Below are 57,671 nucleotides of genomic sequence, written 5' to 3'. Positions count from 1 at the left end.
GCTGCCGGTCGTGGAGGCGTGGGCGCGCGAGACCGAGGTTGGTGATCTCTCGGAGCTCGTGACGCTCGCCGAGTCGGATCCGATCCGGCGCGAGGTGTGCTCGTCGAGCGAGACGCGCATCGGATCGGCGTGCCCGTTTTTCGAAAAATGCTTCGTCACGCGCATGAAACGCGAGGCCGAAGAGGCGCGCGTGCTCGTGGTGAACCATCACCTCTTCTTCGCGGATCTCTCGCTCAAGCTCGGCCGCGGCAACGTCCCCGGTGCGGGCGCGTTGCCCCCGTACGACGCGGTGATCTTCGACGAAGCGCACGAGCTCGAGGACATCGCGACCGAGTTTTTTGGGACGCGCATCTCGGGATCGCGCGTCGACTCGATGCTGCGGGACGCCGATCGCGCCTTCATCGCGAGCGGGCTCGCCGATCGGATCCTCGGGCGAGGGGAGGGGACCGCGATCGTGGCGATCGTGCGCGAGGCAGCGGATCGATTTTTCGCGGCGGTCGCGCGGGTCGCCGGCGAGGCTGCGCGCGAGGGGCGCGTGGAGCTCAAGCGCGAGGTGTGGGCGGGCGAGCTCGTGGATGCGTATCACCACTTCGACGAGGCGCTCGAAGCGCTCGCGGGGTACGCGTCGGCGCACGCGATCACGGAGGCGGTCGCGCTCGTCGGCACGCGGGCGGAGACGCTGCGCGCGGACGCGGCGAAGATCGTGGATGGCAAGTCGAACCAGGTGACGTGGGTCGAGGTGCGCGCGCGCTCCGTGTCGGTGGGCGCGTCGGCTGTGGACGTCGGCTGGTTGTTTCGCGAAGGCGTCTTCGAGCGGATCGGCGGCGTGGTGCTGACGAGCGCGACGATGACCGCAAAAGCAGGGGATTTCAGGTTTTTGCGCACGCGCCTCGGCCTCGACGAGCGCGTCACGGTGCCGGTCGACGAGCTCGTCGTGCCGTCGCCGTTCGACTACGCGTCGCGCGCGCTGCTCTACACGCCGCGGGATCTGCCGGAGGCTTCGGAGCCTGCGTTCCTCGCGGCGTCGGCGGACCGGATCGTGGAGCTCGTCGACATCGTGGGCGGCGGCGCGTTCGTTCTTTGCACCTCCAACCGTTCCATGGTCGCGCTCGGCCGCGCGCTCGCGGGCCGGGTGCCGGGGCCGCTCATGGTGCAGGGGCAGGCGCCGAAGCGGATGCTGCTCTCGAAGTTCCGCGCCGCGCACCACGCGGTCCTCGTGGCCACGATGAGCTTCTGGGAGGGCGTGGACGTGCCGGGGGATGCGCTTCGGCTCGTGGTGATCGACAAGATTCCGTTCGCCGTGCCCACGGATCCCGTGGTCGTCGCGCGATCGCAGGCGATCGAGCAGGCGGGGCACTCCCCGTTCGCGACGTACACCGTGCCGCAGGCGGCGATCACGCTGAAGCAAGGGTTCGGCCGGTTGATACGGACGCGGCAGGATCGGGGGATCGTGGCGATCCTCGATCGACGGGTGCGGACGCGTGGCTACGGCGCGCTCTTGCTCGACGGATTACCGCCGGCCGCGCGCACCGAGCGCATCGACGAGGTGAAGGCTTTTTGGGCGAGGATCCTGGCGGAGGATTCTGCCTAGAACGCGGTGAACGTGCGGTGCCCGAGCGTGACGCCGAGCGAGGAGACGCCCGCCGCCACGTTGGTGAAGCGCACGTGGCTCCAGTTGTTCGGCGCGGGGATCTCGAAGCCGTTCAAGGCGTAGATCGAGCTCTTCTCCCAGCGGATGAGGCTGAAGTCGTCGATGAAGATGCGCGCCTCGCCCGTCGCCGGGGGCGAGGTCCTGAAGTAGAAGCGCGCGCTCGTCGCGTTCGAGGCGGCCGTGACGTTCACGATGAACTGCGTCCAGCCGTATGTGCTCGCGCTCTTCGTGTACGAGTCGGTGGTGCTCAGCGTTGTGCCGCTGTCGCTGTACATGCGCGTCGTGAGCGTGAAGGGGCCCGCGTTGTCGCCGCGGATCCAGCCCGTGATCGTGAGCTTCGAGCCGCCGGGGAAGGACACGCGGTTGTTGTTGTAGACCGTGATCTCCGTCGAGTTCGACGCGTTCCGCAGCATCACGAGCGCGCCCATGCCGCTGCGCACGACGCTGTTCTCCACGTAGCGGACCGTGCTCTGGTCCCACGCCGCGCCCTCGCTGAAATCGCCGTCGACGTCGAGATCCTCGAAGTCCCCGTTGATGAGCAGCTCGCGGCCCCACTCGACCGTCGCGCTCGCGCTCGACTTCACGTACGAGAGCGAGTCCGAAGGCGCGTTCCGCGCAAACGCGATGGGCCCGGTCGTCTGGCTCGTGACGGCCGCGTTGAGCGATTGGTTCGTCGTCGACGTCGTGTACTGCGAGGTCGATCGGAGCGCGACGATGCGGTGCCCCGTGGGGAACACGACGGCGCCGGAGAGCCCGTCCGCGATGTTCTGGCCGGCCGGGCTCTTCGGCAGGTGCGTCGAGAGGTGCCCGAAATGCCGCCCCATACGCGCGAGACCGTCGCCCGCGACGAGCTTCGGCACGTAGCCCTCGATGCTGATCGGGATCAGATCCAGCCGCGCGACGTCGAAGCCGCCGCCCGCGAGCACGTCGACGTCCGCGATCGCGAGGATCGACTGGAAGGTCTCGTGGACGTCCTGATCGAAGACGAAGTTGCCGAGGGACATCAGCACGAAGCGCGGCGTCCCGCCCACGTTCACGAGGCCGATGCCCTGCGCGGTGTGCGTGTGGTGGGCGACGACCATCCCGGCGCCCCGGTTCGCGAGCGAGATGAACTTCGAGCGCATCGAGTTCGAGGGGAACTCGCTGTACTCCACGCCGCCGTGGATCATGGGGATCGCGAAGCGCTCGGGCGTCTCGTCGTCGATGAACGCGTTCATGTTCGCGCTCGACGCCTCGAGCGCGCCCGCCTTGTCCGGATCACGGGCGACGAGCAGGTAGTCGAGATCCGACGAGCCGTCGGAGACGAGCTCGCTGAAGCCGAGCAGCGAGAGCGGCACGCTGTTCAGCGTGCGGAAGATCGTGGTGCCCTCGGCGTTCGTATCGTTCGAGCCCACGCCGCACCAGTCGAGCCCCGCGTTCGAGACGTGGAGCATCGAGTCGGTCACGCCCGTCGTGAGGTAGTCGAAGATGTGGTTGTTCGCGAGGTCGACGCCGTCGATGCCCGCGTACGTGATGCCCGCGAGCGTCTCGGGGTACGAGAAGAACGTGTAGTCCTTGTACGGATGCGGCGTGCTCGTGTCCGAGGTGATCGGGGACTCGAGGTTCACGATCGTGTAGTCCGCCGAGGAGAGGGCGTCGCGCACGTAGGAGAAGATCGCCTGCGCGTCGGCGGCGCGCGTCGCAGGGCGGATGAGGTCGCCCGCCTCGCCTTCGATGCCGTCGGCGTCGAGGTCGGTGAAGCGACGGCCGAGCATGGTGTCGCCGCCGAAGATCAGGCGCACGCGGCCCGCCTTCGTCGGGTTCATGGAGATCGTGCCCGTGCTCGTGATCGTCTCGCTCGTCGGCCGGTGCAGGTCGACGGGGATGATCTCGCTGTAGTGGCCGGAGGCAGTGATCTTGAGCAGCACGTTCCGGCGCTTGAGGCCCGTGATCGTGAAGCCGCCGGACGCGTTCGTGGTCGCCGTCTTGCCCGCGTTCGTCACGCCGTCGCCCCAGGCGAGGACGGTCACCGTGGCGCCCGTGAGGGCCTGGCCCGCGCGGTTCTTGATCGTGCCGCTCAGGCTGATGGTGGTCTGCGCGTACGTCGTGTCGAACGTCGCTTCGCTCGTGTCGAACTGGTAGGGCTGCGCGTGCGCGACCGTCGGCGCGAAGGCGCTCGTGATGCCGAGGCACACGAGCCCAGCCCGAAGGTGTTTCCCAGTGATGTGGGTCTCCGCCATGGTCCTCCGTCCCGTCCTTGAGGGGTCGACAGGGGACCAGAGAGCGCTCACGAGGAGGGAAAGGCCAGGTTCGACGCGAGCGCTCGCGGGCCCCGATAGCAAATTTCAGTGTTTTCCGGGTGGACCGAGCCCGTCAATCGTTGCCGGCGAGAACTCTCGTTCAGGGGGCGCCCACGCTACGGCCGCACGCGAAAAGGCGTCCGTCCGCGCAACGCGGTAGGAATTTTGTGGACGTGCTTCGAGGAGGAGGGACGGAGCTCAGGCGCGGAGCGTGGCGCCGAAGCGGGCGTGGACGGTCTCGAGGACGGACTTGTGTCGCCGGTCGACCTCCTCGTCCGTGAGGGTGCGCGCCTTCTCGGGATCGGTCGCGGCACGCGGGTCGCGGTAGACGACGTGGAAGGCGAGGGAGCGATGGCCCGCGGGGATGCTACCGCCGCGGAAGAGGTCGAAGACCTCCACGGACTCGCAGAGCTCGCCGCCGGCCTCGCGGATGGCCGTGCCGACCGCGCCCGCCTCGACCTCGTCCGAGACGACGAGTGCGACGTCGCGCGTCGCGGCGGGCAGCGTCGGGATCGGGCGGTACTGCGGCCGCGCCGCGCCGACCTCGCCGAGGGCGCGGAGATCGAGCTCCACGAGGACCGCGGAGCCATCGAGGTCGAGCTTGTCGACGACGTCGGGGTGCAGGACGCCGAACGCGCCGACGACACGCCCCTTCACGAGGATCTGCCCCGCCGCGCGCGGGTGCAGGTACGGCGCGCGCGTCGCCTCGGGCTGGTGCGCGACGTCGGCCTTTTCGTGGGTGACGCGCTCGACGATCTCGAGGGCCACGCCCTTTGCGTCGTACACGTCGACCTCGACCGGCTTTTGCAGCGGCGAGCGGCGGTAGCCGGCGAGCACCGCGGCGAACGAGGGGACCTCGTCGGCGAGCGGCGCGCGCGTGGGATCGGCGAGGAAACGTGAACCGACCGTGAAGATCCGGACGTCGGGGACGCCGTGCCTGCGGGCGCGCCGCACGGCTTCGAGCAGGCCCGGGAGCAGCGACGTGCGCATCACGGAGCGATCCTGCGTGAGCGGGTTCAAGAGGCGGAACGGCGCCGGCGGCAGGCCGAGCGCTTCGATCTCCTCGGCCGAGACGAAGCCGTACGTGATCGCCTCCGAGAGCCCCACGGAGACGGCCGCGCCGCGCACGCGGAGCGAGAGATCAAACGTGTGGCGCGGAGGCTGCGGCCGCAGGGCCGGGAGCACCGTGGGCACGGTGCCGAGGCCACGCACGCGGACGACCTCCTCGACGAGGTCCGCCTCGCCGGCGATGTCGGGCCGGTGCGAGGGCGGGATGACGTCGGCGTACGCTTGTTCGCCTTCGCCGTGCGTGCCGCGGACCTCGAACCCGAGGCGCGTCAGGATGTCGGTCGCCTCGGGGAGCGGGACGTCCGTGCCGAGCAGCGCGTTCATGCGCGCGGCGCGCAGGCGCACGGGCTCGCGGGCCGGGATCTTCGCGCCGGCGAGGATCGGCTCGCGGGCCGCTGCGCCACCCGCGAGCTCCGTGAGCCGCGTGGTCGCGTAGGCGAGCGCGTCTTCGAGCGAGCCGTGATCGACGCCACGCTCGAAGCGGTGGCTCGACTCGGTATGCATGCCGTGCCTGCGCGCGGTGCGCCGCACGCCGCGCGGCGCGAAGTAGGCGCATTCGAGGAGCACGCGCGTGGTGTTCGCGTGGATTTCGCTGTTCGCGCCGCCCATGATGCCCGCGAGCGCGGTCGGCCCCTCGGCGTCTGCGATGACGAGATCATCCGCGTCGAGCTTGCGATTTTCGCCGTCGAGCGTCTTCAAGGGCTCGCCCGGCGTGGCGCGGCGCACGAGGATCTGGCTGCCGCGCACGTCGTTCAGATCAAACGCGTGCATCGGCTGCCCGTACTCGAGCAGCACGAGGTTCGTCACGTCGACGACGTTCGAGATCGAACGAACGCCGAGGCTCTCCAGCCGGTAGCGCAGCCACGTGGGCGAGGGGCCGATCGTCACGCCGAGCACGAGGCCCGCGCCGTACTGCGGGCAACGCTCGGTGTCGTCGATCCGCACGGACACGTGGCGCGACACGGTCTCGCCCTCGGCGAAACGCGCGGGCGCCTTCGGCGTGGGCTTTTTCCACGGCAGGTTGAAGAGCGCCGCGATCTCGCGCGCGAGGCCGATGTGGCCGAGCGCGTCCGGACGGTTGGGGGTCAAACCAAGGTGGAGGATGTAGTCGTGCACCTCGGGCATGGCCTCGCGGAGCGGCGTGCCCGGCGCGGCGAGGCCCTTCGGCAGGATCAGGATCCCCGCGTCCTCGTCCTTGCTCGCGACCGCGGAGAGACCAAGCTCGCGCTCGGAGCAGAGCATGCCCTCGCTGATGACGCCGCCGATCTCGCGCGGCGTGAGCGTCATGTTCACGGCCGGCAGGTGCGCGCCGAGGGGCGCGAACGCCACGAGGCCGCCCGGCTCGGGCACGTTCGGCGCGCCGCAGACGATACGTTGCTGGGGGTTCGGGGGCGCAGCTCCGCTTGTCGGAGCGGAGCCCCCGAGCGTCGACGAAACGCCGCGATTGATTGTGACGAGCTTAAGCTTCGCCCGCGACGGGTGCGGCTCGTAGGCCTTCACCTCGGCCACGACGAGTGTCTTCGTGCCCTCGCCGAACTCGGTGATCGCCTCGACCTCGATCCCGGCGTGCGTCAGTCGCCGCCCGATCTCTTCGGGCGAAGCATCGAGACCGGGGATGAGCTCGCGAATCCAGCGGTAAGAGGCCTTCATGACCCCTGCGGCCTAAAACGCATGAAACGTCCGGTCAAGCTTTCTCGACCGGGGCCACAAAACGGCGAAGGCTCCCTCTTGCGAAGGAGCCTTCGTGTGTCCGGGACCTACCGGGCTCGGGTCATTCGAGCTCGGGGGGCGCGTCGTGGCCGTGGCCGTCGTCCGCGCCGTGCTCGTCCTTCTTTTCGTCCTTCTTCTTGTCGTCGGACTTCTCGAACTTGGCGCGATCCGCCGTGGCCCAGTCGCCCGACCACGACGAGATCACGTAGACCGTGCCGTCCCCGCCCTCTTTCTGGGCGAAGCGGCTCGATCCCTTGCTCGTCTTGCCGACCTTGACCGTGATGTCGCCGGCGTTGTCCTTGAGCTTGATCTGGACCACGCCGCCGTTCGTCTCGGCCGCGTCGACCCCGGCGTCCGATTTCTCGTCACCGAAATCCTCGGCGGTCAGGGACTTGTAGGCGCGCAGCATGTCCTTGACCTTGGCCTCGTCGAACTTCTCCCACTTCTTCTCGGGCTTCTCGAGCTTCTTGTCCTTGTCGCGCTTCGCGTACGAGCCCGCCCACTTCTCGTCGTTCTTCGAGAAGCTGAACTGGCCGTTCGCGTTGGTCACGGACACCTGGATCACGTTCGCGTCCTCGAACTTGAGGATCGACGTCTCGCGCCAGTTCTTGACCTCACGCGTGTAGAGGAAGTTCGAATAGCCGCCGACCACCCACACGCCGTCCTTGCCGCCGACGCGCGCGAGCTGGCCACGAGAGCCGCTCTTGCCGAAGTAGGCGTCGAAGATCTTGCCGTCGCCCTTGTAGGCGAGGACATGGACGCCCTTCTCGTCGTCGAGCTCGTACTGCTTGTAGGTGCCCGTGCCGCGGTCGATGCTCTCCTTGACCTTGATGTCCTTCAAGTTGTCGAGGAGCGACCGCACGTTCGACGCGTTCGCCTTGGCGGACACGGGAGCCACGAGCTCCCATGCGTCGCCCTTCTTCTCCAGCGTGACGCTCGATTTGTCGGCGTTCTTGATCTCGATCTTGGTGATCGCCTCGACGTCGTCCTTCGCGGGCGCGAGCGCCGGGAAGTCGGCCGTCGCCGCGGTCGCGGAGTGGGCCGACATCTCCTTCTGCTTCGTCTGCCGCGTGGCGTAGAGGCCGCCGCCGAGGGCCGCGAGGACGCCGATCGCCACGTAGATCTTGTACTCGGTCTTCATGGGTGTCCTTCGTCTTCGTCGTCAGTCGAGTCGGATGGATTCCCGCGCGTTCTCACGCCGCCACCAGCGGAAGAGGCCGAACGCAGCGAAGAGCAAGGGGCCGAAGAGCGTGAGCGACCACTGCACCCGCGTCTGCGTCTTCTTGCGCTCGAGGCGATACTCCTCGGCCTTCTTCGTCGCCGTCGACTCGTCGTCGGTCGCGTCGATCTTCGGCGCCTCGATGTTCGCGTACGTGAGCTTGGGCTCCTGGAGGAGCTTCGCGCTCGTCGCGATGAGGTCCGAATCGCCGCTCATCCAGTCGAGGACGTTCTTGAACGCGAGGATCGTCGCCGTCAGGTAGTTCTGGGCGTACGGCATCGAGAGCATCTGCAGATCCTCGTCGCCGCCCATGCCGCCCATCATCATCATCTGCGGCGGCATCGGGGGCGCGTTGCCCGAACGCGCGTAGGGGTTCGCGAGGAACTGCGAGGCGCTGATCACGAGCAAGCGGCTCTTGTCCTTCGACTCGGCCGCCGTCTCGATGCCCTCACCCGCGCCGCCGAACGCGCTCTTGATCTTGCCCTCGAGCGCGACGGCCATCGCGCGCTGGCCGTACTCGCCCTTCGGCTTGGCCTGCGCGGAGAACTTGAGGTCGATCGCGTCGGAGGTGTCGATCGTGCTGCGCGGCGTGGAGCGAGCGACCACCTTCATCTGCGCGCCCGGCTGCTTCTCCGGGTGCGGGACGAGCGTCGACGGGAAGGGGAACGCGAGCTCCTCGATGCGGAAGAAGCCGGCGAACGACGAGTCGAGCGTCTGCTCCTTCTCGTCGAGGCCGTCGACGTGCTGCGCGTGCGCCATGCCGTAGCCGATGATGCCGATGACCTGGCCGGTCTGCGTCGGGACCGCGATGCGGACGGGGCGACCCCAGTCCATGATCGCTTCCTTCTTCATCTCGACGCCGTAGCCGTCGAGCAGTTTGTCCAGGCCGTGGAGGTTCAGCTCGGCCTTCATCGCCGCGTCGGAGGCCTTGAGGTTCACGGCGCCCGCGACCACCACGACCGACTTGTTCCCCTCCATGAGGAACTGATCGATGCGGCGGAGCTCCTTCTCCGTGTAGTCCTTGCCGGGCTGCGTGATGATGATGCCGGCGAGCTCCTTGTTGATCTCGGCGTCGCCGTTCTGCAGGTCGACCTCCTCGATCTTGTAGAAGGGCAACGCCTGGTCGAGGATCCCCTTCATCGAGGGACCGCCGCCGCGGCCGGGCTGCGCCGCCACGAGGTTCGTGTCGGTCAGCTTCATCTCGTCCTTGCCCGTGATGACGCCGTACTTCTGGTAGACGTTGTCGGCGCGGTCGCGGAGCTCCCGGATCTTGTTCGTGATCCAGAACTCGAGGCCCTGCGACTGGTCTGCCGACAGTATCGGGATCGCCTCTTTTTCGCTGCCGTACTTGAAGGCGATGCCCATGAAGCCGCGCGTGATCGTGGCCTGATCCTGGCCCGTCTCGCTGCCCTCACCGAAGGCCGCTTCCTGCAGGCCCGCTTCCTTCGCGGCCGTGCGCTGCTCCTCGGTCTTCGGCTCGATGAGCGTGTACTTGAACTTGCCGTTCGAGCCGCGCTCGTACTCGTTCATCAGGTCGACGAGATCCTGGATGAAGGCCTCCTGCTTGGGACCGCCGCGCGTCACGTAGACGTCGACCTGCAGGTCTTGCTTGAGGCCCTCGGAGACGAGGCGCGCCGATCCCTTCGACAGGGTGAACCGCTCGTTCTTCGTCACGTCGATGCGCTTGTTCTGGATGAACGCGATGACGTTCACGACGACGAGGATCGCCGCGACGAGGACGAGATAAACGCCGGTTGCCGCTCTGGCCTTGGTCTTGCGTTCCATGGCCTTCCTCCTACGCCCACTTCCGACGCTCGAGCGCGCGGAACGCCGCCATCAGGCAGCCCACCGCGATCGAGGCGAAGTAGACGATGTCACGGGTGTTGATCATGCCCTTCGCGAAGGGCACGAGACGGGTGTCGAAGCTGATGAACGAGATCGCCTCGCGCAGCCAGGGCGTCGGCATTTTGTCCGCCACGCTGCCGACCATGTGAAGCGCGAAGAGCACCACGAAGGTGATGAAAAACGCGACCGTCTGGCTCTCCGCGAGCGCCGAGATCAGAAGGCCGATCGAGACGGCCGCCGCGCTGTAGAGCAGCAGGCCGAGATACCCCGAGTAGACCGGGCCCATGTCGAGCGGGCCGAGATCCCAGGGCTTGAAGAACATGAGCAGCGGGTAGAGCAGCGTCGAGGCGACGAGCAGGAGCACGAGCCCCCACGCCCCGAGGAACTTGCCCAGGATCACCTCGTGATCCTTCACGGGCAGGGTGATCAGCATCTCGAGCGTGCCCGAGCGCTTCTCCTCCGCGAGGAGGCGCATCGTCACGACGGGGATGATCAGGAACGACAAACCCCGCGGCGCCTGCGCGAAGATCTGCACGAGCGAGGCCCGGTCCTGCTGCCAGAAACCGCCCCCGAACTCGAAGAACACAAAGCCCAGAAGGATCAGCCCGAGGCAGATCACGACGTAGGCCAGCGTCGAGTCGAAGTTCGAGCGGAACTCGCGCTTCGCGATGATGAATGTGGTGCCCATCGGCGTTCAGCCCTTCTTCTTCTTGTCGTCCTCGTCGGACTCGTCTTCGTCCTCGTCCTCGTCGGACTCGTCCTCATCGGACTCGTCTTCAGCGGACTCGTCCTCGTCCTCGTCCTCGTCTTCGTCCTCGGCGGCCGCTTCGGCCTCGTCCTCGTCGTCCTCGACGACGGGACGGCCGCGATCACGGCGCTCGTCGTTCTTCGTGAGCGCCTTGAACACGTCCTCGAGCTTCTGCGCCTCACGACGCATCTCGAGCATGAGCCAGCCCTTCGAGACGATGAGCTGGAAGATCTCCGCGCGGATGTCGCCGTCCTGCGCGCCCGCGAGCTGGAAGCTGTGCGCGCGATCGTCCGTCGGCAGCTCCACGACGCTCGTCACGCCGGGCAGTTTTTCGAGGGCCGTTTGCACTTCCTCGGCGCTCGGCGCCTTCTTCGCAGGGCCTCCCTCGAAGACGCGCTTCTCGTGCACCTGGACCACGTAGCGAACCCGGCCGCTCTTCGCGCGGATCTCCTCGAGCGGCCCGTCAGCGACGATGCGCCCCTTCGAGACGATGATCGCGCGCGCGCACGCCTGCTCGACCTCGGACAGGTTGTGGGTCGAGAGGAGGATCGTGCGCTCCTTGCCGATCTCCTGGATGTACTTGATGACCTCGGCCTTCTCGTTCGGGTCGAGGTCGCTCGTCGGCTCGTCGAGGATGAGAATGGGCGGGTCGTGCACGAGCGCCTGGGCGAGGCCGACGCGCTGCCGGTAGCCGTGCGACAGATCGCGGATGTCCTTGCCGAGGCTCGTCGCGAGGCCGCAGACCTCGACGATGTTCTTCATGCGCTTCTTGAACGTGGACGTCTCGAGCCCACGCATGTCCGCGACGAAGGTCAGGTACTCCCAGACGCTCATTTCCCCGTAGAGGGGCGCGCGCTGGGGCAGGTAGCCGATCTTCTTCCGGACCTCGAGGGGATCGTCGAATACGTCGTAGCCATGCACCCGCGCCGTCCCGCCGGTGGCGGAAATGAAGCAGGTGAGAATACGCATCGTCGTGGACTTGCCGGCGCCGTTCGGGCCGAGAAAGCCCACCACCTCCCCGCGGTGGACCTCGAAGCTCACCTTGTCGAGCGCGCGAAACGCCCCGTATCGCTTGGTGAGCCCATTGGCCTCGATCATCACGTCGGTAGACAATCCGACCTCCTTCGGTAGAGCGCGCACCTGAGCGCCCTTTGTCGCTGCACGGTAAAACCAGGTGAGGGTCCGCCAGAGCCGCACGGCGGCGCCCCCTCGGCTCGGGATCTCGCGATCTTGGCGATCTAGCCCGAGCGAACGGCGCGCATCCTAGCGGTGGGCGGATCCGTGTCAACGCCATGGTGACGTCGATCGCGCGGCCCAAACCCCCATCGAACGGCTTTATTCCCGGTCCGATGTCCCTAGTTGTGTAGCCAGGCATACTCGATGCGGGCGGCAGACGCGGAAGGGGCGAGGTGCGGGAAAGGGGCGGCGGGCCAGGAAGACGCGGGCGGCGCGGAAGCCGCGAGGAGGGCGGAGCGAGCCTGGACGTCCGGAGCGACGGGCGAGGGGGAGGGGGCGGTGGTAGCCTCGGGGCATCTTTCTTCGGCGCAGCGAGCGGCGAGCAGGAGGTCCTTCATGTCCCTTCGAAAGCAGTGGTCTGTTCTGGGTACGAGCGCGGCGTTCGCGCTCGGGCTGTGTGTCGTCCTCTCGGCGGCGTGTCGGGCGGAGGAGAACAACAACCCCTCGGGCGGCGACGGCGGCAGCGGCGCGACCGGTCCCACGGGGCCGGGCTCCGGGGGCGCCGGAGGCGAAGGCGGCGCCGGGGGCGCAGGCGGCGACGGCGGCGCCGGGGGCGCGATGTGTGACGGCAAGGAGGTCACGATCGAGCAGATCACGAACTCCAAGGCAGCGGGCGCGGTCGGGAAGGGGACCCCCGTGCGGGTGAAGGGCGCCGTCGCCATGAGCCACAAGTTCCTCGTCTCGCAGAGCAACGCGGGCAACTGCCTCTGGGGCGTGTTCGTGTCGGCGCCCGGCCTGACGGAGACGCAGGCGTACTCCGGGGTGATGGTGCTGAGCTACGGCGTGCCCGCGGTGATCCCGCCCGGCGGCAACAAGGCGTACTGCCCGAAGCTGTCGAACTACTACGAGGGCGATCCGCTGCCGGGCGACGCGATCCCGGACGACGTGAAGCCGGGCGACACGCTCGACATCACGGGCGTGGCCGATTCGTTCCTGCTCGCGGCCTGCGCGAACGAGATGAACGGGAGCAAGGTGCCGCAGACGCAGATCGCCTTCACGTGCTCGGTGACGCGGACGGGGACGGGACCCGTGCCGGCGCCGCACGCGTTCACGGACGCGGCGGAGGTGGCGAAGCTCGGCTCGACGACGGACGCGGACTTCCACAACGCGTGGGGCGGCGTGAAGGTGCGCGTTTCGAACGCCAAACCCGTGCCCCAGCCGAACCCGGCGCCGATGGGGATGGGCGAGGTCGTGGTCGGCGACTTCGGCGTGATCAAGCTCCAGGACTCGAACGTCGAGGTCGGCGACAAGATCTATTACCGCGGCTACGATAAAAACGGTTGCTACGCGGCGCCGGTGTTCTGGGACGTCAATATGACGTTCAATACGATCGACGGCTTCAGCTACCTCAGCTATTGCACCTGGGGCATGCAGCCGAACAGCAAATGCAGCGATTTCGATCCGAAGAGCGAGGACTGCGGCGGCTTGACCTGCCCGTAGAGGCGTAGAGCGACCGAAGCGGCTCGGGGAGGGAAGGGCTTCGAGCGCGGGGGGGCCCTGAGCGGGGCCGGGGGTGAAGACCTTTCTACAACGTGCGGCCAAGGACCGCGTGTTTCTGAAGCTGTTCTTGGCACGTTCCCCTTCGCTCCTCCTCCCACCTGACGAAGTACATGTCGCAGGCTCCTCGGCCACTCACCTCGTTGAGGAGCCTGGTGCACAACTGCGCTCGTGAAGCTTGTCCGGCGAAGCTGCAAGCACCGTGGCTGATACGCGTACATCCAGAAATGTAACCCTTGCCCCTACCAGGGTTCATACTGTACATACGTCCATATGACGCTACGGATGCTGTCATGAGTGACGGGAGCTCTATCGAGTGGACGGACGCGACCTGGAATCCGGTCCGCGGGTGCACCAAGATAAGTCCTGGCTGTAAGCATTGCTACGCGGAAACATTCGCGGAGCGCTTCCGAGGTGTCCCCGGCCACCCTTACGAGCAGGGCTTCGATCTTCGCCTCGTCCCAGACAAACTGCTCGACCCCGTCGGTTGGTCCCGATCGAGACGGATCTTCGTCAACTCGATGAGCGATCTGTTTCAGGAACAGGTTCCGGAGAGCTACGTCCAGCAGGTGTTCGAGGTCATGGCGACCGCTGACTGGCACATCTACCAGGTGCTCACAAAACGGGCGCGGCGCCTACGTGATCTGACGGCGCAGATGCCTTCACGGCTCGTGCACCGGAAGCATGTTTGGCTCGGCGTGAGCGTCGAGGATCGGAAGTACGGCCTGCCGCGCATCGATGCGCTGCGGGAGGCGCAGGCGAAGGTCCGCTTCCTGTCGGTCGAGCCTCTGCTCCAAGACCTAGGTACGGTTGATCTGCGCGGGATCGACTGGGTGATCGTCGGCGGAGAAAGCGGGCCTCGAGCACGACGGATGGAGGAGGCGTGGGTCCTGTCGCTCCGGGATCAGTGCCGAGACGCGGGCGTGCCGTTTTTCTTCAAGCAGTGGGGCGGGGTGCTGAAGGCACGGACGGGGAGGCTCCTGCAGGGGCGTACGTACGACGAGTATCCGGAAATCGTGGCAGCGGCAGCGCCCAGCGCAGCCGAGCGAGCACGGCGGACCGTAGCGTTACGTAGACTGCTCGGGCAGGATGCGATCGCCGCAGAGTAGGTGACGAAGGGCGGGGGCGGACGTGCCGAAGAAAGAATACGACTGGAGCAACGGGCCGGCTGTGCTGGAGCCGCACAGCCTCGCAAAGCACACGATTCTCCAGAAGTACGTAGAGCAGTACGTACAGATCCTCATGCGGGGCGGCAAGGTGCCTCAGCTCGGACTTGTCGTCGTCGACGGCTTCGCTGGGGGAGGCGAGTACGTTCTCAAGGGCGAGTCCATCATCCGCCCTGGCTCTCCCATCATCTTGATCGAGGGCGTCCGCAAGGCGATCGACGCTATAAACAAGCCCCGCAAGAAGCCGATCGTCGTGGATGAACGGTACTTCTTCATCGAACGGAACGCCGCGGCGTTCAAGTACCTGGACGATACACTCGTGAAGCGCTTCGGAGACGCGTTCTGCCAGGAGAAGGTGCATCGGATCCATGGCTCCTTCGAGGAACACGTGTGGCGCGTCGTCGATCAGATCCTGTCCATGCCCAAGCCCACTCCACGACCGATCTTCGTTCTGGATCAGTACGGGTACAGCGATGTCCCAGTGGACATGATCCGTGGGATTCTTAAGCGATTACCCAAAGCTGAGGTGTTCCTCACGCTCGCTGTGGAGCACATCTCTGCCTACGCTTCATCGCTCCGGGAGGCGCTTGCGACGCTGCGGTCATCCCTTCATGTCGACGTGGACACCCTCACTGCGCTTGTAGAGGGCAGGAAGGAGATCGCCGAGCTTGACGAGATGCAGGTTCATGACCGGAACCAGACCATGCTGTACGTCCAGTGGCTCCTCCACGAGGCGTTCGCAAAGCATGCGGGAGCGACCTGTTATACGCCGTTCTTCATCACATCAACCACGAGCCGTCGCTCGTACTGGTTTTTGCACTTGGCGAACAGCGCAAGAGCCAACGACGTGGTGAAGGAACTTCACTGGGACATCGCAAACCATTTTCGGCACCATGGTCGTCCCGGGACCAAGATGCTCGTCTTGGGCTTCGATCCATCGAAACTCTCGAGGGATCAGCTCGCGTTCGACTTCGCCTTCGACGACTCCGCACGCGCGCAGACCGTGGATGCGCTTATCGATGAGCTGCCCGCGCTGTTGCAGGAGAAGTACAAGGACGGCGTCTCGCTTCGATCGTTGTACGAGAACCTCTGTAACACCACGCCTGGTTCGAAGAACATGCTTGGCGAGAGCCTGAACACGCTCTGTGGAGTGGGTGAGCTCCGCAAGGAGGGCGTGAAGGGAGAGGTCCGCGAACCGACGACGAAGCTACACGATACAGACATCGTGCGTCCGGCGGTTCAGAGCCGTTTGTTCTCGATCCCTGAACTTCGGAAGAAGCGGTGAAGCGCCAACCCTCGTGCGTGTGTTTCCCATAGTCTTAGGCCTCCTAGTGTGGAGGCCACATGCCCAAGATCACGAAGCCACCGGTTGCTCGTGCAACCCAACGGACGTCCACTGCCAAAGGTGCCGCCGGAGTCAAGAGCAAAAACGCAGCGCCCAAGACGCCCTTTACGACCGACGATGCCGCAGCAGCTTATACCCACTTCCTTTCCCTCGCCGAAGCGTTGCCCGCTGAAGATGTCCTCATGCGCAGCGGTGACGTCAGCATTGCGCTGACAAATGTTCGCCGCGGGGTAGACGCCATCAGGCCTCACGTCGCCCAGATCCCGAAGCTCTTGCCGAAGGTCGCCGTTCACGAACTCCTTGAGCTTCCCGCCCTCGCGCTCGCCCTCCTCCACGCTGATGGCCGCATCACGAAGGCCACATCTACGCGCGAGATCGACGCTGCACTCTCACGGGTTGGCCCGCTGCGTGATCTCACGCTCACGTACCTGGAGATCGTCGCCGAGCTCGGGCTGATTGCGAAGGATCGTGTTCGCGCAATCCGCACCGGCAAGGGCAAGCTCGACAACGCTCGCGACTGCATCGACATCGCGGGGCTCTTCCGTGAGGTCGCGCCGACGCTCGCAGGGAAACACCCGTTCTCGGACGAGCAGCTCGACGAGCTTGCGAAGACGGGCACCTGGCTCGTGCAGACGTTGAAACCCGCGAGCACTACCCGGGCGAAGCGCACACGCCCTGCGGCTGCCATGGTCCGCGATCGCTTCTGGAAGCTCGTGGAGGACCGCCACGACCAGCTACGCACCGTGGGCGTCGCCCTGTTCGGCATCCGGAATGTCGACGAGCACGTGCCGCCGCTCCTCTCGCGGGTGAGCACGCCCAAGGCCGCCGGTGAACACGAGCGTGGCGCTTCCTCGGAGACCACCGAAGCCTAGTCCTGTCGAAGCGCTCCCCGAAACGCCCCGATTCCGAGTACGCTCGGGCCATCATGGCCGCCCGCCGTACGACCGCCACGACAAGGCCGAGCCCCTCGCTCCAGGCGCTCCTCGGCCTCTCGGGGCTGCTCGCGCGCGGAAAAACCGGCGGCCTGCTCTCCGAGGCCCTCGCGCTCGTCCTCGAAGGCGTGGGCGCGCAGCGCGGCGCCGCCTATGAGGCCACCGAGGACGGACTCGAGCTAAAAGCCGACGTGGGGCTGCCCGCGACGCTGCGCGCCTACATCGGCACGTTCCCGAGCGCCGAGGTGCCCTGGTTTCCAGCACAGACGGCCGCCAAGAAGAGGCGCATCACGACGGAGATGGACGCCGCCACGGCGCTCGCCGGGCGGATCGATCGGGAGCTCGTGAACAGCGCAGGCTGGGGCACGATCCTCGCCATGCCTATCCTGATCGGGAGGGACGTGCTCGGCGCGCTGGTCGTCGCCACGCCGTCGGCGGAGATGCTCTCGCCCGAGGCGCCGTTCGTGCTGGAGACGGCGGCGAACATGCTCGCGCTCTCGATGGCGCACGAAAAGGCGCAGGGACGCGCCGCGGCGCTCGCCGCCGAGGAGGTGAAGCCCGCGGCGGGCGCGCTCGAACGGCGGGGCGCGGACGCGAAGCTCGCGCGGCTGGCGATCCTGGGCTCGCTCGCGGCGGGGTTCGCCGACGAGATGCGCTGGCCGCTCTCGTCACTCGGCACGCAGCTCGAAGAGCAAGAGAAGCTCATCGGCCACCTGCGCGTGCGGTTCCCCGGTGTGGCCTCGGCGCTCGACGATCTCGCGCGGATCCAGGACGAAGCCACGACGGCGCTCCGGTTCGCGCGGACCGCGGGGACACGGCTGCTCTCCGCGCTGGAGGATTCGAGCGCAGAGCCCGTGGATCTCGGGGATCTCGCGCACGAAGCCGCGGCCCTCGTCGAGCCCACGGCGCGCGCGCGGAATGTCGATCTGCTGGTGACGGCCGTGCATGGATCGTCGCCGATTGTCGTAGGAAAGCGGAGTGATCTCGGTCAACTCCTGCTCTCCTTGCTCACGAACGGGGTCGAGGCCTGCGCGGTCGCCGCGGAGGCGGGCACGAAGGCGAAGGCCGGCGAGGAGCCGCAAAAGCCGCTCGTGTGCGTGACCGTGACGCGCGACAAGGAGCAGGTCGTCGTGCGCGTGGAGGACGCGGGGGCAGGCGTCCCGCCCGACGTGCGGGCCCGGATCTTCGACGCGTTTTTCACGACGAAAAAGGAGTCCCTCGGGCTCGGGCTCACGCTCGCGCGGCAGGTCGCGGTCGCGCACCGCGGGACGTTGGAGCTCGATCGATCGGATCTCGGCGGCGCGCTCCTCAAGGTCGTGCTGCCGGCCGCGCCGATAGGCGTGTCGGCGGCGCGGAACCACCCGCCGCCGCCCTCCCGGCGCAAGCCTTTGGGGTCGCCTTCCGTGCCTCCCGCCGGCCCGTCCACGGCCCGCGACGGCTGGACCTCCGCCCCGAGGGCCATCGAGCAAAAGACGTCACGAAAGCCCGTCCGCGCGCCCCTCCCGGTCGGCAATGCGCTCGTCGTCGCCGCGGATACGGATGTGTGCGCACCCACGCAGCGGGTGCCACGGACGCCGTCCGGAGGGCACGCCGCGCAGACGCCGAAGGTCCCGGCGGTCGTGATGTCGCACCGGTCGAGGACGGCGCCCCGCGTGGATATCGTCTCGTCGCCGAAAGGTTATGATTCGTCGCAGATCGCGACGCAGAAGATCGCGCCGAAGCCGCCCCGGACGAGCACGACCCCCGGCGGGAGCGTGGTGCCGACCGCGCGGGTGCCCGAGGCGCCGAAACGGGGGCCGCGATCGCGGCGGTCGAAAGAATCCCCTCAATAACCCCAGACGTATTCGGCGCGGAGGTAGGCGCCGATCATCTGATCGACGCCGCCCTTCGGGCCGAGGAGGAGCACACCGTAGCGGCCTGACACGCCGACGGTGAAGCTGCGGCTGACCTGGTAGTCGATGCCAACCGGCAACGAGAAGCCGAGGCGGCCGCTCGTGCAGCCCGTCTCGCCCGCCGCGCCGCAAGGGTCGAGGGCCGAGACCGCATACCCGCCGGCCATGACGCCGAACCAGGGGACCACGCGTAGGATATCGACGACGTATCCAATGCCCACGCTGCCGCCGGCGAGGACGACGGGCGTCGCGCCGGGGGCGAAGCTGCCGTCGACCTGGACGAGGAGGTTGAACGTGTCCGTGAGGCCGTATGTGCCGTGCAGCGCGGCGCCGAAGCCGTGGAGCGAGGTCGCCGTGGTGGGAATGCTCTCGCCGGGCAGGCCGGGCAGGACGAGGGAATACCCGAGCCCGCCGCCGACGTGCCACTGCCGCTCGTAGGCCTCGGCCGCGGGCGCGGCGGCCAGAATCGACAGGAACGAAGCAAGGAGCAAGGGCGCGCGGGACCGTCGCATCGGAGAGAGCGATAGCACCTTTTACAGGTCGAGGTGCCGCGCGAGCTCGATCCGCGTCGGATCTGTGGCCACGCCGCGCAAGAATCGATAACGCGCCTCCCAGCGCGTCGCGGCCTCGGCGTCGCCGCGGAAGCGCGCCGCGTCGGCCCGCGCAAAGGCATAGGAGCGGAGCGAGAAGCGGCGCAGGTCGAAGGCCGAGACCGCGTCGAGCCAGATCTCCACGTCCCCCTCGGTCGGCGCGAGCAGGCGCCCCGCGAGCGCGAGGTGCACGCCGAGCCAGGGCGGAGAATCGCCGCGATCCCGGAGCGCCGCCCAGCGCGCCGCGTGGCGGAGCGAGGGATCCGCGCCCGCGAGGCCTGCCCAGCCGTCGAGCGCCCGCGTGACCCGCGCCGATTGCGCGGCCGCGTCGCCGGCCCGGTACGGTTCGAGCGGGTTGCCAAAGCCGATCCACGAGACCGCCGTCCCGGCCTCGACGTCCGCCCACGGAGGCGGCGGCGCCGTCCTCGCGCCGAGCGCGGCGAGCTGCCAGCGCGCCCGCGCCGCGAGGAGCACGTCGTGGCAGGCCTCGGCCCGCGCCTCCGCGCGTTCGGCCGACGCCCGCGCCTCGTCGCGCTTGCCGAGCGCCATGGCGAGCTCGGCCCGCTGCAGCGCGACCGCCGCCGGGACCCGCGGATCCGAGGCGGCCTTGCCCGTGCGCTCGTCCTTCGCCGGCGTGTCGTCCACGGCGAGCTCCGCGAACGCCTTCTCCCGATCCCCGGCGAGCCGGAACACGTTCGACCGCACGAGCGCGCGGCCGTGAGGCCCGAGGCCGAGCGCGGTCGCGGCCTCGTCCGCGGCGGTCGCCCCGGAGGCCGCGTCGCCCTCCCGCGCGAGCGCCGCTGCTGCTTCGAGCCAGAGCGCGCCGCGCGCCGCGACGAGCGCCTCTGCCGTCGCGCGTTCGGGGCCCACCTTGGACGCGCGGAGCTTTGCTTCGAGGCCGAGGACCCCGCGCGCCGCTGCCACGAACGTCGCCCCCGGGACCACCGGCGGCGGCTCCACGTCGCCGAGCACGGGCCGCCGCTCGGCGAGCCACTCCGTCGCGGTCCACGCGAGCGGCGCGGCGAGCGGAGCCTCGTCGTCGCGCGCGCGGGACAGCCGAGCGACCTCGTCCGCGTCGAGATCCGCGCCCGCCGCGAGCACCGCCGCGAGGAGCGCGACCCGCCCCCCCGGCCCACGTGGACCGTTCTCCAGCAGTAACCTCGCGGCCGCGATGGCCGCCTGCACGGGCTCGGTCGCCTCGCCGTTCGCGCGGGCCGCAGCGAGGCGCAGCCGGAGGAGCGCGCGTTGCTCCACCACGTCCGCGCCTCCCGCTTTCGGGCTCTCCGGCATCGGCGGCGGCGATTTTCCCGCGCGCGCGGCGCAGGCGACGAGCAGCGCGCGGACCTCGCCGAAATCCCGCGACATGCCCTCGTACCTTCGCGAGGCGCGATCATCTTGCACGAACGGCAGCATCTCGAAGCCGCGCGTCACGTCCTCGCCCAGGCAGAGCACCGCGGCGATCGCCGTGCGGTGGTCGTGATCCCGCGGATCGTAATCGGCGTACCTCCGCGCGAGGGCCTCGGCGCGCTTCGGATCGGCTTCGAGCAGGGCCGCGCGCATCGCCGCGATCCGCACGCGGAAATCGAGCCACATGTCACCCCGCGCGAGCAGCGTGCGGCGATCCCCCAGCGCGTCGGCTTCCCGCCCGAGATCCGGCGCGCCGACCGAGGGGCCGAGCTCGTCGAACGCGAGCCGCTGCGAGCCCTTTTTCACGACCTCGGCGTCGAGGTCGAGCGCGTCTGCCGCCTTGGCCAAGCGCTCGACCGAGGGCGCGCCGACGGCCGCCTCGACGTAGTTCGCGAGCGCGACCCGCGCGTTGAGCTCCTCGGCCCGGTAGCGCGCGCGGTTCGCGGTCCACGGCAGGCGCGCCGGCAGGAGCATCCACTCCATCGGCTCGCGGCAGGTCAGGACCTCCGGCGGCGCGGCGGACTCGTACGACACGAGGCACTTCTTCGCCTCCCGCGTCCCGTGCGCGAGCATGATCTCCGGCACGGTCACGAACGCGACCGCGCCCGTGGCCAGGACGGCGACGCTGGCGAGCGCGACCTTTTGCGCCTTGCCGAGCTGCTTGTGCCGCGTCGCGCCCATCGGCGCCCTTCTTAGCTGATTTTCGGTCGCCGCTGCACGGGGGAGCGCGCTCTCCGAGGCTTCTTCCACGCCGTGTGCGCTTCAGATCACCGTCGACGCCACGGCGATCCCGGCTGCGATCGAGCCGAGGCCGGCGAGCGCTTGCAGGCGCGGGCCGAGGGAAGGGGCGACGCGGGTGAGCGAGCGCATCGGCCAGGCCACGAGCGCGGCGATGAGCGCCATGCCGATCACCGACGCGAGCCCGAAGACGCCCACGAAGACCAGCGCCGCCGTACGCGCCTGCATCGTGCTCGCGACGAGCAACGTGAGCGCCGCCGTCCCCGAGGCGCCGTGCACGAGCCCGACCAGCAGGGGCCGCTTGACCGTCTTCGGGGGCGGGCCGTCCTCCTCCACGGGCTTCTGCCGGCGCGACACGAGCGCGCCGATCCCGAGCCCGACCAGCATCACGGCGACGGCGACGTCGAGGGCGAGGGCGATCGAGGGGGGCACGGTCGCGCCGGAGGCCACGAGCGCGCCGCCGGCGAGGACCATCACGGCCCCGTGCCCGAGCCCCCACAGCGCTCCGGACCAGGCCGCCCGCGCGACCGTCCCGCCGCGCGCCACGAAGGTGCACACGGCTGCGACGTGATCTGCCTCGAAGGCATGCTTGAGCCCGAGACCCAGGCCGAGGACGCTCGCCGCCACGACGGACATGGCCGGCACCGTAGCACAGCGCATACCGGCTGTGTCACAGCGTGTGCGGCGCGGATCCTCACCAGGGAGGACGGCCCGAGGGCGGCGGCGGGGGCGGCTTGGCCGGGAACGACAGCCCGCAGTCCTCGCAGACGACCGCGATGTCGAGCCCGTCGAGGAAGGGGTTGTTCCGTCGCCGCACAGGCATCGCCCGGCCGCCGCAGCGCGGGCAGCGATCGACCGAAGACGGGTCCGCTGCCGTCTGCGCGACGGAGATTTGGGGAGGCGGAGGCGAAGAAGCAGACCCCACGGATCCCGAGGATCGCACGAAGCGACCCCCCGCGGAATCAGCCGGCGGCGGGTTTTTCTTGCTCTGCGACGCCGGAAGAGACGTGGTCCCCCGCGAGCGTGGCTTCGAGATCGGACACGTGGGCGATGTCCTCGACGCGCGGGACGGAAAGTTCGAGCCCGCGCGAAAGGATCTCGTGACAGCCGAGCGCGAGATCACGCACGGCAGGCGCGCGGCCGACGAGCTCTTCGATCGACGTGACGCTGTGGTCGCGGAGCCCGCACGGCACGATCATCCCGAACGATTGGAGGTCCACGGACAGGTTCAACGCGAAGCCGTGCATCGTGACCCAGCGCGAGAGGCGAACGCCGATCGCGCCGAGCTTCGCGATCTCGCTCGCCCAGGGCGCGCCGGCCCACTCCGCGGGTTTGGCGCGATCGGCCCACACGCCGATGAGCCCGTCGACGACGCCCGATTCGACCCCGAGCTCGCGCGCGAGCAGAATCATCACCTCCGCGAGCGAACGGACGTAGCGGCGCACGTCGCATCGATCCGGCTTGAGATCGAGGATCGGATAACACACGAGTTGTCCGGGCCCGTGGTAGGTCACGTCGCCGCCGCGGCCGGTCTGGACGAGATCGACGCCGCGCGCGGCGAGCAGCTCCTCGCCGAGCAGCACGTTGCCTGTGTCGGCGGCGCGGCCGAGCGTCACGACGGGCTCGTGCTCGACGAGCAGGATGAGATCCTCGATGTGCCCGTCCGCGCGGAGCGAGACGAGGTGCTGCTGCAGCGCGTGGATCGGCTCGTAGCGCCGTCGACCGAGGAAATACGCCTTCGCCTGTCTCTCGCCCACTACTCCGGTACCTTGTCTCCGGCGCTGCGCCGTTCGTCGCGGTAGCCCTCGATGTTGTCCGTGAAGTTCGCGGCGACCTCGGGATCGAACTGCGAGCCGGAGCAGCGCTCGATCTCGGCCAACGCGACCTCGTGCGGCAGCGCGCGGCGATAGGATCTGTCACTCGTCATGGCGTCGTACGTGTCGGCCACGGCGATGATGCGCGCGATGATGGGGATCTCGTTGCCCTTCAGCTTGAGCGGATATCCACGCCCGTCCCAGCGCTCGTGGTGCAGGTGCACGCCCGGGATGAGCGGGTGCAAGAACTTGATGGGATCGAGGATGTCGCGCCCGAAGACCGGGTGCTTCTTGAAGACCTCGTACTCGTCCTGCGTGAGCTTGCCGGGCTTGTTGAGGTTCAGGACGCAGCCGATCTTGCCGATGTCGTGCATCAGCGCGCTCTGCCGGACGATCTCGACCTCGAACGCGGAGAGGCCAAGCTGTCTCGCGAGGAAGACGGCGTAGAGCGCGACGCGATCCGAGTGACCCGAGGTGTAGCGATCCATCTTGTCGATGGCCTTCGCGAGGCCCTGGATCGTCTGCTGGAACGTGGCCTGCAGATCCTGGTAGAGGCGCGCGTTCTCGATCGCGGCGGCGGCGCGCGACGCGATGATGCTGAGGAGCTTGCGTTGCCCCTCCTCGAAGCGTCGGCCCTTCGAGAACGAGCCGAGCGCGATGAAGCCCATGAACCGCTGCCCGATGCGCAGCGGCACCGCCACGAGCGAGTAGAGCGGCACCTCGGGCGGCGCCGAGAAGAACTTGAGCCCGCGCGGCCCTTGTTCGAGCAACGTCGCCTCCGCGCGCAGGTGCGTGGCGATCTTGTCGTGATCGAGCACGCCGATCGCCGCGTCCTCGGGCAGCGAAGATCCGCGGATGTGTTGCCGTTCGAAGAGCCCGCCCTCGCCGTCGTCGAGCCACGTCGACACGAGATCGCTGCGCACCTCCGAGAGGCAACTCTCGGCCACGGTCTCGAGCACCTGATCGAGCGAGAGGCTCGCCTGGATGGCCTCGCTGACTTTGTACAGGCCGAGCGCCTCGCGCAGGCGCAGGTTCTCCGCCGCCATGCGCTGCTTCTCGAGGCCGCGCTGCACGACGTGGATCACCTCGTCGAGCTTGAAGGGCTTGAGCACGTAGTCGTACGCGCCGCGCTTCATCGCGTCGATCGCGGTCTCGACCGTGCCGAACCCCGTCATGATCACGGTCAGCGCGTCGGGCGAGGTCTTGCCGATCTCGTCGAGCAGCGCGATGCCGCCCATCTTCGGCATCTTCAGGTCGCTGATGATGAGATCGTAGTGCGACTTCGTCAGCTCCCCGAGTGCGGCGGAGCCATCCTCGGCGGTGCGGACGATGTAGCCTTCCATGCCCAGGAAATCCGCCAGCATGTCGCGGATCACCTTCTCGTCGTCGACCACGAGGATACGCGGGCGCTCTTCCGTGAGTTGAGACGGCACGGGCCGAGCCTACCAGATGTCTTGCAACTTTTCGGGCGAGATGAATCGCGCCGTCAGTCGTCGTCGGAGACGATCGCGTGGCGGATCGTGCGGGGCGACTCGTCGAGCTCGGGGACGTGCTCGGTCGGCGCCTCCGTGATGGTCGGCGAGGGGAGGCCGCCGGGCGGCGCGTACGAGGGCGGCTGCGCGTAGCCCGGCGGCGAGGCGTACGAGGGCGGCGACGCGAACGAGTCGGGCGACGCGTACGACATCGGCTCGGCGAGCGAGTCCGGCGGATACGAGGGCGGCGGCGGCGCGAGATCGGTCGGCATCGGGCCGATCGCTGGCTGCGAGCCGCCGCGATCGAGCGGCCGTGGCGGCGGTAAGGGCGCGCTCGCCGGTTCGCCCGGGAGCATCGACGAGGCCCGGTTCTCGCCGAGCGCGTGCTTCTGTTCGAGGAACTTGATCACGGACGAACCCGTCGCGCGCTCGAGCGACGCGCGCAGATCCCCCGGCAGCGTCGACTCGATGAGCAGCTTCGCGCCCGTGCGCGGATGCACGATCTCGATGCGGATGAGGTGCACGAACGAGCGATCGAGGCCGTGCTTCTCCTCGAAGTAGCGGTTCGTCGGCACGTGGCCGTACCGCTCGTCGCCGAGCACCGGGTGCCCGATCGCCGCGAGGTGGCGGCGGATCTGGTGCGGCCGGTGCCCGTCGGGGATCACGCGCAGGATCGAGTGACCCGAGGCCACGGCGAGGCGGCGGTACCGCGTCCGCGCCATGTAGCTGCGGCCGCCCTCGCGCAGGTCGCGCGCGATGGCGCCCTTCGTCGGCGTGACGCCCTTCGCGGCGACGAGGTAGATGAGCCGACCGCTCGTGGCGAGCGCCGTCGTCCAGAGCTGCCGCGCCACCTCGTTCCGCGCGAAGATGCAGAGGCCGCTCGTGCCGGTGTCGAGCTTGTTCACCACCTTGAGGTTCGACACGCCGGGCAAACGCAGACAGCGCTGCATCAGCGAGCCGAGGTACTCCGGCTGGTTCTCGACCGGCTCGTGCGGGCCCTTCTCGACCACGATGACGTCGTCGTCTTCGTAGATCACGCGCGGCTGCGCGGGCGGCGCGCGCTTGAGCACCGCCACCGTCTCGACCTCTTCCGTGAGGGGGATCATGTCAATCGGGATGAGCTCGCTCGACGTGTAGCCGAGGCGGCTGAAGTGATCGAGGTCGCGCGCCAGCGTATCGGGATCACACGAGACATAGATGCAGAGCGGCGCGCCGAGGCGGGCGATGGCCTCGCGCGCCGCGGGCGAAACCCCGCGCCGCGGCGGGTTCATCACCACAGCGTCGAACTTCTCGTTGTTCGCGAGCAACGAGTTCACCACGTCGGCCGCGTCGCCGACGCGCGCGTCGAGCTTGCCGAGCCCCTGCGCTTCGGCCGCCGCGCGCGCGTTCTGCACCGCCGGCGCGAACGACTCCACCATCGTCACGATGTTCTTCGCGTGCGACAGCGCGATCGAGATCGCGCCCGATCCGCCGTAGAGATCGAGCACCTTCGGCTGCCGCCGGTTCGTGCCCGTCTCGTCGATCAAGAGCTGCATGTCGAGCGAGGCGATCTCGCGCGTGATGAGCGCGTGCACGCGCGACGCCTGGCCGCGGTGCACCTGCACGAACGATCCGAACGAGGCCACGTGGTACGTCGGCCCGATGCGATCCTCGGCGTGCGGCACGCCGTCGAGCACCATCGTCTCCGGCCCGAGGATCTGCGGCGCGTCCGCCTCGTGCAGGTTCGCCGCGATCCCCACGACGCGCGGCAAAAGCGCCCGGAGCGCGCGCCCCGCCTCCTTGAGCTCATCGCGCGAGGGGACACGATCACGCTGGAGCACGAACGTGAGCAGCACGCCCACGCGGTTGCCTTGTGCGGTCGTCGTCGTCTCGGGCAGCGACGTCGTGCCCGGCATGTGCACCTCGCGCAGATCGATCGCGCGGAGCACGCCGCCGCCGTGCGGATCGTACGGCAAGAGCAGCCCGCGGGCCTCCGGCGGCGGCGACGCGATGAGCCCGCGCAGGATCGTCGTCACCTCGGCGAGCGCGGGCGCGAGCACGCGGCAGTTCGGGATGTCGATCACGTCGTGGTTGCCGGAGCGACCGTAGAGCCCGATCCCGCCCGTCGGCGACACGATGAGCTTCGCGCGCCCGCGGTAGCCCACGATCTGGTCGCCGGGCACGACCTGGCGCGTGTACAGAAGCTCGAGCGCCGGGTAGTGCACGATCGCGCTCACCACGCGCGCGCGCTTCGTCGTGAGCTGCTGGGCGTAATCCATCCCGATGAGTGGACAGCCGCCGCATTGCTCGGCGTGTACGCACTCGATCATGGTCGACGGGATCTCGCCGGCTCGTAGGGTCCGACGCGTGGGATTCGAAAGAATACCCCGCCCGGTACCTGCGGCCCCGGGGGTGCCATCGGGACCATTCGGCCCGTTTTTCCCTGCGCCTGGGTCCATCAGCGGTAGATTACAAGCGTCGCTCGGGGACGTCGAAGCAGGAAAACTCGCGGCCCATCGTTTTCTTCTTCGAGCGGGGAATCTCACCACCGGGCGGTCGGGGCCAGACCCGGGGTCGGCCCCGGCGACCACCGGACGAGGGCGGTGGTAACTTTGTCGGCACGGCTGCTCGGGGCCGCGTAGGATGCCGACCGGCGAGGGTTCTAGCCGCCCGCGCGATCGACCGAGCCATGCCGAAGAGGCGTCCCAGCGCCGCAGGTCGCGACCGACGAACAGGCCCGGATCGTCCTCAGCCGACGTGGATCCGCCACCTGCTCGGGGTGGGTCTCGCCGCCGCCGTGGGGTGTTTCGTCGCGCCCGCAAGCGCCGCGCCCGGGGATGCGCAGGCGCAGAAGGGGATCGCCCTCGCCCGGAAGGGGGAGTGCGGCGACGCCGTCCCGCTGCTCGAAGAGGCCGAGGGCCTCCGGCACCGGCCCGAGACCGCGGTCGCGCTCGCGAGCTGTTACGAGATGGCGGCCGAGCTCCTCCAGGCGAGCGCCCTCTACGGCGTCGTCGCCGAGGAGCCGCCCGATCGGACCCACACCCGCGGCGACCGCGCGGCCATCCAGATCGCCAAGCGCAAGCAGCGCGAGATCGAGGACCGCATCCCCACGCTCACCTTCGTGATCCCCAAGGGCTACGAGGGCGTCGTCGTCACGATCGACGGCGAGCCCCTCGAACAGCCGGCCGAGCCGCAGAAGGTCGATCCCGGCGACGAGCTCGCGGTCGTGATGAAGGCCAAGGGCCGCAAGGAGCGCAAGGAGACGATCACCCTCGAAGAGCGCGAGCGCCGCATCGTCACGCTCGAGCTCGCGCCGCTCGGATCCGCGGCCGCGCCCGGGCCCATGGTCCCTTCGAAGGAGCCACGCCTCTGGCTCGGCGCAGCGTACCGCGGCTACATCATCCCGCGTTTCGCCATGAACATCTTCGGCGACGGCGGGCGCACCGTGATCGCGCCGGGCGGCGCGCTGAGCCTCGTGCGCCCCGCGGGCAACCTCGACATCACCTTCACCCTCGGGTACGCGGCCTTCTTCCTGCCACCCACGCCCTTCAAGCCGCGCGGCACGCCCGACACCGAGTACGAGATCGCCTCTGCCGATCTCTCCTCCCTCCAAGCTTCGTTCGAGCTCGTATGGAACATCCCGCTCGATCGTCGGCAGCGCTTCCGCTTCCGCATCGGCGGGGGCCTCGGCGTCGGCTACACCTTCCTCGGCGGCCTCTACCGCACGCAGGCGTATCCGCCCGGCTTTTCGCCCGCGGATCCGTACACCTACCGGCCTTGCACGGCGCCGAACGATCCAGCGGGCAGCTTCCGGTACTGCAACCAGCTCGACAAAGACGTCGACCATTACGGCGGGTACGAAGAGCCGAGCTGGTTCTCGGGCGGCGTGCGGCCGCTCGTCTACCCGTGGATCGTCTTGCCCCTCGTCGGCCTCTCGTTCCGCCCCACGCCGGGCGTCTCGATCGATCTCGACGTCGCGCCGACCCTCTCGGGGATCCTCACCGGCCTCGGCGTGCGCTTCGGGCTCTGATCCTTCGAGCCCCAACGAACCCGAGCGCCACGAGCGCGAGCGCCGGCGCCAGAGGTCCCGCCTCGCGCGCGCCCGGCCCGCGTCCCACGCTGCAATCGCCCTCCGTCTGCTTCGCCGCGCACTCCGGCGAGAAGCCGTGGCGGGGCAGGGGATTGCAGCGCGCCGTATCGACGAGCTCCTCCGCGGGCGGATACGCCTCGCAGATCGCCGCGATGTCGTCCGCCGCGAGCGTGCGCGGCAGCAGGCTGCCCGACGTGTAGTTCGGCCACATCGTCGCGTTCGCGTCCTCGGCGTGCGCGAGCCCGAGGAAGTGCCCAGCCTCGTGCGTCATCACGGAGAGCAGATCCGTCTGCACCTCTTCGAGGTTGTCCGACGTCGTGAACGGGAAGCCGTGCGTGTTGACCTCGATGTCCGCGTCGTAGATCTCGCCCGTCCGCGTATCGAACGTCACGGTCGTCAGCGCGATGTTGTGCGGCCCATCCGGGTGCGTCCACGTCGCGTCACGGAACACCACCACGTTCGCGTTGCCCGCGTTCGAGTTGTACTCGATGCGGTTGCACAAGATCGGCCCGAGGTTCTGCACGTGGATGTTCGGCGGCCCAGGCACCGCCGTCTCGCAGACCGGCTGCTCCCACGCCCGGAACGACTCCTCGACGACCCCCACGGCCAGCGGATACGGCACCTCCTCGGACGCATCCACCTGCACGCTCACGCCCACGCACGGCCGCTTCCAGAGCAGCGGCTTGCAAGCCGGATCGTCCCACGGCGGCGGCCCGCAGAGCTGGCCCTCGGCGCACGTCGAGGCGCGGCAATAAGCGTGTGCGTCCGAAGCAGCGCTCGTCACGAGCGCCATCCCGATCAAGAGACCGAGGCGAGGCGTCGAGCGCATGCCGGCTCCTCCGCGCTCAGGGGGCGAGCTCGATCGTCCTGCCGAGCTTGCGCGAAAGCACGCCCTGCACGGTCGTCCACAGCTCTGCGCCGTCCTTCGATGCGTGCCAGCTCGCGCCTCCGGCGCGCGGATCGAAGTGCCAGGCGTTCCGCTCAGCGGCCATCCAGATTTGCCGCGCCGCGCGATGGCTGTTGATGACGTACTTGGTCCCGTCCTGGAACTCGACCGTGAGGACCCCCATCTGCAGATCCACCTCGATCCCGTCCAGGTCGCCGAGCGCTCGCTCGAGCTTGCGCAGCGTGTCGTCCGCGGCGCGTTCGAACTCCCGTTCCGAGATGCCCTCGGTGCTCATGGGTCGAACCTACCTCGGGCGAAGGCGACCGCCAAGCCGCCGCGCCCCGCTTTCGTTTGGCGTCCAGATTGACTAGGATGGGCTGCCACCCGAGGACGCCTCGCGCATGCCGGAGAAGAAGAAGATCACCCCCGGCCTGGTCATCGCCGGCCGGTATAGCGTGATCCAGGAGATCGGCCGCGGCGCGGTCGGCTCCGTGCACCTCGTGCAGCACATCCACACGGACGAGCAGTTTGCCCTCAAACTGCTGCACGACCCGGCCGCGGCGAGCCCCGAGAAGATCGCCCGCTTCCGCGTGGAGGCACGCGCCCCGGCAAGGATCGACAGCGACCACGTGGTTCGCATCACGGACGCCGACGTCGCGCCCGAGCTGAACGGCGCGCCCTTCTTCGTGATGGAGTACCTGCGCGGTCGTGACCTCGGCGCCGAGCTCGACATGCGCGGCCCGCTCCCCGCCCCCGAGGTCGTGCTCTACATGCGCCAGGCAGCACGCGCGCTCGACAAAGCGCACGCCCTCGGCATCGTCCACCGCGATCTCAAGCCAGAAAACCTCATCCTGATCGAGCGCGAAGACGGCGTGCCGTGCATCAAGCTCGTCGACTTCGGCATCGCCAAGCTCACAGGCGACGCCGCCACGATCGCGCAGATCGTCTCGCGCACACAGACCGGCCGCATCTTCGGCACGCCGCTCTTCATGTCACCCGAGCAAGCCACAGGCCGCGTCTCGCTCGTCGGTCCCGCGACAGACGTGTGGGCCCTCGGCCTCGTCGCGAACCGTCTCCTCACGGGCCGTGATCATTTCGAATCCGACACCGTCGCCGAGCTGATCGGCAAAATCGCATACGACCCCATCCGCCCCCCAAGCGAGCTCGGCACGATGCTCGGCCCTGCCTACGACGCCTGGTTCCTCCGCTGCTGCCACCGCGAAATCGGCAAGCGCTTCCGCTCCGCAGGCGAAGCCGTCACCGCGCTCGCCGCCGCCCTCGGCGTCGAAGAGGGCGACGCGCTCATCGACGCCGTCATCTCCTCGCGACGCGCCCTCGGCAGCATGGCGTACAGCGAGACGATGCGCGCGCCGCCCTCCTCAGGCCGCGACTCCATCGACATCCTCCTCGACGCCCTCGAATCCAAAGGCCCCCCCGCGCCGTCCTCGCCCGCGAGCGCATCCACATTCCCCGCCATCAAGCCTCCACCCGTCCCCAAGCTCCCCGCCACGCTCTCAGACCCCGAGCTGCCCGCGCACCTACGCCCGCCGCCGAGCACGACCGCCGTCACGACCTCCGCCGACGTCCCCGTGCAGCCAACCCTCGACCCCCCACCCGCACCTCGCGCCTCACGCGGCGCCCTCGTCGTCGGCCTCGTCATCGCCGCAGCACTCGCAGCAGGTCTCGTGATCGGTCTCGGCTTCGTCGGCTCGAGCCGCACGAGCGAGCCCCTCTCCACAACGAGCGCCTCGCCCGCCGCCTCAGGTCTCCCCTCATCCGTCCGCGCAGGCGTCACGCCCCCACCCTCGACCTCTCGATCGACCATCCTCCCCGCCACCACGATCGCGCCAGCCCCCTCAGCCTCGGTCGCGCCCAGCGTCCTTCCGCGAGGCACCGTGCCCCGGAAGGATCCGCTTTACGGTCGTCATTAGGCGTCGCGCCGGGGCGCTGCCCCGGTCCCCGCGGGGGGCTGTCCGCCCCCTCGACCCCGGACCAGGCACGGCCTGGACCGAGGTGGAAGAACTGCGCGATGCGCAGTTCTTCCAGCGGGCCGGTGGCAAGACCATGGAGGGGCGTCTCGAGCTGGCGGCGTGCACCGAGGAGGTCGACGCGAGGCGAGCCGTTCGGTGGACGATGGCCGGTGGGTGTCGACACGAGGCGACCCCCTCGGGAGAGGATGACCTGCGGGTGTCGACGCGAGGCGACCTCCTCGGGAGAGGATGACCCGCGGGGGTCGACGCGAGGCGGCCTCCTCGGGAGAGGATGACCTGCAGGGGTCGACACGAGGCGACCCCCTCGGGAGAGGATGGCCTGCGGGGGTCGACGCGAGGCGACCTCCTCGGGAGAGGATGACCTGCGGGTGTCGACACGAGGCGACCCCCTCGGGACAACAGAGCTAGACCATTGCTTGGACCTATTGCGAGCCCCCGCTCACACGTTCGCGCTTGACGGTTGTATGCAGGCCCGACAACCTCGCCCGCATCCAGGCTCTCTATGATTCCGGGGAGCTGCGCACGGGAGAGCAGGGCGATGCATAGCTTTGTTTCGAGGGTGCGCTGGGCGTGCTCTCTGTGCCGCGCGGGGGCCTCATGGCGTGCGTCACGGATCTGCCTCTTTGCGCTCCTCGTCCTCGGAGTCCTATCTCGGTCGGCGGCTGCGTTCGCGCAAGAATGCAAGCGTAGGACGCCGATCCGGTACATCGGCATCTGCACACACCCGCACGGCCAGACGCACAACGAGTGGACCTATGATTTCTCGGGCCATCCGGTGTTCGGCCCAGCGGCTCGGCAGCTCGTCGCCTGCCACGACGTCCTGCCGCTCTTCGTCTTCGATCCGCGCGCCGACCTGAAGAATCGTGGCTTGATTCCCATCCCGTTCCACGACAAGGCGGTGGCTTGCGAGCCGCCGCCTCCGCCCAAGCCGAAGCCTGCGCTTCCGCCTGCCCCGGCGAAGGAGCAGGAGCCGCCACCGAAGGAGAAGGCGGACGATGAGGGCGGCAGCGGGAAGGGCGGGGGCGGCAAAGGCGGCGGGAGCGGCGGCGAGGACGACCCGCGGAGCATCGAGAAGCGCGTCGAGAAGCATCGCATCCGGAGCGAGAGCCCGCCCGACGAGCCGAGGCGACCGAAGAACAACGTCCACGGCGTGCTTTCGAACGAGCCGCAACTACCGTCCTCGACGGGCATTTTGAGCGAGGAAGGCGTCTTGCCCTCGCGCGACGAGGTGCATCCGCGGAAATGCGTAGACGAGCATTGCACGCTCGTGGATCGAGGCGGCGCGCTGCCGGAATACGCATTCCGGCAGGGGGCGCCGGTCATGAGCGTGGTGCCGCATGAATGCGAAGAGAAGACGACGCATGGAATCGTCCAGGTCTCGGACGCCTCCGGCAGTGGCCGCGACTGCGACCAGGAGCAGATCGACTGCTTCCGGCGCTGCTGGCGGGTGAAGCCACCGTGGCCGATGAAGAAGGGCACGTCGGCTCACTACCGGTACTGCCAAACCAAGTGCCTTGCAGAGTACATGGACTGTTTGGCAAGCGAGGGGCTTCGACGAACATTCGAGACGATAGCAGAGGCTGCCGCTTGGCTGAAGCGCCATCCGGAAGTCGCCGCCGGGACAATCGTCGTGATCGGTGGCATTGTGTACGTGGTATCGACCGGCGGGGCGGGCGCGCTCGTGCTCATCCCCCTGGGCGCATGAGCTTGCTAGCGGGAGGAACAACAATGAGCCGTGGCCATCCGAACTTTTTGCCCGACGAGACACTGAGGACGCTGGAGGTCATTGCAGAAAAATATGACGAAGGCTCACCTGAGCGCGCGGCGCTCGAGGTCGCAGCCAAGGGACTTCTGTTCATACACGCTGCTGAACATGGTAATGCATTCGTCACATACCTCGAACAGTTCGACGCCGATCTCACGGAAGAGCAGCGTCGGCACCTGGAAAGGATGGGTCTCCGCTAGGGCCAGAGCACCCGCATTGCTCGATGCCATCAAGCCGTACTTTAGGAAGTGACCCACGCCATCGAGGTGTGAGATGAGGACAGAAGTTCGAATCTTGTTCAGAAGCGACCGCATCCCAGAGGGGCCCCATGCGCTGCTGGACACCGCGCGTTGCGGTCCCGACGTCGCGGAACTCGAGGAAGGCGCGATCTTCTCCGTCGTCACCCTTGATGAAAGGGACGAGCGCCTGCCGCGCCTCCTGCATCTCCTCACGGAGCGGGGCGCGTCCTCGTCACCCCGAAGATCTGGCGCATCTTCCGCGACGCAGGCGTCACCGGCTTCGACTGGCTCCCGATCCGCGTCGTCGACGAATAGACCGGACGACACGTTGCTTCCGCGGCGGATCTGGACATAGAAAGCGAGCAACCCTCCGCGCCCATGCTCCCCGATCGCCTCATCACCCTCCTCGTCGTCGCCGGTTACCTCCTCGCGCTCATCCTCGCCGGTGCCTACGTCACCCGGCGATCGAAGGGCTTCTCCGACTACGTCACAGGCGGCGGCAAGATCCCCGCGTGGATGCTCGCCCTCTCCTTCATGGCGAACTTCGTCAGCTCGAACTCCTTCGTCGGCCACGCCGGCAAGAGCTTCGAAGTCGGCCTCGGCTGGTGTGTCGTCGGCGGCTTCCTCGTCGTCGCCTGCGCGCTCTCCTTCACCTTCTTCGCCCCGCGCTTCGCCGAGTTCGCCCGGACGAACGGCGCCCTCACGCTGCCGGACTTTTTCGAACGCCGCTTCGGATCCCGCCCCCTCGCGGTCTTCGTCCAATGGATCGTCGTCCTCACGACCCTGCTCTACGTCCTCGCCGTCTTGCGAGGCACGGCCCTCGTCGTCGCGTCGGGCCTCGGCCTCTCGTATTCCGTGGCGCTGCTCGTCGTCTACTTCGTCACGATCGTCTATTGCCTGCTCGGCGGCTTATGGGCGGATGTGCTCACGGACGTCGTGCAATCGGTCGTCCTCCTCGGCGGCGCCGTCCTGCTCTTCGTCGCGGTCCTCTCCGCCTCGCCCGAGCCCGCCGCGCCCCCGCCTCCGCCGCTCCGTCCCCTCTCCGTCGCGCAGCTCGTCGCCGTTGGCCTCTCGGGCGCCGTCAAACTCGTCGCCGACCCCAAGCAGGTCATGGTCTTTTATGCCTTCGGCGACGGCGCGCAGGCCCGCCGCTTCCGGCACTTCGCGCCGCTCCTGCTCCTCCTCGTCCTCGGCTGCCTCTTTCCCGTCGGGTATTTCGCGCGCTCGCTCGTCCCCTTCGTGCGTGACGTCGACGAAGTCGTCCCCCGCCTCGTCTTCGAGCGGGGCCTCCTCGGCGCGGCCTTTGGCCCCATCTTCCTCGTCGCGCTCCTCGCGGCCTCGATGTCCTCGCTCGACTCCGCATTGCTCGTCGTCGCCTCGTGCCTCGAAAAACACGTCGTCGCGCCGCTCGCCCGACGCGAGCCGAGCGAGCGCCGCACCCGCGGGATCCTCTTCCTCGTCGCGACCCTCGTCCTCCTCCTCTCCTTCCGCCCCCTCGGCGACATCGTCTCCCTCTCGACCCTCGCGGGCGCCCTCCTCGGCGCCTCGCTCCTGCCCCTCCTCTGTGTAGGCCTCTTCGGACAGCCGATTCCCCCGCGCGTCGCATTCCTTTCCCTCACGCTCGGCCTCGTCGGAGCCCTCGCCGGCAAGCTCGTCCCGCTGGCGCTCGGCATCCGCTCGCCCTGGCTCCAGGACATTTTCGTCGGCCTCCTCCTCGCGACCTTGCCCCTCGCCATCCATTGGGCCCGCCGCCCCCGCGTCTCCGCTTCCGTTCCCGGCTGATGCTCGTGCTGCTCCCCCGATATCGCCCGCGACGCATTCATGGATACTTTTGCGTGACAGGAAACGATTGCTAATCTCCCTCGCTCTGAAATGAATTCGTGTCGAATTCAGGGGGGAGCGTGACGATGGCTGCATCTTCTCTTGCGCATGCATGGAAACGGGCCACCAGGATGCTCGTGTGGGGAGCCCTGACGTGTCCCGTGTTCGCGGGGTGCATCGGGGACACAGGCAAGGACGACGAATTCATCGGCGAGACGGACGACCACCTGTTCGCGAGGCCCGCCGGATACTGGCCCAAGGATGCGAGCAACGTGGCGAGAGTCCCGGTGTGCTGGCTGGATCCTGGTCGGGGTACGGAGAAAGGGTGGGTGAGGACGTCCGTGGAAACGCGGTGGGGGGTGTATTCGAGGGTCAACTTCACCGGATGGGGTTCGTGCGATGCGAGCACACCCGCCTACGCGATCCGGATCCGGATCGAGGACACGACGATGGCGGCGCGCGCCTACACCGGTAGGAGCGCTTTTTTTCCTAGCATGTGGCTCAATTTCGACTTTCAGAATTGGAACCCCGCGTGCCAGAACCAGCGTGAGCACTGCATCCGTTCCATCGCCATTCACGAATTCGGGCATGCGCTGAGCTTCTATCACGAGCAGGACTCGCCGGGGAACAATGGTCAGTGCACCAGTCACGTCGAAGTTCGACCCGACGGCGTCATGCTCACGCAATACGACCCTGATTCGAGCATGAATTATTGCTATCCCTACCGCGAAACGCTGAGCCCGCTCGATATTCAAGGTCTCAGGGTCGTTTACGGTCCGGACACGCTCGTCGAGCCACCCGTCGCCGACAGGGGCTACGGCGACCGGCGGTGGATGGCCGACTTCAACGGCGACGGCAAGGCCGACTATTGCCGTGCGGTGGGGAACTCGTCGGGCTCGGGGAGCTACCTGAGCTGCTCGTTGTCCAATGGCTCGGGTTTCTCCGGAGATGTGCTCGCGCCGGTGGGGGACTGGGGCTACGGAGACCGGCGGTGGATGGCCGACTTCAACGGCGACGGCAAGGCCGACTATTGCCGTGCGACGGGGAACTCGTCGGGTGCAGGTAGCTACCTGCGCTGCTCGCTGTCGAATGGCTCGGGTTTCTCCGGAGATGTGCTCGCGCCGGTGGGGGACTGGGGCTACGGCGACAGGCGGTGGATGGCCGACTTCAATGGCGACGGCAAGGCCGACTATTGCCGTGCGGTGGGGAACTCGTCGGGGGCAGGTAGCAACCTGGGCTGCTCGCTGTCGAATGGCGCGGGTTTCTCCGGAGAGGTGCTCGCGCCGGTGGGGGACTGGGGCTACGGCGACAGGCGGTGGATGGCCGACTTCAATGGCGACGGCAAGGCCGACTATTGCCGTGCGGTGGGGAACTCGTCGGGCGCGGGCAGCAACCTGGGCTGCTCGTTGTCCAATGGCTCGGGTTTCTCCGGACAGGTGCTCACGCCGGTGGGGGATTGGGGCTACGGAGACAGGCGGTGGATGGTCGATTTCAACGGCGACAGCAAGGTTGACTACTGCCGCGCGGTTGGTTCTTCCGATGGCTATGGCGCCTACCTCGGCTGTGCGTTGTCCACGGGAGCTGGCTTCTCTGGAGAGCACCAGACCCCCGTCCAGAGCTGGGGAAGCCTCAGCTCTTCGTGGTGGGCTGACTTCGATGGCAACGGTCGACCTGATTTCTGCCGCTTCATGTCAGGTCTAGCGTGTTCGTTGGTTGCAGACGTCAAGCTCTGAAAGAGCTCCCGATGGCGCCGGCCGATCACGTCACGGGTGATGGCATGACCTCCGTCTCCGTCTGAACCTCCATCCATCCGCGACGCAGCCGGCGCGGCCCGGACGAATCCCCGTTTTTCGAGGACGTAGAAAGCGGGATGGATACCCGAAAAAGGCCGAGCCCCTCGGTGGAATTTCTACATTTTACGGGTCAGACTCCTCCCCGGAACATCTGATTTCTTTCTGGGGGGCTTACATGGACACGAATCGAGCATTCGTGGCGGGCGCCATGCTCTTGGCATGGGGAGCGCTCGCCGCGTGTAGTGGCTCGGATGCGATCGAACAGAGAACGGGCCCCGGGGGTGCGTCGGACGAGGTCACCACGAGCACCGGCGGGAGCGTCGGCGCCGCGACCGTGGGCGCTGGCGGCGCCGGAATGGGCGGCGCGGGAGGCGATACGAACGGGACCGGCGCAGGCGGTTCCCTAGGGGAAGGCGGAGGCGGAAGCGGAAGCGGAAGCGGTGGCGGCGGCGGCGGCGCTGGCGGAAGCGGTGGCGGCGGCGCTGGCGGCGGCGTCGCCGCAGGCGGAAGCGGCGGCGCTGGTGGTATCGATCCCACCGGCGGCGGCGGTTTCGGCAGCGCATCGGCCGGCTGCTCGACCGATCTCGACTGCAACGACGCGATCGACTGCACCCTCGACAAATGCGTCGCCGGCGAATGCAACCACGGTCCGGACAGCGCGAAGTGCGCCGACGGGACCTATTGCAACGGCGTCGAAATCTGCGACCCCGCGCTCGGCTGCGTCGACACCTCCGATCCCTGCGACGACGGCGTCGATTGCACCGTGGATGCCTGCGACGAGGCGACCGACGCTTGCAGCCACACGCCGGACGACACCTTCTGCGACAACGCGATCCTCTGCGACGGGGTGGAGACTTGCCATCCCACCCTCGGCTGCATGTCCTCCGCCCCGATCGACTGCAATGACGGGATCCCTTGCACCGAAGACTATTGTGATCTCCAGAAGGACGCCTGCAGGCACTACCCGAACGACGGCAAGTGCGCAAATGGCCAGTTCTGCGACGGCGTGGAGACGTGCGACCCGGCGCTCGGCTGTCAGATGGGCACGCCCGTCGATTGCGCCGACAGCGTCGGCTGCACGAACGATGCTTGCAACGAGCTCACCGATGCCTGCGTCCACGTCCTCGAAGACGCACCCTGCGACGACGGCCTGTCTTGCAACGGCAAGGAGACCTGCGGCCTCACCGGCTGCATCGCGGGCAACCCCATCCTCTGCAACGACGGCCTCTCCTGCACGAGCGACGCCTGCTCCGAGGCGTTCGACGGTTGCATCTTCACCCCCATGGACGCCGCGTGCAACGACGGCCTCCTCTGCAATGGCAAGGAGACCTGCTCGCCCTCGGGCCCCGCGCCCTCGGGTTGCGTCCTCGGCACCGCGATGGCGTGCCCGGCCGACAACGTCGCATGCACCGTCGAGGCCTGCGACGAGGCGCTCGGCGGCTGCAAATCCACCGCAACCAATGCCCTGTGCGTCGCCGGCGAGCTCTGCATCCCCGCCGCCGGCGGCTGCACCGCGGCCCTGCCTTGCGCCACGGCCGCCGATTGCGACGACGGCGACGCCTGCAACGGCAAGGAGACCTGCGACGTCGTCTGCAAGGCCGGCACGCCCAAGAGCTGCGACGATGGCATCGCCTGCACGATCGACGCCTGCCAACCGGCGACCGGCGCGTGCACCCATGCGCCGAACCACGAGGTCTGCGACGACGGGTGGGCCTGCAGCGGCGTCGAGACCTGCAACCCGCAGATGGGCTGCACCAAGGGCGCGCCCGTGAATTGCGACGACGGCATCGCCTGCACCTACGACCTCTGCCACGACCCCGCCGGCACCTGCGCCCATTACCCGCAGGACTACCTTTGCGACGACGCCACCTTTTGCGACGGCGTCGAGGTCTGTGATCCGCTCCAGGGCTGCATCGAGGGCACGCCCGTCACGTGCAACGACGGCATCGACTGCACCACCGACGTCTGCGACGAGCTGATCGATACCTGCAAAGGCATCCCGGACGACTCCCTTTGCCCCTGCAACCAGACCTGCGACGCGAGCCAGGGCGGCTGCGGCAGCTTCTGCAAGGTCGCGACCTGCCAGGGCAAGGTCTACGCGTGTGGGGACTGCGTCGACAACGACGGCGACTGCAAGACCGACACGGCCGACGAACAATGCCTCGGCCCCTGCGACAACACCGAGGACAGCTTTTACGGCGGCATCCCCGGCCAGAACAACGCGCCGTGCAAGAGCGATTGTTATTTCGACGCCGACACCGGCTCCGGCAACGACGCCTGCTACTGGAGCCACAAATGCGACCCGCTCTCGGTCGCGCCGAACTACCCGCCCGCGGGCAGCCAGTGCGCGTACAACCCGAACGCGAGCATCCCCGGGTCCAGCGGCACCTGCGGCATGGCCGCCCAGGCCCAATCGGCGACCTGCGACAGCTATTGTGGCCCGCTCACCCCGAACGGATGTGATTGCTTCGGCTGCTGCGTGCTCCCGGGGCTCCCCCACGCCGTCTGGCTCGGCTCCGAGGACGCCGCCGGCGCCGGGAGCTGCACGCTCCAGACCCTGAACGATCCACTTCTCTGCAAGCCCTGCACCCAGGTCCCGGCCTGCGATAATCCCTGCGACACCTGCGAGGTCTGCATCGGCAAGCCCAACCTGCCGCCCGAGTGCATCGAGCAGCAATGCGACCCGGGCGTACCCAAGTGTGGCCTGCCCGGCCAGCCCTCGTGCCCCGACGGATATAGCTGCGTCACCGGCTGCTGCGCCCCGATCCCCCAATGAAGGCGCCGCGCCCCGCCGCTTGCGCAACCTGATCGAATGGCCTTGCGCGACTTGCGCAAGGACCTCTTGCGCAAATCGCGCGCCGTGAAACCCGCCCCGCCTGCGATCTCCCTCGTTTCGCGCAAATACCCTCTCCGTCCCCGTGTGGCACGGTCGCTGCTCTTGCGGCCGTCGAGCCCGCGGGGCGGGCTCGAGGGAGGTCCACGTGAGACGGCCGAATCGAGTATTTCTCCTCTGCGCGCCGGCCCTCGCCACGGCGATCGTCTGCTTCGGCAGCGATGCGCTCGCGCAGGGCAGCGCCACCGTGCAGGGCAAGGTCATCAATGCCGAGACGAACCAGCCGGTCCCGAACGTCGTCGTTACGGCCACCTCGCCCGCGCTCCAGGGCGAGGAGCTCGTCGTGACCGACAAGGCGGGCAATTACCGCATCCCGAGCTTGCCACCCGGCGATTCGTACGTCATTCGCGCCGACGGCGGCAGCGGCTTCCGGCCCTTTGCCTCCAAGCCCTTCACGCTCCGCGCGGGCGGCTCGGCGCTCGTCCAGATCCAGATCCTCCCCGAGACCATGGAAACCGGGATCGTGATCCTCGTGGAAGCCACCCCGCCGGTCATCGATTACACGACCGGCGTCAAGACCAGCGTCGGCCCCGAGTTCACCCGGCGCGTCCCGACGAACCCGCCGACCGGCAAAGGCGGCGCGACCCGCTCCTTCGAAGGCCTCGCCACCATCGCCCCCGGCACCTTCACGGACACCTACGGCGTCTCCGTCAATGGCACGACCTCCCCGGAGAACGGCTTCGTCATCGACGGCCTCTCCGCGAACGACGCCGCGTTCGGCATCCTCGGCACGCCGCTCTCCAGCGAGTTCGTCCGCGAGGTCAACGTCATCACGGCCGGTTATCTGCCCGAATACGGCCGCTCGATCGGCGGCGTCATGGATGTCGTCACGAAGAGCGGCTCGAACGCGTTTCACGGCTCCTTCTTCAGCGCCATGACGCCCGGCGCGCTCGAAGGCGAGCGCACCCGTATTCCCCGCGTGGGGAGCACCATCCAGACGAACCCGAGCCTCGCGACCATCCAGGACATCGGCTTCGAGCTCGGCGGCCCCATTCTGCAAGATCGGCTCTGGTTCTTCACCGGCATGAGCCTCGCCATCCAGAAGACGCGCCTCGAACGCTCGCTGAACAAGCTCCTCTACGTCGAAAACCCGGACGGCACGCCCGCCGTGGACTCCATGGGGAACCCCATTCCGATCCGCGATTCCGAGACCGGGTTTCAGCAGACCTCGCTCCTGCCAGGGACGAAGACCACCCAGTACGCCACGAGCCGGACGTACCAGTACATCGGAAAGCTCACGTTCAAGGCCAACCAGGACCACAACATCTCGCTCTCGGTCTTCGGCGTGCCGCAGACCTCGGGCGGCGCCGGCGATTATCCCTTCAACCTCCAGACCGGCGGCTCTGCGCCGAACTTGCAAGGGCCGTACTCGGCGTTCGGCGGGATCAACGAATCGTTCTCGAACAACGTCGTCCTGAAGACCTCCTCGTCCTTCAAGGAGAAAAAGTACCTGCTCGATACGACGATCGGCTGGGTCCATGGCTCAATCACCCAGGCCGCCGCCGACGGCAGCGGCGTCGCCGACATCGGCTCGCCGGGCACCATGGCGGGGATCCCGAACGTCGGGTGGCGCAGGTCCTCGGGCGGGCGGTATCCGATCACCGAATTCGAGAACCTCCCGGCGGCCGCGCGCGAGGCCTGCGCGCCCGGCGGCAGCGCGGAGATCGCCTCGCTTTATTGCCCCGTCGTCAACTACGCCACGGGCGGCCCCGGCCTCTTGCGCCAGGCCTCGCAGAACCGCATCCAGGGCCGGGCCATCTTCACCGCGATCGGCAGCCTCCTCGGCCAGCACATCCTGAAGGCCGGCATTGACTTCGAGGCCCTCGATTACACCAGCGCCCGCGGCGTGAGCGGCGGCAATGCGTTCCGCGAGACCCCGGACGGCGCCTTTTTCCTCGACGCCCGCCGCTTCGGCTTCCTGGAAGGCCCCGACCGCCCCGTCTTCTTGAACTCGTTCTCCACCACCTCGCGCTCCTATACCGTGGGCGGGTTCGTCCAGGATAGCTGGAACATCCTCGACCGTGTCACGCTGAACCTCGGCGTTCGGTACGATGCGCAGGTCGTCACGGGCAACGACGGCCGCATTGGCATGACGCTCCCGAACCAGTGGTCGCCCCGCGTCGGCGTCATCTGGGATCCGTCCCGAAAAGGCAAAGCCAAGATCTTCGGCAATTTCGCGCGGTTTTACCAGGCCATCACCCTGAACCTCGTCGACCGCTCCTTCCCCGGCGAGCTCCAGATCTACTCCCTGCGCGGCTCGAACGTCTGCGATCCGCGGGATCCCGCGCAGGTCCGCGGCGCTTGTGACGATCCGCAGAACCTCACCACGATCAACGGAAACACCGATCCCACCCGGAAATTCGGCGCCACCGGCTCCGACCGTGTCCCCGTCGATCCGGACATCAAGCCCCAGTCCTCCGATCAGCTCGTCCTCGGCGGCGAATACGAGCTCTTCACCGGCGCGCGCATCGGCGGCGCCTACACCCACCAAACGCTCAACCATGCCGTCGAGGACATGAGCCGGGACGAGGCGAACACCTACTTCATCGGAAACCCCGGCCACGGCATCGCCAAGGACTTCCCCGAGGCCGTCCGCGATTACGACTCCTTCATGATCTTCTTCGAGAAGGCGTTCGCGAACCGCTGGCTCGCGCAGGCGAGCTACACCGCGGCCTATCTGCGCGGCAACCTCGCCGGCCTCTTCCGGCCCGAGACGCAGCAGCTCGATCCGAACATCAACTCCGATTTCGACCTCATCTCGCTCCTGCCGAACCGCAACGGCCCGCTCCCCGGCGACCGCACCCACTCCATCAAGGTCTTCGGCGCCAAGGAGTTCGTCCTGCCGGGCAACGTCAGCATCAGCGTCGGCGGCAGCTACACCGCCCGCTCGGGCACGCCCATCAACGTCCTCGGCGCGCACCCGCAATACCTCACGGGCGAGGTCTTCATCTTGCCGCGCGGCGAAGGCGGCAGGACGCCGTGGGTCCATTCGATCGACACGAACGTCACGGCCGGCTTCCAGCTCGGCAAGGACAAGAGCGTGACCTTCGGCGTCGACATCTTCAACATCTTCAACTTCCAGGCCGTGACCGGCGTGGACTCGAATTACACGTTCGCCGACGTCCGCCCCATCGCCGGAGGCACCATGGACGACCTCCCGGCGGCGAAGGGCAAGCTCGTGTACTGGGACGGCCAGCCCTTCAACGACGTCGACAAGAACCCCAATTTCGGAAACCCCAACGCATTCCAGCTCCCGAGGCAGGTCCGCTTCAACGCGCGGGTCACCTTCTGAGCGCGCCGACGAGGAGACGAAACCATGAAACAACGTCATTCCTTCCTCGCCGCCGCGGCCCTCGGCCTCGGCCTCGCCTCGTTCGGCGGCGCCTCGTGCTCGCAGCCCCCGATCCAGTGCGTCGTCGGGCACGGGCCGTTCATCGCGAAATACACGCTCGTCTCTGGGACGGGCGCGTGCGCCGACCTCGTCGGCGAGGAGATCGGCCTCTCCACGTTCCTCGCGCCGAACGCCGATCGGACCCTCGCCGATTACGACAAACGCAGCATCGCCGTCCAGTCCGACACGTTCGGCGGCCTCGTCCGGGAGCGCGAGGGGCTCGGGGCAGGGGAGGACGACATTCCTTATGCGCTCGGCGCGTACACGACGAACCCCGACGAGCGGGATCTTTGTTTTGCCGGCGCCGCGGGCACGGCCGCGCTCGCGGCCGCGGAGCTCGATCTCCCGGAGGCCGAGAGCATGGACAACATGGGAAACCCCGTCACGTTGCCCGCGAAGCGGCTCCGACAAACGTGGGAGAACCTCTCCGTGTACGTGACCGCCGCCGCGCCGGGCACGCAGATGGTCGGCACGATGACGTACGAGGACCTCCTCGAGGGCTGCTCGGCGACGTACACGTTCGTCGCGCTCTTCCCAGCGGTCCACTGCGCGAAGGCCGACGCCGACGGCAAACCCACGAACGAGCCGGACGACGCGCTCTGCGCGACAACAGGAAACGCCGCCGAAGGCGTCACGCCCTCCGGGATCAACCCCGATTACCGCGTGAAATGTGATCCCACGCTGCTTTATTGCGTGCTCGACGAGACGCCGCGCGCCGCGCCCTGATCCTCAGGCGCTCGCAGAGGCCCCGAACGGACCCACCCTCCGCACCGCGGGCGTTCGCTCCCGCGCCTCCCGCGCCGCCGGCTCTTCGAGATCACGGCTCTCGGCGAGCGCGTAGATCGCCACGATCTCCGAGAGATCGAAGCTCCGATCCCGCGGCGGATTGAGCAGCACCTCCAGCCGCTCCCGCGCCTTCTCGTCCACGGTCCGCCGCTCGATCGCGATCGGAATCACCTGCCGCGGCGCGAGCGCCTGCCGCAGCTCGTCGAACCGCACGGCGCCCTTCGCCGCTGCCGCGTGGTCCCCCGGCTCCAGCCGCACGATCTCCTGCCCATATTCGCCGAGGATCTCGTCGTAGAGCGCGGTCACGCCGGGCACGAACGCGCTGTGCACCATGAAGTAGTTCTTGATCCTGTCGGTGCTCACGAGCGAGAGCCGCAGCCGGTCCGCCGAAGCGAACCCGCATTTCTTCGCGTCCACGAGCCTGCGCGCGTGCTCGCCCTTCTGCACCGAGGCGAACTCCGCGAGCACGTGCAGCCGCTCGCCCCGCGCGAGCTCGCCGCGCTCGAGCGCCGCCACGAACCGGAGCAGCCGCATCGTCGTCCGCGCGTCCCGATCCACCGCGTCCGGCTCGCTCAGGAAGATCACGGCGCCCACGGGCCCGCCCTTCTTCGCGCACGCCACTGCGAACGACGCGAGATCGTGCCCGCGCTGCGTGTACACGGTCACCCGCCCGCCGTGCTCCAGCGGCATCGTCACGCCCTCGCGCCCCGGCGGCGGCACGTCGCGCTCGATGCCGATGCCGAGCGACGCGAGGCGCGCCGCGAGCGGCATCCGCTCGTCGCCGCGCTCGCCGAGCACGAGCGTCGCGTCCACGCCCGGCATGAACCGCGCGAGCTCTTGCACCATCGACGGCAGCGCCGGGCTGTAGCCCACGACGAGCACGCGCGAGAGCAGCCCCCGCGCCATGTGCGTGTCCTCGGCCCACGTGTGGACCTCGGGCCGCGGCGTCGCCGGCGGATCCACCCGCGTGATCCCGCGCCCCATCACGAGATCCCGCCCGTACCTGCGCAGCGGCGCGTACGTCGCCGTGACCCCGATGATCCCGCGGAGCAGCTTCGTCGGGATCTGCCCCGCGCGCGCCCCGAGCTTCCACGCGCCCGAGCCCACCTCCGGATCACGCAGCGGGTTCAGCCATTGCTCCAGGTCCGCCACGGGCACGAGCCCGCGTGTCCGTTGCGGCGTCGTCTCCCCCAGGAAAACCCCGGTGAGCAGCACGCCGCGCTCCTCGTACGCTGCCCGCGCGAGCTGTTCGAACGGGACGAACCCGTCCTTACCGCCGAGCGTCTCGATCGCCTCCGTCTCGCCGGGCTCCACGAACATGTGCGTGTAGAACTCCGACCCGTCGGCCGTCATGAGGTCCGTGTAGAGCGCCTCGACCCCCGGCGTGACGAGGTGCTGACACAAGAAAAGCCCAAGGAAACGCGGCATGTCGAGCGGGAACGTATGAGGTCCACCGATCGCCATCACGAGCGCGCGGTTCTCGCTCTCCACCACCTCGACGAAGACCTGCGCGTCGTGGTTCTGCGCGCGGAACGACGCGAGCGTCATCGTCGTCACCGCGTCCGCGTCGGGCCCCGCGTCCGCGCGGGAGAGCAGGATCGCGCGCTTCGCCGTCGCCGCCGACACCCGCGCGAGCGCGTCCGGATCCCAGCCGTCGCCTTCGCGGTACATCACCCACCGCATCATCGGCTCGTAGAGGTACCCGGGCGGGTTCTCCGTCGTCCCGAGCAGCGCCATCCGCGGCAGGGCGTGCCGGCGCGGCATCGCCCCGCGCCCGAGCATCCATTGCAGGATCTCCGCCGGCCGGAAGAAGCTCCGCAGCATCCGGTTTCGCTCGTAGAGCCGCGCGAACTCCCGCACGAGCATCTCCGCCTCGTGCACCGGCCCGATCACCAGCGAGTGCTCGTCGTAGTCGACCGTGCGCCGCCGCTCGGCCCGCACCACCTGATCGACGATGTTCGAGCCGATGCCGATGATGAACGACACCATGAACACGCCCACGATCGTGAGCCCCAGCGAGAGCAGCGCGATCGGCGCTGGCACGTTGATCGTCCCGACCAGGTTGTCCGCGCTCTCGAGCTGCCGGAACGCCCACCACACCCGATCGAAAAAATCAGCGTCGGCCCCGACCCCGTTGCCCGTGTAGTCGTAGCGGATCGCCAGGTGATCCAGCACCACAGCCGCGCCGAACGCGAGCGACCAGACCGCGACCGTCACGAGCCCGAACTGCTGGAGCTGCTCGCGCCGCGTCACGATCGCGTACACATCGGCCGCGAGCTCGCGGGCGAAGCGCAAGAGGAGCAAGAGCCGCGCGAGCCGGAGCGAGAGCAGCGGAGCGACGTACCTGGGATCGCCGATCTGCTCGAAGGGCACGAAGCTCAGGAGCGCGAGCAGATCGACGACCAGGAAAAACCATTCGAAGCGCTTGATCTCCTCGCGGGGCCGGCGCAGGGCGATCCAGCGCAGCGCGAGCTCGATCGTGAAGACCGCGAGGAAGACGGGCCGGAGCGCGTTCTCCAGCCGGGGCAGGGGCAGGAGCGAGACGAGGATGCAGATCGCGAGCGCGATCTTCACCGGCCGTTTGTCGAGCAGCGCGGCGACGCGGCGGGGGAGGCTCGGTGCCCGGGGGGCCATCACGCCCGAGCATAGACCCCCGGACGGCCGCGTTTCCAGCGGCCTCCGCGCGCCGCCGCCGTCACGACGAGAGCAAGGCCTCGCTCGTCGCTTCGAGCTTCTCCCCCGTCGCCTCCACGACCTCCAGCGCCCGCACGTCCTCGCTCGCCTCCGCCGCGTGCGCCGTGTCCGCGAGCAGGTACGCGCGCCGGAGCGCCGCCACGTGCGCGCCGATGCGTTGATCCACGCGCCGCGCCACCGCCGCGGGCGCGTCCGCGAGCGCGCCCTTTCCCCCGGCGCGCGCTCGTTCGAGCCGCGCGCGCGCCTCGCCGAGCCGCACGAGCGCCTTCCAGCTCGCGCGCACCTCGCGCGCCGCCGCCGCGTCGAGCAGCCGTTCGTCGACGTGCCTCCGCAGCGCCGCGCCTTCCCGCAAGGACGCGCCCGCCTCCTCGCCACCATCCTCCGCGAGCCCGTCGAGCGCGTACGCCACCGGATCGTCCGCCTCCACGAAGAGCGGCAGCGCCGCGAGCACGGCCGCGACGAGCGACGCGACCACGCGGATCGCCGCGGAGCCGCTCCCGTACGCCGCCGTGATCGTCCCCGCGAGCGCGCCTGCGACGAGCGCGCCGCCCACGTGCACGAGCCGCGCCGTCCCGGCCTTCACCCGCGTCGTCCGCTCCGCGTACGCGAACGCCACGAGCAGCGCGCCGGCCGCGGCCGGGGACGCCGGCCCCACGAGCGCCGCGGCGAGCGCCCCGAGCGCCCCGCCTGCCGCGGCGAGACCCTCGATCGTCGCGCTCGCCGTGAGCGAGAGCAACACTCCGAGCGCGAGCAGCGCGATCGATCCGGTGACGAGCCCGAGCCGGCCCGCGAAGGGCCACAAACCAAACGCCGCCGCGGCGGCCACGAGGAGGGCGAGCTTCCGCATGATTCCTTGCTTCTCCAACGGGTTGTCGTTCAGTACGAGGCCGCGCGGCCGAGGTTCGAGAACTCCTTGTCGGCCATGCTCCGCGCCGCCGCCTTCGCGCCCGCGCTCTTCGGCGGCGCCGCGTGGATCTCCTTCTTCGCCCGCTCGTACGCGTCCACCTGCGCCTGGATCGCCGTCGCGGCCGGCGCGGGCGCCGCCGCCGCTGCGGCCTTCAGCGCGCCGATGTTCTCGTCGACGATCCGCTGCGCCGCCTGCATGTCGCCTTGCTCCAGCGCCGCGGCCGCCTCGATTTGTCGGCTCGACGCGAGCGCGCTCGTCGCCTCCGCGAACGCCGCCCGATCCACGCTGCGCTCCGCCTCCCGCGCATCGGCCGTCCCTTGCACATCGAGCGGCGACAGCGCCACGCGCGTCCGCTCTCCGCCCACGAGCGACCAGCCCACCTCGCCGCCGATCGAGAGCTTTTGCCCTGCCTCCGCGTTCGCCGCGAGCTCCACGACCACGCGCCGCTCATCGCCCGCGAAGAGCGAGCCGATCCGCAACCGCACCTCCCGCCCATCGTTCTCCGTCCGCGCCTCCGCGCCGATCGCCCGGACGAACCGCACGCCCTCGGGGAGCACGAGCTGCGCCTCCGTCGCCTCGACCGTCGTCGCGGCCGTCTCTTCGAGCTCGCGGCGCAGGAACGTCCGGAGGGCCGCGCCGTCCTTCACGAACGCGAAGTTGCCGCGCCCTGCCTCCGCGACCCCGCCCATGTACCCCGGATCGAAGTCGAGCCCGATCCCGAGCGACGACACCGTCACCCGATCCTCCACGCCGTCCCGCGCGATCCGCTCGGCCGCGATGCGCCCGCTGTCGAGCCCGTCGCTCACGAGGACCACCCGCTTCACGCGCCCCGGCGAGGCGTTCGCCAGGGTCCCCATCCCTTGCGAAAGCGCCGGCGGGATGTTCGTCCCTCCGCTCGCGGAGAGCTCCGAGATGTTCGCGAGGAGCCGCTCGCGCACGTCACCCACGCGCGCGAGCGGCTGCAGGACCTCGCTGTCCGACGCGTAACGCACGAGCGTGATCTGATCGTCGTCGCGCAGCTCGCGGATGAGCTCCGCCACGGCTTCCTTGGCCTGCTTCATCTTGCTCTCGGTCATCATCGAGCCCGACGTATCGAGCACGATCGCGAGCGCGAGCGGCGCCCGCTCCCGCGTGTCCGTAGGGTCGGCCTTGATCCGCAGCACCGCCGAGACCCGCGCCTCGCTCCCCCCGAACACGCGCGATTGCGTCAGCGTGATCGACCCGCGCGCGCCGGGCCCCGAGAACGTCGCGCCCGCGCCTCCTTCGCTCGGGCTCGCGAACGCCACGTTCGTCCGCGCGCCGAGCGGCGCCCTGTGCAGGATGAGCCCTCCTGCGCAGAGCGCGAGCAGGCTCGCGGCGAGCGCGCGGCGGGTGCGGGGGACACGGAGCCATCGGTTCGTCATGACACACTTCTCCCGGCACGCGCCGGACGCCCGGCGCGTGGAAACATCGCCCCTCGGGCGCTCACGAGGGGGAGCGCGCGGGGCGACGAACGTCAGTGGCGTACGTCTACGGACGAGCGGGCGGTTCGGTCTAAATGACGTAGCGTCACGTTTCGAGACGTGCGAGAGTCCCGGCCGATCGAGGGAAACCGATGAATCTCAGTGAACCGCTCAAGCAGCGTATCGAGGCGCTCGTCCGGTCCGACCGGGTCGTGCTCTTCATGAAGGGCTCGCGCCGATTTCCGCAATGCGGGTTCTCCGGCGCCGTCGTGCAGATCCTGGACGCCGTGGTGCCCAGCTACACGACCGTGAACGTCCTCGAAGATCCCGAGATTCGCGAGGGCATCAAGGCCTACGCGAGCTGGCCCACGATCCCGCAGCTCTACATCGACGGCGAGTTCGTCGGCGGGGCCGACATCATCCGGGAGATGCGTGAGAGCGGCGAGCTCGCGCAGAAGCTCGGCGGGGCCGCGGGCGGCGGCGGCGAGGTGAAGGCGCCGAAGATCACGATCAGCGAGGCAGCGAAGCGCGCGTTCACCGAGGCCGCGGCCGAGGCGCCGGGCGAGCTGCTCCGCTTCGAGGTGAGCCCGCGCTTCGAGTATGGGCTGTTTTTCGGGCCGCGCGCCGAGGGCGACATCGAGGTCGACGCAGGCGGCCTCACGGTCCTCGTCGACCCGGCGAGCGCGCGCCTTTCCGACGGCGTCTCCATTGATTTCGTGGACGGCCCCGAGGGCGCCGGCTTCCGGATCGAGAACCCGAACGAGCCGCCGCGCGTCCGGCAGCTCTCCGTGCGCAAGCTGAAGGAGATGCTCGACGCGGGCGAGCGCTTCGAGTTCGTCGACGTCCGCACCGACAAGGAGCACGCGATTGCGCGGATCGCGCAAGCGAAGCTCCTCGATCAGGCCGAGCTCGAGCGGCTCGAAGCGCTGCCCAAGGACACGCCGATCGTCTTCCATTGCCACCACGGCGGCCGCAGCCGCTCGGCGGCGGAGGCGTTCGTGGGGCGCGGTTTTTCCAAGGTATACAACCTCGAGGGGGGCATCGACGCCTGGTCGGTCGCAGTCGACCCCTCGGTTCCGCGGTATTGACGAATTTCGGAGGAAACGCGCGTGTCCTACCACATGACCACGTTCCAGGGCTCGATCCCGGCGGCGATCGAGAAGGCCATCAAGGAAAAGATCAGCGACGCCGTGGTGGAGGTGCAGGGCGGGGGAGGGCATTTCGAGATCTCCGTCACCAGCGCCGTCTTCGCGGGCAAGAACACGCTGGAGAAGCACCGCCTCGTCCTCGGCGCGATCGCGCACCTCATGGCGGGGAACGACGCCCCCGTCCACGCCGTCGACAAATTGAATACGCGCGTCCCCTCCTGACGCTGCGCATTGGTAAGCGCCGCGCCGGGGCGCTGCCCCGGACCCCGCGGGGGGCTGTCCGCCCCCTCGACCCCGGACCAGCGAGGCGCTGGACCCAGGGTTGAAAAACTGCGCGGTGCGCAGTTTTTCAAACAGGCCGACGAAGAACCCAGGTTGCCAGCCGAACCCGCAGCGCGGCTGTCTCGGTGGGCAACGCCGCTGCCGGTCTTGACCGGGCCTGTTCGATGAACTGCGCACCGCGCAGTTCATCGAGCTTGGGTCCAGCCCCTGGCTGGTCCGGGTGCAGGGGCGGACAGCCCCTGCTGGGGCCTGGGGCAACGCCCCAGCGAGGCGGCTTCACGCTGAGACCCACGCGACCTCGCGCTGCTAGAGTGGGCGCGATGTTCCGAAGCGCCTTCTTCGCGGCGACGCTCGCGCCCCTGGTCCTCGGCTGTGGGGCTTCCCCCGCGCCTGCCCTGCAATCACGACCTCCCGCGGATTTCGTGTTCCTCGGCGGCGCCGTCCGTACGATGGATCCGGCGCGCCCCGAGGCCAGCGCGATCGCCGTGCGGGGCGATCGCATCGTCGCGGTCGGCACGGACGCCGAGGTCGGCTCGTTCATTGGGCCGGAGACCCGCGTGGAGCGCCTCGCCGGCCGCGCTGTGATTCCTGGCCTCGTCGACGGCCATTGCCACCTCCACGGCCTCGGCGCCGCGCTCGAGAGCCTCGACGTGCGCGGCAAGAAGAGCCCCGAGGACGTCGCCCGGCTCGTCGTGGCGGAAGCAAAAGGCCGTGCTCCGGGCGAATGGATCACGGGCCGCGGCTGGGATCAAAACCTCTTCACCCCCGCAGCGTTCCCCACGCACGCCCCGCTCGACGCCGCCGTCCCCGGAAGGCCCGTCGCGCTCACCCGCATCGACGGTCACGCGTTATGGGCCAACGCAGCCGCCTTGCGGATCGCCGGCATCGACGAAAAAACCGCCGATCCCCCGGGGGGCCGCATTCTGCGTGACGCCACCGGCGCGCCTACCGGCGTCTTCATCGACAATGCCATGGACCTCGTCACGGCGAAGATCCCCGGCGAACCGCCCGAGGTCACCGAGCGCCGCATCCTGCGGGCCTCCGAGCGCGCGCTTTCGCTCGGCCTCACGGGCGTGCACGAGATGGGCATCGACGACGCGACCGTCGCCGTCTACCGCAAGCTCGCGGCCGAGGGCCGGCTCCCGATCCGCGTGTACGCCTATCTCGCGGGCGGACCGAACCTCTCCGCCTTGTCGCAACGAAAACCCGACATCGACCCGCAAGGCACGGCCATGTTCGTCCTGCGCGGGGTCAAGCTCTTCGCTGACGGCGCCCTCGGCTCCCGCGGCGCCGCGCTCCTCGCGCCGTACACCGACGAGCCGAAGAGCGTGGGCCTCTCGATTGCGGACCGGACCACCCTCACCGAAGCGGCCCGCATCCTCGCCGACGCGGGCTACCAGCTCGCCGTGCACGCCATCGGCGACCGCGCCAACCGCGACGTGCTCGACGCCTTCGCCGCGCTCGGCGAGGGCCGGGCGCGCGCGCTTCGTTTCCGTGTCGAGCATGCGCAGGTCCTCGCGCCCGAGGATCTGCCGCGGTTCGCCGCGCTCGGCGTCCTCGCCTCCATGCAGCCGACCCACGCCACGAGCGACATGCCCTGGGCTCCGGCGCGCCTCGGCCCCGAGCGGCTGCGCGGCGCGTATGCTTGGCGCTCTCTCCTCGACAGCGGCGCGCGCCTCGTCTTCGGCTCGGATTTCCCCGTCGAGGAGCCCTCGCCCCTCCTCGGCCTGTGGGCCGCCGTGAGCCGCCAGGATCCCTCGGGCGCACCGCCGGGGGGCTTCTTGCCCGAGCAACGCATCTCCCTCGACGAGGCGCTCGCCGCCTTCACCACGGGCCCGGCTTACGCCTCGTTCACCGAGGCCACCCACGGCCGCATCGCCCCCGGCTACGTCGCCGATCTGACCGTCTTTGCAGGCGCGCTCGCCGCGGATCGACCGCTGCTCGACGTGAAGATCGACCGCGTGATCCTGGGCGGCAAGGTGGCGTTTGGCGCCGCGCTCTCGAAACCGGAGGCCCCGTGACGAACCTCGTCCTTCGCGTGCTCCTCTTCCTCGCTCTCGGATTCGCGCTCGGCTGGGCGCATGCGAAGGCCATCGCCGAGGGCGAGCGAATTCACCACGAGACGGGGGAGCGCGCGCGCCCGACGATCATCTTCGTCCTCCGCCTCGTCCTCCTTTGCGTCGCGTTTGGCTTGATTGGAAAGTCCGGCTCGATGCCGCTCCTCGCGTCCCTCCTCGGGTTCGTCGTCGCGCGGCTCGTTCGCCGCCGTGGAACGAAGCTGCCACACAAGTGACGAGCTCTTCGCGACCGAATCCTTCTGTACGGCCGCCCCGGATCGATCTAAGGAACGATCCTCGGGGAGGGGTCCTAGCCATCGATGGGGGAGAATGGACGTCCAGGAAATCCAGCGATTGCAAGAGGAGACCGAGCGGCTCCGTGCGCGCGTGACCGAGCTCGAAGCGGCGCTCCAGGCCGCGAACCACCGGGCGGACCTCTACCAGGCATTCTTCGAGCATTTGCCCGTCCCGGCCGGCGTGCACGACGCCGAGGGGTGGCTCGTCGAGATCAACCGAGTCGACCGGGAAATGCTCGCCATCCCCTCGCGTGAGCTCGTCGTCGGCAAACACAACCTGTTCGAGGACCCGGAGGCCGTGGCCCGGGGGTATACCGCGCACCTCGAGCGGGCCCTGCGTGGGGAGACCGTGGTCATGCCGCCCACCTCGTACGATACGGCGGAGGCGGGAATCGAGCGCACCGAGGATCGGAAGGTCTGGACGCAGACCTCGTTCCAGCCCGTCGACGTCCACGGAAAGCGGTACACGGTCGAGGTGAACCTCGACGTGACCGAGCGGATCCGGGCGCAGCGCGCGCTGGAGGAGAGCCAGCGGTTCTTGCTCGGGATCGTCGAGAACGCGCCCTCGCTCGTGTACGTGAAGGACCTCGCGGGCCGTTATCTGCTCGTCAACGGCCAGGCCGAGCGTTTCTTCGGGGCGAACCGCGCGCAGCTCCTCGGCAAGACCGACGTGGAGCTCTTCTCGCCCGGGATCGCGGAGGCCTACATGGTCTCGGATGCCCAGGTGATCCGGACCGGCGAGCCGCTCGTGCGGGACGACGTGATGCCCCGCGAAGGCGGCGTCGCCACGTTCGTCACGACGAAATTCCCCCTCCGCGACGCCGAGGGCAAACCCATGGCCGTGTGCAGCATCTCGGTCGACGTCAGCGAGCAAAAGGAAGCGGAGGCGTGCGCGCGGAAGCTCCAGGAGGAAATGTTGCACCTGCAGGACGCCACGCTCCGCGCCCTCTCGACGCCGCTCCTGCCGATCGCCGAGGGCGTCGTGGTGATGCCGCTCATCGGCACCATCGACGCCCGCCGCGCCGATCAGGTGCTCGAGACGTTGCTCCCCGGCATCGCGGAGAACCAGGCGTCGATCGTCATCCTCGACGTCACGGGCGTGCCCGTCGTCGACGAGCACGTCGCCAGCGTCCTCGTGCAGGCCGCGCGCGCGGTCGAGCTGCTCGGGGCCGAGATCGTCTTGACGGGCATTCGGCCGGCGATGGCCCGCACCCTCGTCGAGATCGGCGCCGAGCTCGGACACATGCGCACCCGGAGCACGCTCCAAGGCGGCATCGCCCTCGCGCTCGGCCGCGGCCGCGGCCGCGCCAAACGTTAGTTCGTCGTGTCCTTCGCGGCGAGCGCCTCGTTCGCCATTTCCTCGTACGACAGGCGCCGGACGCGCGTGAGCTCCGTGTCGTCGTATTGCCGGGCCATGAACTCCTTGCCCACGCCCCCGACGCGGCCGAGCAGATCGCCGAGCAGCCTGCCCGTGATCGGGTGATCGACCCCGTCCTGCAAGACCCGCAAGAACCGCGTGAACGGCCGCCGCGGCGTCTCCTCCTTCCGCCCGAGGAGCTGCATCCGCTTGAACGCGTCGCGCAGCCGTTTGCCCTCGGGATCAACGAAGTTCATCGGATCGAGGAACACGTCGCGGATGAACGGATGCGCGGAGTGCAGCATGAACACGAACGCCTTCGCGCCCCGGGCCCGCTCCACGAGCGAGAGCTTCGTCTCGCGCTCGGCCATCCGCCGCTCGTACGCCTCGGACCCGTAATACTCGGCCATGTGGTAGTCGATCGCGATGTGGCGCGACTCGTCGCGGTTGATGAGCGTCATCGCCGCCTGGCTCATCTCGTCGTGCACGAAATCGTTGATCGACCGGAGGAGCGCGATGTCCAGGATGAGCTCCCCGGCCACGATGTACGCGTTCGCGACGTCGTCGCTCAGGTAATGGATCGCGTCCACGAAATGCGGCGCGAACGCCGTCAGGCTCGGGCTCTGCCGATACAGCTTGTAATGGTGCACGTCATAAAAGTCCGCGAGCATCTGCGCCGCGTGCGCGTGCCGCACCTCGTCGATCACGAACGTCCGGAAGATCGCCTTCAGCGTCGGATCCTCCACGCGCCGCTCCTGCTCGCGGAAGAGCGCGCCCGCGAGCCGCTCGATCCCCGACATGTCCGTGAAGAGCTGCACGATCGCGATCTCGTCCTCCCGCGACATGGCCCGAGGCTTCCGGCTCCAGTCGAGGTCGCCGACGCGCCACTGATCACGCCGGCAGTTCTCCAGCATCCGTACGAGGTCCATGCCCGCCAGGATACCCGTCGTTATCGGCCCGGTAAAGCGCCCGACCGAGGACGCACACGCGCCCGGGGCACCAGGCTTGCGTTCGTCGGAGCATGCCCATCTCCCGAACCATCGAAAGGACCGCAACGGAGGAAAAATCGCCTCCCGGTCCGTCCAAGCGACCCGAAGCGCCGCCGCCGGTCGAAGACCCCCGCATCCGCAAGGATCCGATCGAGGAGCCGCGCATCCGCAAGGGCCCGATCGAGGAGCCGCCGGCGCCGAGCCCCGTCCCGGGCGAGCCGCCGCCCGCGCCGCCCGTCATCCGGGATCCTCCGGCGCCCACCCAGAAACCGAACGAGGTGATCCGGGTCGCCTGAACGAAGCGCGCACGAGCACCTTGATGCCGCGGATGTCCTTCGGGCATCATCCGGTCCCATGCGCACGGGAGACGTCGTTGACGGACGCTTCGCCATTCTGGAGCGCGCCGGCGTCGGCGGCATGGGATCGGTGTACCGAGCGCTCGATCGGCAGACGACGAAGCTCGTCGCGATCAAGGTCCTCCACGCGCCGGACATGACCTCGCAGGCCCGCTTCCTCAAGGAGGCCAAGGCCCTCGCAGGGCTCGAGCACCCGCACGTCGTCCGCTACGTGACGCACGGCATCTCGTCCGATAGCGAGCCCTACCTCGTGATGGAGTGGCTCGAAGGCGAGAGCCTCGATCGGCGCCTCACGCGCGAGCCCTTGCGCCTCGAAGACAGCCTCGACCTCGCGCGCCGTATCGCCGTGGCCCTCGGCTCCGCCCACACGCGCGGCATCGTCCACCGCGACGTCAAGCCGAGCAACGTCTTCCTCGTCGACGGCGCAATCGACAAGGTCCGGCTCCTCGATTTCGGCATCGCCCGCCTCGACGACGCATCGAGCGGCCTCACCCGCACCGGCAACGTCCTCGGCACCCCCGGGTACATGGCCCCCGAGCAGGCGCGCGGCGACAAACGGTACGTCGACGCCCGCGCCGACGTCTTCTCGCTCGGCTGTCTCCTCTACGAATGTTTGTCGGGTCAACCTCCTTTCCACGGCCCGCACCCGATGGCCATCATCACGAAGCTGCTCGCCGAGGACGCCCCGCGCCTGCGGTCGAGCCGGCACGACGTCCCCGAGGCCCTCGACGCCCTCGTCGCCCGCATGCTCGCGAAGGAGCCCGGCGCCCGCCCCGCAGACGGCGCCGCCGTGGCCGCCGCGCTCGACGCCCTCTCCAACATGAAGAGCGTCGAGCCCCCGCCGCCCTCCATCCGCTCCCGCGCGTACGCGGACGTCTTCCCGTCCATCCCGCCCTCGGCCCCGCCCTCCTCGGACCCGACGATTGGCATGGCGGCGACGATGCCCGGCCTGTCCTCGCTGCGCGAGCTCTCCGACCCCGCCGGCCAGCGCCCCTCGTCGCCGCCGCCGGAGCCCCGATCGAGCCGGATGGTCGATCTCCCGCCGCCAAGCGTCTCACCCGCGAGTGATCGCCGCTGGTTCGAGCGTCTGCCGCGCCCGGCAGGCCGGAGCCCATTCCGGGTGAAGGGCATCGCCTACAAGGGGATGCTCCATTATGTCTCGACGCGCCTCGACGGCGGGATGCCGTCGCTCACGAATACATTCCGTGATCCGATCCTGCGCGAATACCTCACCCAGCCCTTCCTCGCGTCGAGCTTCTACGATTTCTTCCCGCTCGTGGCAGCGAGCGCCGGGTGCGCCTCGCTCGCGAACGTCCAGCTCGAGATCTTCGCGCAGGGCCAGGGCCGCGCGCAAGCAAAGTACGACGCCGACCACGCCTATCGCTCGTTCGTGCAGGGCCGCTCGATCGACGATTTCCCCTCGCGCTTCCGTCTCATCGCCCAGCGATACTACGATTTCGGCGAATGGGAGGCGAACTCGTTCTCGCCAGGCACGATCACGTTCGTGCAGCGAGGCATCCCCGCGTGGGCCATTCCCTGGTACTCCCCGCTGCAATCAGGCTACATCTCGACGCTCGTCGACCTCGTGTCGAACAAGCGGACGTCCGTGACCGTCTACCCGACCCGTCGCGACGGCGTGATCGAGGGCATCCAGACGGTCATCCTCGAAATGGACGTCTCGTACTGAATTCGCGCGCGTCGGGGGGCCGTTGCGCCGGGGCGCTGCCCCGGACCCCGCGGGGGCTATCCGCCCCTCGACCCGGACCAGGCACGGCCCTGAGCACTGGTCTCATCTCACAAGCCCATTCTCCCTGAGGACCCGCAGCATCTCTGCTGCGGGTGCCAGGCGTTCCAGGCCGCGGCTGATGGTGACGGAGCCGGGGGGACCTCCCGAAGACTT

The 57,671-nt window shown here is 68.7% G+C and carries 41 protein-coding genes (1 of these 41 running past the window's edge); 22 read left to right on the top strand and 19 right to left on the bottom strand.

Annotation, left to right across the window (positions count from 1 at the left end):
- Positions 1-1,591, top strand: the 3' portion of a protein-coding gene (locus tag QHF89_RS34560; protein ID WP_284721291.1) for an ATP-dependent DNA helicase. It extends 455 nt beyond the left edge of the window; the window shows 1,591 of its 2,046 coding nt (coding positions 456-2,046); its start codon lies off the left edge, out of view; it ends in the stop codon at positions 1,589-1,591.
- On the opposite strand, the gene QHF89_RS34555 is transcribed toward QHF89_RS34560, so the two are convergent.
- From QHF89_RS34555 to QHF89_RS34530, 6 genes are all read right to left on the bottom strand, one after another.
- Positions 1,588-3,870 carry a CapA family protein gene (locus tag QHF89_RS34555; protein ID WP_136968480.1) on the bottom strand — a complete coding sequence of 761 codons (2,283 nt, stop codon included), beginning with the start codon at positions 3,868-3,870 and terminating at the stop codon, positions 1,588-1,590. The two genes, QHF89_RS34560 and QHF89_RS34555, sit on opposite strands and share 4 nt — an antisense overlap.
- A gap of 258 nt (positions 3,871-4,128) precedes the next feature.
- Positions 4,129-6,648 carry a phenylalanine--tRNA ligase subunit beta gene (pheT, locus tag QHF89_RS34550; RefSeq protein ID WP_136968481.1) on the bottom strand — a complete coding sequence of 840 codons (2,520 nt, stop codon included), beginning with the start codon at positions 6,646-6,648 and terminating at the stop codon, positions 4,129-4,131.
- A 121-nt stretch (positions 6,649-6,769) separates the two neighbouring features.
- Positions 6,770-7,849, bottom strand: coding sequence for a DUF4340 domain-containing protein (locus QHF89_RS34545; RefSeq protein ID WP_136932550.1), 1,080 nt, complete (start codon positions 7,847-7,849; stop codon positions 6,770-6,772).
- Between the two features lie 21 nt (positions 7,850-7,870).
- Complete coding sequence (locus QHF89_RS34540) at positions 7,871-9,712, bottom strand: GldG family protein (RefSeq protein WP_136968482.1); 1,842 nt, start codon at positions 9,710-9,712, stop codon at positions 7,871-7,873.
- Between the two features lie 10 nt (positions 9,713-9,722).
- Positions 9,723-10,460, bottom strand: a complete 738-nt coding sequence (locus QHF89_RS34535; RefSeq protein ID WP_136932552.1) for an ABC transporter permease — start codon at positions 10,458-10,460, stop codon at positions 9,723-9,725.
- A gap of 6 nt (positions 10,461-10,466) precedes the next feature.
- The gene (locus tag QHF89_RS34530; RefSeq protein ID WP_284721290.1) at positions 10,467-11,633 is read right to left on the bottom strand and encodes an ABC transporter ATP-binding protein; all 1,167 of its coding nucleotides are present in this window, start codon (positions 11,631-11,633) and stop codon (positions 10,467-10,469) included.
- Positions 11,634-12,092: 459 nt separating this feature from the next.
- Here QHF89_RS34530 and QHF89_RS34525 point away from each other — a divergent pair, with 459 nt between their 5' ends.
- The 5 genes from QHF89_RS34525 (at position 12,093) to QHF89_RS34505 (ending at position 18,528) form a co-directional block, all read left to right on the top strand.
- Positions 12,093-13,196 (top strand): hypothetical protein, encoded by a 1,104-nt coding sequence (locus tag QHF89_RS34525; RefSeq protein ID WP_284721289.1) that lies wholly within the window; start codon positions 12,093-12,095, stop codon positions 13,194-13,196.
- Positions 13,197-13,546: 350 nt separating this feature from the next.
- Positions 13,547-14,362 (top strand): DUF5131 family protein, encoded by an 816-nt coding sequence (locus tag QHF89_RS34520; protein ID WP_136968483.1) that lies wholly within the window; start codon positions 13,547-13,549, stop codon positions 14,360-14,362.
- Between the two features lie 22 nt (positions 14,363-14,384).
- A complete protein-coding gene (locus tag QHF89_RS34515) occupies positions 14,385-15,704 on the top strand; it encodes a three-Cys-motif partner protein TcmP (protein WP_136968484.1) in 1,320 nt (439 codons plus the stop codon).
- A gap of 59 nt (positions 15,705-15,763) precedes the next feature.
- Complete coding sequence (locus QHF89_RS34510; protein ID WP_136968485.1) at positions 15,764-16,636, top strand: hypothetical protein; 873 nt, start codon at positions 15,764-15,766, stop codon at positions 16,634-16,636.
- 53 nt (positions 16,637-16,689) lie between these two features.
- Positions 16,690-18,528 (top strand): ATP-binding protein, encoded by a 1,839-nt coding sequence (locus QHF89_RS34505; RefSeq protein WP_136968486.1) that lies wholly within the window; start codon positions 16,690-16,692, stop codon positions 18,526-18,528.
- Here QHF89_RS34505 and QHF89_RS34500 read toward each other — a convergent pair.
- The 7 genes from QHF89_RS34500 to QHF89_RS34470 all read right to left on the bottom strand — a co-directional run bounded on the left by QHF89_RS34500 (position 18,522) and on the right by QHF89_RS34470 (position 26,918).
- On the bottom strand, positions 18,522-19,100 hold the full coding sequence (locus QHF89_RS34500) for a hypothetical protein (RefSeq protein ID WP_136968487.1): 579 nt from the start codon (positions 19,098-19,100) through the stop codon (positions 18,522-18,524). The two genes, QHF89_RS34505 and QHF89_RS34500, sit on opposite strands and share 7 nt — an antisense overlap.
- A 21-nt stretch (positions 19,101-19,121) precedes the next feature.
- Positions 19,122-21,266: a hypothetical protein gene (locus tag QHF89_RS34495; protein ID WP_136968488.1), complete on the bottom strand. Its 2,145-nt coding sequence runs from the start codon at positions 21,264-21,266 to the stop codon at positions 19,122-19,124.
- Positions 21,267-21,347: 81 nt separating this feature from the next.
- Positions 21,348-21,959, bottom strand: a complete 612-nt coding sequence (locus tag QHF89_RS34490; protein ID WP_136968489.1) for a hypothetical protein — start codon at positions 21,957-21,959, stop codon at positions 21,348-21,350.
- Positions 21,960-22,017: 58 nt separating this feature from the next.
- On the bottom strand, positions 22,018-22,146 hold the full coding sequence (locus QHF89_RS34485; RefSeq protein WP_284721288.1) for a hypothetical protein: 129 nt from the start codon (positions 22,144-22,146) through the stop codon (positions 22,018-22,020).
- Positions 22,147-22,285: 139 nt separating this feature from the next.
- Positions 22,286-23,080 (bottom strand): lipoyl(octanoyl) transferase LipB, encoded by a 795-nt coding sequence (gene lipB, locus QHF89_RS34480; protein ID WP_136968490.1) that lies wholly within the window; start codon positions 23,078-23,080, stop codon positions 22,286-22,288.
- Positions 23,080-24,570, bottom strand: coding sequence for an HD domain-containing phosphohydrolase (locus QHF89_RS34475; RefSeq protein ID WP_284721287.1), 1,491 nt, complete (start codon positions 24,568-24,570; stop codon positions 23,080-23,082). Before QHF89_RS34475 ends, lipB begins: the two co-directional genes overlap by 1 nt.
- Positions 24,571-24,623: 53 nt before the next feature.
- Positions 24,624-26,918: a pseudouridine synthase gene (locus QHF89_RS34470; protein ID WP_232379814.1), complete on the bottom strand. Its 2,295-nt coding sequence runs from the start codon at positions 26,916-26,918 to the stop codon at positions 24,624-24,626.
- 359 nt (positions 26,919-27,277) lie between these two features.
- On the opposite strand from QHF89_RS34470, the gene QHF89_RS34465 reads away from it, so the two are divergent.
- Positions 27,278-28,618 carry a hypothetical protein gene (locus QHF89_RS34465; protein ID WP_136968491.1) on the top strand — a complete coding sequence of 447 codons (1,341 nt, stop codon included), beginning with the start codon at positions 27,278-27,280 and terminating at the stop codon, positions 28,616-28,618.
- On the opposite strand, the gene QHF89_RS34460 is transcribed toward QHF89_RS34465, so the two are convergent.
- Positions 28,587-29,507 (bottom strand): matrixin family metalloprotease, encoded by a 921-nt coding sequence (locus QHF89_RS34460; RefSeq protein WP_136968492.1) that lies wholly within the window; start codon positions 29,505-29,507, stop codon positions 28,587-28,589. The two genes, QHF89_RS34465 and QHF89_RS34460, sit on opposite strands and share 32 nt — an antisense overlap.
- A gap of 16 nt (positions 29,508-29,523) precedes the next feature.
- Complete coding sequence (cyaY, locus tag QHF89_RS34455; protein ID WP_136968493.1) at positions 29,524-29,859, bottom strand: iron donor protein CyaY; 336 nt, start codon at positions 29,857-29,859, stop codon at positions 29,524-29,526.
- Positions 29,860-29,965: 106 nt separating this feature from the next.
- Between cyaY and QHF89_RS34450 the strand changes: the two genes are divergently transcribed.
- The 8 genes from QHF89_RS34450 to QHF89_RS34415 all read left to right on the top strand — a co-directional run bounded on the left by QHF89_RS34450 (position 29,966) and on the right by QHF89_RS34415 (position 44,183).
- The gene (locus tag QHF89_RS34450; protein ID WP_136968494.1) at positions 29,966-31,495 is read left to right on the top strand and encodes a serine/threonine protein kinase; all 1,530 of its coding nucleotides are present in this window, start codon (positions 29,966-29,968) and stop codon (positions 31,493-31,495) included.
- Between the two features lie 835 nt (positions 31,496-32,330).
- Positions 32,331-33,260: a hypothetical protein gene (locus tag QHF89_RS34445; protein WP_284721286.1), complete on the top strand. Its 930-nt coding sequence runs from the start codon at positions 32,331-32,333 to the stop codon at positions 33,258-33,260.
- A gap of 23 nt (positions 33,261-33,283) precedes the next feature.
- Positions 33,284-33,520, top strand: coding sequence for a hypothetical protein (locus QHF89_RS34440; RefSeq protein ID WP_136968495.1), 237 nt, complete (start codon positions 33,284-33,286; stop codon positions 33,518-33,520).
- A 417-nt stretch (positions 33,521-33,937) separates the two neighbouring features.
- The gene (locus QHF89_RS34435) at positions 33,938-35,341 is read left to right on the top strand and encodes a sodium:solute symporter family protein (protein ID WP_136968496.1); all 1,404 of its coding nucleotides are present in this window, start codon (positions 33,938-33,940) and stop codon (positions 35,339-35,341) included.
- Positions 35,342-35,721: 380 nt separating this feature from the next.
- Positions 35,722-37,113 carry a hypothetical protein gene (locus QHF89_RS34430; RefSeq protein WP_136968497.1) on the top strand — a complete coding sequence of 464 codons (1,392 nt, stop codon included), beginning with the start codon at positions 35,722-35,724 and terminating at the stop codon, positions 37,111-37,113.
- 235 nt (positions 37,114-37,348) lie between these two features.
- Entirely contained in the window at positions 37,349-39,949 is a 2,601-nt protein-coding gene (locus tag QHF89_RS34425; protein ID WP_284721285.1) for a hypothetical protein, read from the top strand.
- Positions 39,950-40,154: 205 nt separating this feature from the next.
- A complete protein-coding gene (locus QHF89_RS34420) occupies positions 40,155-43,358 on the top strand; it encodes a TonB-dependent receptor (RefSeq protein WP_284721284.1) in 3,204 nt (1,067 codons plus the stop codon).
- A 24-nt stretch (positions 43,359-43,382) separates the two neighbouring features.
- Positions 43,383-44,183 carry a hypothetical protein gene (locus tag QHF89_RS34415; protein ID WP_136968499.1) on the top strand — a complete coding sequence of 267 codons (801 nt, stop codon included), beginning with the start codon at positions 43,383-43,385 and terminating at the stop codon, positions 44,181-44,183.
- 3 nt (positions 44,184-44,186) lie between these two features.
- Here QHF89_RS34415 and QHF89_RS34410 read toward each other — a convergent pair whose 3' ends face one another.
- The 3 genes from QHF89_RS34410 to QHF89_RS34400 form a co-directional block, all read right to left on the bottom strand.
- Complete coding sequence (locus tag QHF89_RS34410) at positions 44,187-46,877, bottom strand: ion transporter (RefSeq protein WP_284721283.1); 2,691 nt, start codon at positions 46,875-46,877, stop codon at positions 44,187-44,189.
- 61 nt (positions 46,878-46,938) lie between these two features.
- Complete coding sequence (locus tag QHF89_RS34405; protein ID WP_284721282.1) at positions 46,939-47,784, bottom strand: hypothetical protein; 846 nt, start codon at positions 47,782-47,784, stop codon at positions 46,939-46,941.
- A 29-nt stretch (positions 47,785-47,813) separates the two neighbouring features.
- Positions 47,814-49,247: a vWA domain-containing protein gene (locus tag QHF89_RS34400; protein WP_136968501.1), complete on the bottom strand. Its 1,434-nt coding sequence runs from the start codon at positions 49,245-49,247 to the stop codon at positions 47,814-47,816.
- Positions 49,248-49,438: 191 nt separating this feature from the next.
- On the opposite strand from QHF89_RS34400, the gene grxD reads away from it, so the two are divergent.
- The 5 genes from grxD (at position 49,439) to QHF89_RS34375 (ending at position 54,387) form a co-directional block, all read left to right on the top strand.
- The gene (gene grxD, locus QHF89_RS34395) at positions 49,439-50,374 is read left to right on the top strand and encodes a Grx4 family monothiol glutaredoxin (RefSeq protein WP_136968502.1); all 936 of its coding nucleotides are present in this window, start codon (positions 49,439-49,441) and stop codon (positions 50,372-50,374) included.
- A 21-nt stretch (positions 50,375-50,395) separates the two neighbouring features.
- Positions 50,396-50,656 (top strand): BolA/IbaG family iron-sulfur metabolism protein, encoded by a 261-nt coding sequence (locus QHF89_RS34390; protein WP_211365477.1) that lies wholly within the window; start codon positions 50,396-50,398, stop codon positions 50,654-50,656.
- Between the two features lie 380 nt (positions 50,657-51,036).
- Complete coding sequence (locus tag QHF89_RS34385) at positions 51,037-52,737, top strand: amidohydrolase (protein ID WP_136968503.1); 1,701 nt, start codon at positions 51,037-51,039, stop codon at positions 52,735-52,737.
- Entirely contained in the window at positions 52,734-53,009 is a 276-nt protein-coding gene (locus QHF89_RS34380; RefSeq protein WP_136932571.1) for an N-ATPase subunit AtpR, read from the top strand. The genes QHF89_RS34385 and QHF89_RS34380 overlap by 4 nt, the downstream gene beginning before the upstream one ends.
- Positions 53,010-53,103: 94 nt before the next feature.
- Positions 53,104-54,387 carry a PAS domain-containing protein gene (locus tag QHF89_RS34375; RefSeq protein ID WP_136968504.1) on the top strand — a complete coding sequence of 428 codons (1,284 nt, stop codon included), beginning with the start codon at positions 53,104-53,106 and terminating at the stop codon, positions 54,385-54,387.
- Here the strand turns inward: QHF89_RS34375 and QHF89_RS34370 are convergent.
- Positions 54,384-55,355: a hypothetical protein gene (locus QHF89_RS34370; RefSeq protein WP_136968505.1), complete on the bottom strand. Its 972-nt coding sequence runs from the start codon at positions 55,353-55,355 to the stop codon at positions 54,384-54,386. The two genes, QHF89_RS34375 and QHF89_RS34370, sit on opposite strands and share 4 nt — an antisense overlap.
- 92 nt (positions 55,356-55,447) lie before the next feature.
- Between QHF89_RS34370 and QHF89_RS34365 the strand changes: the two genes are divergently transcribed.
- Positions 55,448-55,711: a hypothetical protein gene (locus QHF89_RS34365; RefSeq protein WP_136968506.1), complete on the top strand. Its 264-nt coding sequence runs from the start codon at positions 55,448-55,450 to the stop codon at positions 55,709-55,711.
- 58 nt (positions 55,712-55,769) lie between these two features.
- Positions 55,770-57,458, top strand: a complete 1,689-nt coding sequence (locus QHF89_RS34360) for a serine/threonine-protein kinase (protein ID WP_136968507.1) — start codon at positions 55,770-55,772, stop codon at positions 57,456-57,458.
- The last annotated feature ends 213 nt before the right edge of the window (positions 57,459-57,671 follow it).

It is taken from the genome of Polyangium sorediatum, from assembly GCF_029946465.1.
GTDB classification, from domain to species: domain Bacteria; phylum Myxococcota_A; class Polyangia; order Polyangiales; family Polyangiaceae; genus Polyangium; species Polyangium fumosum.
The sequence above is the reverse complement of the archived record's forward strand: the minus strand, read 5'-3'. Positions and strand labels throughout refer to the sequence as shown.

What these genes read in the sequence shown, in the direction of transcription:
- QHF89_RS34555 (WP_136968480.1), bottom strand. Translation starts at nt 3,870, where the DNA reads ATGGCGGAGACCCACATCACTGGGAAACACCTTCGGGCTGGGCTCGTG.
- pheT (WP_136968481.1), bottom strand. Translation starts at nt 6,648, where the DNA reads ATGAAGGCCTCTTACCGCTGGATTCGCGAGCTCATCCCCGGTCTCGAT.
- QHF89_RS34545 (WP_136932550.1), bottom strand. Translation starts at nt 7,849, where the DNA reads ATGAAGACCGAGTACAAGATCTACGTGGCGATCGGCGTCCTCGCGGCC.
- QHF89_RS34540 (WP_136968482.1), bottom strand. Translation starts at nt 9,712, where the DNA reads ATGGAACGCAAGACCAAGGCCAGAGCGGCAACCGGCGTTTATCTCGTC.
- QHF89_RS34535 (WP_136932552.1), bottom strand. Translation starts at nt 10,460, where the DNA reads ATGGGCACCACATTCATCATCGCGAAGCGCGAGTTCCGCTCGAACTTC.
- QHF89_RS34525 (WP_284721289.1), top strand. Translation starts at nt 12,093, where the DNA reads ATGTCCCTTCGAAAGCAGTGGTCTGTTCTGGGTACGAGCGCGGCGTTC.
- QHF89_RS34520 (WP_136968483.1), top strand. Translation starts at nt 13,547, where the DNA reads ATGAGTGACGGGAGCTCTATCGAGTGGACGGACGCGACCTGGAATCCG.
- QHF89_RS34510 (WP_136968485.1), top strand. Translation starts at nt 15,764, where the DNA reads ATGCCCAAGATCACGAAGCCACCGGTTGCTCGTGCAACCCAACGGACG.
- QHF89_RS34505 (WP_136968486.1), top strand. Translation starts at nt 16,690, where the DNA reads ATGGCCGCCCGCCGTACGACCGCCACGACAAGGCCGAGCCCCTCGCTC.
- QHF89_RS34500 (WP_136968487.1), bottom strand. Translation starts at nt 19,100, where the DNA reads ATGCGACGGTCCCGCGCGCCCTTGCTCCTTGCTTCGTTCCTGTCGATT.
- QHF89_RS34495 (WP_136968488.1), bottom strand. Translation starts at nt 21,266, where the DNA reads ATGGGCGCGACGCGGCACAAGCAGCTCGGCAAGGCGCAAAAGGTCGCG.
- QHF89_RS34490 (WP_136968489.1), bottom strand. Translation starts at nt 21,959, where the DNA reads ATGTCCGTCGTGGCGGCGAGCGTCCTCGGCCTGGGTCTCGGGCTCAAG.
- QHF89_RS34485 (WP_284721288.1), bottom strand. Translation starts at nt 22,146, where the DNA reads ATGCCTGTGCGGCGACGGAACAACCCCTTCCTCGACGGGCTCGACATC.
- QHF89_RS34470 (WP_232379814.1), bottom strand. Translation starts at nt 26,918, where the DNA reads ATGATCGAGTGCGTACACGCCGAGCAATGCGGCGGCTGTCCACTCATC.
- QHF89_RS34465 (WP_136968491.1), top strand. Translation starts at nt 27,278, where the DNA reads ATGCCGAAGAGGCGTCCCAGCGCCGCAGGTCGCGACCGACGAACAGGC.
- QHF89_RS34460 (WP_136968492.1), bottom strand. Translation starts at nt 29,507, where the DNA reads ATGCGCTCGACGCCTCGCCTCGGTCTCTTGATCGGGATGGCGCTCGTG.
- cyaY (WP_136968493.1), bottom strand. Translation starts at nt 29,859, where the DNA reads ATGAGCACCGAGGGCATCTCGGAACGGGAGTTCGAACGCGCCGCGGAC.
- QHF89_RS34450 (WP_136968494.1), top strand. Translation starts at nt 29,966, where the DNA reads ATGCCGGAGAAGAAGAAGATCACCCCCGGCCTGGTCATCGCCGGCCGG.
- QHF89_RS34440 (WP_136968495.1), top strand. Translation starts at nt 33,284, where the DNA reads ATGAGCCGTGGCCATCCGAACTTTTTGCCCGACGAGACACTGAGGACG.
- QHF89_RS34435 (WP_136968496.1), top strand. Translation starts at nt 33,938, where the DNA reads ATGCTCCCCGATCGCCTCATCACCCTCCTCGTCGTCGCCGGTTACCTC.
- QHF89_RS34425 (WP_284721285.1), top strand. Translation starts at nt 37,349, where the DNA reads ATGGACACGAATCGAGCATTCGTGGCGGGCGCCATGCTCTTGGCATGG.
- QHF89_RS34415 (WP_136968499.1), top strand. Translation starts at nt 43,383, where the DNA reads ATGAAACAACGTCATTCCTTCCTCGCCGCCGCGGCCCTCGGCCTCGGC.
- QHF89_RS34410 (WP_284721283.1), bottom strand. Translation starts at nt 46,877, where the DNA reads ATGGCCCCCCGGGCACCGAGCCTCCCCCGCCGCGTCGCCGCGCTGCTC.
- QHF89_RS34405 (WP_284721282.1), bottom strand. Translation starts at nt 47,784, where the DNA reads ATGCGGAAGCTCGCCCTCCTCGTGGCCGCCGCGGCGGCGTTTGGTTTG.
- QHF89_RS34400 (WP_136968501.1), bottom strand. Translation starts at nt 49,247, where the DNA reads ATGACGAACCGATGGCTCCGTGTCCCCCGCACCCGCCGCGCGCTCGCC.
- grxD (WP_136968502.1), top strand. Translation starts at nt 49,439, where the DNA reads ATGAATCTCAGTGAACCGCTCAAGCAGCGTATCGAGGCGCTCGTCCGG.
- QHF89_RS34385 (WP_136968503.1), top strand. Translation starts at nt 51,037, where the DNA reads ATGTTCCGAAGCGCCTTCTTCGCGGCGACGCTCGCGCCCCTGGTCCTC.
- QHF89_RS34375 (WP_136968504.1), top strand. Translation starts at nt 53,104, where the DNA reads ATGGACGTCCAGGAAATCCAGCGATTGCAAGAGGAGACCGAGCGGCTC.
- QHF89_RS34370 (WP_136968505.1), bottom strand. Translation starts at nt 55,355, where the DNA reads ATGGACCTCGTACGGATGCTGGAGAACTGCCGGCGTGATCAGTGGCGC.
- QHF89_RS34365 (WP_136968506.1), top strand. Translation starts at nt 55,448, where the DNA reads ATGCCCATCTCCCGAACCATCGAAAGGACCGCAACGGAGGAAAAATCG.
- QHF89_RS34360 (WP_136968507.1), top strand. Translation starts at nt 55,770, where the DNA reads ATGCGCACGGGAGACGTCGTTGACGGACGCTTCGCCATTCTGGAGCGC.